Below are 57,549 nucleotides of genomic sequence, written 5' to 3' on the forward strand. Positions count from 1 at the left end.
AAGGCGGGGGTTTTTGCATTGGTGCGGCGGAAATGTACGGCGCTGGCCGAGCAATACTGTGATCGGAGCCGAGACGGCCGACGGTCGTGGATCAGGTATCTGCCATCCCCGAGCAATCCGCCATCAAGCACCTTTGATGTCCTCGGTACGTTCTCTACGTACCACGCCGATCCCCCATCAGTCAGCATTCGGTCGATGTTGATTCATCCAGGGGCGATGTTTTGATGATCGACGATGCGCGACGTTCGTCGAAGATGGTCGATAAATGCCGACTTCTGACGAAAACTCCCCGCTGCATCCATCGGTCTTTCGACGAACCCTGTCGACCTGATCGGTGTGCGCCTTTCCGCGAATCCACCCACGAAATCGTCATAAAAATCTATGCGCATAAAGTCCGTTTGCACGGCATGCGCGGCAGAGCGGGGAGCAGGCCCTTCGGGGTAATATCGCCATTCGTCCCGATTCCCGGTGCTTTCAGGCATCCGCTGGCGGTCGGTGTCCTCCGTATTCCGTCCCTCGCACAGTTCATGACTGACAGCCCTGCCCAAGGTAGTCGGACGACCGACTTCTTGCCGTATCTCGTCGCCGCAACGTTCTTCATGGAGTACCTCGACACGACCGTGATCGCGACCGCGCTGCCGCAAATGGCGCGTTCGTTCGGTGTCGGTCCGAACGCGCTGAGCCTCGGGATGACGGCCTATATGCTGGCGCTGGCAGTGTTCATCCCGATCAGCGGCTGGATCGCGGACCGCTATGGATCGCGTACGGTATTCGCGAGTGCGATTGTCGTCTTTACCGGGGCGTCGGTGCTGTGCGGGCTGTCCGAAGGTGTCGTGACGTTCACGGCTGCACGGCTGCTGCAGGGCGTCGGCGGGGCAATGATGGTGCCGGTCGGACGGATGATCGTCGTGCGCAGCACCGAGAAGGCGAAGCTGATGCGAGCGATCGCGACGATCACGTGGCCGGGCATCGTCGCGCCTGTCGTCGGGCCGCCGATCGGCGGCTTCATCACGACTTATGCGTCATGGCGCTGGATCTTCCTGTTGAACGTCCCGTTCGGTATCGCCGCGCTCGTCTGTACCTGGCTGATCGTCCGGAACACGCGGGCCGACGAGCAACGGCCGCTCGACTGGGCTGGATTCGTGCTGGCCGGTGGTGCATTGACCTGTCTGTTGATCGGTACCGAAGCAGCCGGCCAGCAGGATGTCGACTTCACGCGCGCGGGCGTCCTGGTGGGGGCGAGCGTGCTGTTCGGCGCGGCCGCGTGGTGGCATGCGCGACGCTGCGCGCATCCGCTGCTCGACTTCACCACGCTGAAGGTGCCGACCTTCTCGGTAACGGTGATCTCCGGCTCGGTCACGCGGATGGCGATCAACGCCGTGCCGTACCTGCTGCCGCTGTTGTTCCAGATCGGCTTCGGGTTGTCGCCCTTCCAGTCCGGCCTGTTGCTGCTCGCGAGTGCGCTCGGCAATCTGGGGATGAAGGCGGGAACGTCGTGGATTCTCGACCGATATGGTTTCCGGCGCGTTGCACTCGTCGACGTGACAATTGTCGGCATCTTCACGATTGCGTGCGGCTGGCTGACCGCGTCGACGCCGCTGGCGATCACGCTGCTCGTCGTATTCGTCTACGGACTCACGCGGTCGATGCAGTTCACGACGCTCGCGACACTCGCCTATGCGGATATCCCGGCTCATCAGACGAGTGCAGCCAGCACGCTGTGGAGTGCCGCACAGCAGATGACGATCGGGATGGGGATCGCGTTCGGGGCATTGTCGCTGCGGCTCGCGGCGTTGGTGCGCGGCGATGTGGTTGGCATGCATTACGTGCTCGACGATTTCCGCTGGGCATTCGTCGCAGCCGGCGTGCTCGCGCTGCTGACGTTGCCGGGTTATGCGCGGCTGGCCTCCGATGCAGGCGATCGGCTGCGGGCGAGTGTGGCGCGAGGGTAGGTCGAACGGCGCATCCAATTTGCCCTGCGACAGGTGAGCGCGACTGTTTTTCGTCGCTCACCCGAAACGTCGATTCGTTGTGTTTGCGATGGCCTGGTGGTCAGCGCAGTCGGCCATTTGTCACTGCTGCGGGCGTGGGGGCAATAGCGTAGTGCGGTGCTCCCCGCGCGAACCGGAAATCATCCGCGTGACGAACGTCGGGACGGCACCACGCTCGTCCTCGCTGCCGTCACTGCGCGTCATGAAAGATGATGCCGACTGTGTGACGGTGGCCACTGTGAATCCGGCTCACGCCGTGGCGCAGGTTGACGCGATAGACGCCGCGCGTCCCCTGCACGGGTCTGCCATGCACGGCGAAGATCACCGCGTCGCCTTGCATCAGCGGCACCACTTCCGCTCGTGATTGCATGCGTGGCCGCTGTTCCGTCAACACGAATTCCCCGCCCGTGAAATCGCAGCCCGGCGCCGACAGCAGGATCGCGACCTGCAGCGGAAACACGTGCTCGCCATAAAGATCCTGATGGAGACAGTTGTAGTCGTCGGGGCCGTATTGCAGGATCAGCGGCGTCGGTCGCGTCTGCCCCGCCGCCCGGCAGCGATCGAGGAATGTCGTGTGGTCGTTCGGATAGCGGACGTCGATTCCGAGTGCCTGGTTCCAGCGATTCGCGATGGGTGCGAGATGCGGGTAGATCGTCGTGCGAAGCTCGGCAATGACTGCGGGCAGCGGGTACGCGAAATACTTGTATTCGCCGCGGCCGAATCCGTGCCGCGCCATCACGACGCGTGAACGATAAAGCGCATCCCGCGGATAGAGCGACGCGAGCGTATCGCATTCGTTCGTCGAAATCAGGCCCGGCACACGCGCGCATCCATAGCGATCGAGCTCGGCGCCGACAGTCGGCCAGTCGATGGCGTCGACGCGTTGTGCGATGTCCGTCGATTCGACGGCAGGCTGCAGATCGGCGATGTTCACGGGCGTCCCTTGGTTCGTCAGCGATGTGGCGCGAGTCGTGCGGAATGCCGGGAAGCATTGCGTGCACGGTTGGAGCCACGAAGAAGGTCGATGAACCCAGTCTAGCGACGTTCGTGCGCAGACGCGCTCCAGATCTTGCGCTTCAATTCGGAAGCAAGAGGGAAAGGCTCGGGGCGCGCACGGACACATCGAAGGCGGCGACGTATCAGTGCGGAACGGCGGAAAGGCGGAAAGGCGGAAAGGCGGAAAGGCGGAAAGGCGGAAAGGCGGAAAGGCGGAAAGGCGGAAAGGCGTAGAAGCAGAGAAGCAGAGAAGCGTAGAAGCGAGCGGTGAATCTTCCACGACAGGCGGCCGGCTCACCGGCCACCCGTCGCAACGTGAATCAAGCCATCGACCGGAACAACCAGTAGAGCCCGCCGGCAAGCATGATCGACGCCGGCAGCGTCAGCACCCACGCGAGCACGAGGCTGCGTACCGTGCTCCACTGCAGCCCAGAGCCGTTCGCCGCCATCGTGCCCGCGACACCCGACGACAGCACGTGTGTCGTCGACACGGGCAATCCGTACACGTCGGCGGCGCCGATCGTCAGCATCGCGACGAGTTCGGCCGATGCGCCTTGTCCGTACGTCAGATGCTGCTTGCCGATTTTCTCGCCGACGGTCACGACGATCCGCTTCCAGCCCACCATCGTGCCGAGGCCCAGCGCGATCGCGACGGCAACCTTTACCCACGTCGGAATGAATTTGGTCGCGTGGTCGAGTTGCTTGTGATAGTTGTCGATCGCTAGCTTGTCGTCGGCCGCGAACGCGGGCTGACCCGACTTCTCGATCAGGCGGATTGCTTCGGATACCAGATACATCGTGTTGCGCACGTTGTCGACGTCGCGCTGCGGCACGGCTGCCATCGAGCCCGACGCGCCGACCGCGGTCGCGAGCGACGTCGACAACTGCTGGACGGCCGGCAGCACCGCGGGCGTCAGTTCGCGATGCTGCACGTAGCGCTCGACGTCGGCGCGCGGGTTCGCGGACGGCGCGACGCCGTTCGTGTACTTCCCGAATGTCGCGGCCGCCTGGTTCGCGACCGCCACGAAGGTTTGCGTCTCGGCCGGCGTGACGGCCTTGTTCAGCGCATAGGCGGTGGGCACCGTGCCGATCAGGATCAGCATGATGAGCCCCATCCCTTTCTGCCCGTCGTTCGAACCGTGCGCAAACGACACGCCCGTGCAGGTCAGGATCAGCAGGCAGCGAATCCAGAACGGCGGCGGCTGGTCTTTCGGCGGCTCCTTGTACAACTCCGGAACCCGCACGAGCGTCTTCAGCACGAGCAACAGCAGCGCCGCGCACAGAAAGCCGACGATCGGCGAGAACAGCAGCGACTTGCCGACACCGAGCGCCTGGCCCCAGTCGACACCGCTCGTGCCGGACGGCCCGTGCATCAGCTGGTTCATCAGCCCGACACCGATGATCGAACCGATCAGCGTATGCGAACTCGACGACGGCAACCCGAAATACCAGGTCGCGAGGTTCCACACGATCGCGGCGATCAGCAGCGCGAACACCATCGCGAAGCCCGCGCCGCTGCCGACCTGCAGGATCAGCTCGACCGGCAGCAACTGCAGGATGCCGAACGCGACGGCACCGCTCGAGACCATCACGCCGAGGAAGTTCCACATGCCGGACCAGATCACCGCGACGTTCGGCGTCAGCGAGTGCGTATAGATCACGGTGGCGACCGCGTTCGCGGTGTCGTGGAAGCCGTTGACGAATTCGAAGCCGAGCGCGATCAGCAGCGCGGCGCCGAGCAGCAGGTACGGGAACAGCTTCCCTTCGCGGACCGGCGACAGATCGTCGATCAGGTGCGTGGCGATATAGAGCGCACCGAGCGCCAGCACCAGCAGGAAGACGGCGTAGCCGACCTGTCTAGTGCGTTCGACGGAGCCCGGGTTGTTCGGTGCGGACGAAGCAGGTTGATTCATGACGGCATCTCGTGAGGGAACCGCGTCCGATCCTATCTGCGGCCAGCAGTCAGTTTGATGACAGTCGGGACCACGAACGGTGCGTCTTGCCGATGCGTAAGGCGATTGAAGGCGTGTATGCGCAACGTGACGCGCCAGCCCGCATCGTCGTCCACATAGTGAGCGCGATAGCGTTCTACGCGTTGCCGTCCGCGCTCAACATCCATCCGTTCGGCGACGCAACAAGCGTCGTGCAGGACAGCGGCGCGACGTCGATGCGGGCCGCTGCCTTCGAATCCATCCGCAGCACATGGGCGATGGCCGCGCGGACGATTGGCGCATGCGTGATTGCGACGATGTCGCGATCTTGCCGCAGCGCGTTCAACCAGGTGCCGACGCGGTGCATGGCTGCTTCGAACGATTCACCGCCGTGCGGCGGTGCCGACGGGTCTGCGATCCACGCATCCAGTTCGTCCGGCAAGTCGCGTGCGAGGTCGTGCAGGCGCTGGCCTCGCCAGTTGCCGTAATCGATGTCGCGCAGTGCGTCGTCAATGTCGGCATGAAGTCCGAGCGCGTCGGCGGTCTGCCGCGCGCAGCATGCGGGGCTGCACAGCGCGAGCGCGCCGGCGGTACCTGCCCACCGGCCGCGTAGCGCAGCGGCTTCGGCGAGCCCGCGCGTATCGAGCGGATCGTCGTCGGGAAACGTGCCGGTGCGCATCGCCCGGGTCGATGCGTGTGCGATCAGGCGCAGCGAGGTAGGCATGTTCATGTCGGTTTTCGGATGATCCGGGACGGGCGCACGTGCCCGCCTGGCGCCGCTTCAATGCGCGAACGTTCGCGCGTACAATTCGCCCGATACGAAGCGCGGAAGCCGGTGCAAGCCCGGCGCGGTCGCGCCACTGTAACCGGTGATCGTTGATCCCGGAAGCCAGACCTGCCTTCGTACCCATCCAACATTTATCGGGGCGCGATTCCCCTGAGGTGCATCCATGAGCGAAGCAGTGCTGAAGCCGGCGGTCGTGCCGGCGCCCATCCCCGTCCGTGAACTGTTGCCGTGGGCCGTGTTCGTCGGCCTGATCCTGTTGCTCGCGCTTTATTTCGTCGGCGCGGAACAAGGTGCGACGTCGCTCGTGCCGGGCATGTACGTCCACGAATTCGTCCACGACGGCCGCCACCTGCTCGGCTTCCCCTGCCACTGACGCGGAGTTCACGATGGTCGGAAAGCTGCTCATGCGCGGGATGCTCGCAGGCATCGCCGCAGGCCTCCTCACGTTCGGTTTCGCGAAGGTCGTCGGCGAACCGCAAGTCGATCAGGCAATCTCCTTTGAAGAAAAAGCCGACGCCGCCAAGGGCGACGCGCCGGAGCCGGAGCTGGTCAGCCGCCGCACGCAGGCCGGCCTCGGCTTGCTGACGGGCGTCGTGACCTATGGCGCGGCATTCGGCGGGCTGTTCTCGCTGGTCTTCGCGTATGCGTATGGGCGAGGCAGCCGCCTCCCGGCCCGTCCGCTGGCCGCGTGGCTCGCGCTGGCGGCGTTCATCGCGCTCGTGATCGTGCCGAACCTCAAGTACCCGGCCAATCCGCCGTCGGTCGGCGACCCCGACACGATCGGCTATCGCACGGGCCTGTTCTTCCTGATGATCGCGATCTCGGTCGCGACGATGGTGTTCTCGGTCAGCGTACGCCGCCATCTGCTGGCGAAGCTCGGCCAGTGGAACGCATCGATCGTCGCCGGGCTCGTGTTCGTCGCGATCATCGCGGCCGTGCAGATCGGGTTGCCGTCCGTCAGCGAGTTGCCGGCCGATTTCCCGGCGGCCTTGCTGTGGAAGTTTCGCGTGGCGGCGATCGGCATGCAGGTGATCATGTGGACGACGATCGGCCTGCTGTTCGGCGCATGGGTCGAGCGCAGCGAACGCATCGCCATGCGCGCCGCCTGACGCGCATGGCAACGGGGCCCGCCTAGCGCAGCATGCGTGGCGCGCTCCCCGTCGATTCGCGCGCCAGCGCGACGAACGCAGCCAGATAGTCGATCGATGCGTCCGCTTCGCGGGTGCCGAGGAAGATCTGCTTCGCGATTCCCTTCTTGCCGAGCTTGACCGGCACGACCGGCATCCGGTCGGCGTATTCGTCGGCAAGCCATCTCGGCAGCGCGGCCACGCCGCGCCCGCTCGCCACCATCTGCAGCATGATGTCGGTCGTTTCGATCGACTTGTGCCGCCTCGGCACGATGCCGGCCGGCGTCAGGAACTGGTTGTAGATGTCGAGCCGGTCGGTTTCGACCGGATAGGTGATCAGGATCTCGTCGGTCAGCTGTTCGGGCGTCACGTAATCGGCGTTTGCGAACCGGTGCGAATCGGCGACCACCAGCACCTGCTCGTAGTCGAACACGGGGTCGAAGCGTAGCCCCGGCTTGTTCAGCGGATCGGGCGTCACGAGCACGTCGATGTCATAGCCGAACAGGGCGCCGATGCCGCCGAACTGGAAGCGCTGCTTCACGTCCACGTCGACGTCGGGCCAGCGCGACAGGTACGGCGACACGACCTTCAGCAGCCACTGGTAGCACGGGTGGCACTCCATCCCGATGCGCAGCGTGCCGCGCTCGCCCTTTGCGTACTGCTTCATCCGCTCCTCGGCGAGCTCGAACTGCGGCAGCAGCCGGTTTGCCAGCTTCAGCAGATACTGCCCGCCCTGGGTGAGCCGCAGGCCGCGGCCCTCCCGATCCCAGATCGGCGTGCCGAGCTGCTGCTCGATTTTCCGGACGGTATGGCTGAGTGCCGATTGCGTGAGGTGCAGTGCGTGGGCGGCCGCGGTCAGTGAGCCCTGGCGCTCGACTTCACGGATCACGACGAGATGGAATCGTTCCAGCATGGATATCGCTCGTGTAACGGATACATGAACAGATTTAATGGATTAATGAAATAATGCCATTTTATTTCATGGGATGAAATCCCTATGATGGCTGCCGGATCTTCACTTCTTCTGGACGGCAGCTCATGGTCACGACACACAACCTCGGTTTCCCGCGCATCGGTGCGAAGCGCGAACTCAAGTTCGGTCTCGAACGCTACTGGAAGGGCGAATCGTCGCGCGACGAGCTGAAGGCGCTCGGCGCCGAGCTGCGCAAGCGTCACTGGAACGACCAGCGCGACCTGGACCTGGTCCCGATCGGCGACTTCGCGTTCTACGATCAGGTGCTCGACATGAGCTTCACGCTCGGCAACCTGCCGAAGCGCGTGCAGGGTTTCCACGGCGATGTGCTCGACAACTATTTCCGCGTCGCGCGCGGCCGTTCGGCGCAGTCGGCGGACGAGCATGCGGCGTGCTGCGGCGGGGTCGCCGCCGGTGAAATGACGAAGTGGTTCGATACGAACTACCACTACATCGTGCCGGAATTCCATGCGGACACGAACTTCTCGCTCGACCCGTCGCGCCTGCTCCAGCAACTGGCGGAAGCGCAGGCGCAGGGCGTGGCCGTGAAGCCGGTCATCCTCGGCCCCGTCACGTACCTGTGGCTCGGCAAGGCGAAGGACGATTCCGACCGCCTCGCGCTGCTGCCGAAGCTACTGCCCGTGTACGGCGCGCTGCTCGACACGCTGACCGCGCAGGGCGTCGAATGGGTGCAGATCGACGAACCGATCCTCGTCACCGAACTCGACGCCGAGTGGCGTCAGGCATTGCGCACCGCCTATGCGGCACTGGAAACGCGTCGCATCAAGCTGCTGCTCGCCACCTACTTCGGCCAGCTCCAGGAGAACCTGGCGCTCGCGAGCTCGTTGCCGGTCGACGGCCTGCATGTCGATGCGATCAACGCACGCGACGAAGTCGACACGCTGGTGCGTGAACTGCCGGCCGAGCGCGTGCTGTCGGTTGGCGCGATCAACGGCCGCAACATCTGGAAGACGGACCTGAACGCGACGCTCGACTGGCTCGAACCGCTCGCGAAGCAACTGGGCGATCGCCTGTGGCTCGCCCCGTCGTGCTCGCTGCTGCACGTGCCGGTCGATCTCGCGAGCGAGGAGAAGCTTGATGCGGAAATCCGCTCGTGGCTCGCGTTCGCGCTGCAGAAGCTCGACGAGCTGAAGGTGCTCGCGACCGCGCTGAACGAAGGCCGCGACAAGGTGGCCGATGCACTGGCGGCGAACGCTGCCGCGATCCATGCGCGCCGCCACTCGCCGCGCGTGCACAACCCGGCGGTGAAGGCCGCGATCGCCCGCATCGACGCGCAGCTCGGCAACCGCGTGAGCCCCTACACGCAGCGTGCGTCGAAGCAGTCGGCACGCCTGAAACTGCCGGCGTTCCCGACGACGACGATCGGCTCGTTCCCGCAGACCGGCGAAATCCGTCACGCGCGCAGCCAGTTCAAGGCCGGTGCGCTGGACGATGCGGGCTACCGGGCCGCGATGCAGGCTGAAATCGAACGCAGCGTGCGCGAGCAGGAAGCACTGGAACTCGACGTGCTGGTGCATGGCGAAGCCGAGCGCAACGACATGGTCGAATACTTCGGCGAGCAGCTCGACGGCTACGCGTTCAGCCAGTTCGGCTGGGTGCAGTCGTACGGTTCGCGCTGCGTGAAGCCGCCGATCCTGTTCGGCGACATCAGCCGCCCGAAGGCGATGACGGTCGAATGGATCACGTATGCGCAGTCGCTGACGAACAAGCCGATGAAGGGCATGCTGACCGGCCCCGTGACGATCCTGAACTGGTCGTTCGTGCGCGACGACCAGCCGCGCTCGGTGTCGTGCTACCAGCTCGCGCTGGCGATCCGCGAGGAAGTGCTCGATCTCGAGAAGGCCGGCGTGCGCGTGATCCAGATCGACGAGGCCGCGCTGCGCGAAGGGCTGCCGCTGCGCCGCGCGCAATGGGGCGCGTACCTGAAGTGGGCGGTCGAGTCGTTCCGCATCACCGCGAACGGCGTGCAGGACGACACGCAGATCCATACGCACATGTGCTATTCGGAGTTCAACGACATCATCGCGTCGATCGCCGACATGGATGCGGACGTGATCACGATCGAGACCTCGCGCTCGGACATGGAACTGCTCGACGCGTTCGACGACTTCAAGTATCCGAACGAGATCGGGCCGGGCGTGTACGACATTCACTCGCCGAACATCCCGACGCAGGAACATATCGTCGGCCTGATGAGGAAGGCGGCGGAACGGATTCCGGCGGAGCGTCTGTGGGTGAATCCGGACTGCGGGCTGAAGACGCGCCAGTGGGCGGAAGTGATTCCGGCGCTGACGAACATGGTCGCCGCCGCGAAGACGCTGCGCAGCCAGGTGCAATAACGCAGCGAGCGCTGCACGCCGCCGTTGCGATCGAAGATCGGACGGCAAAAAAACGGCCCGCGGAAGCGGGCCGTTTTGCGTCATGCGTGCACTTGCGTTACGCCGGGCGTGCGCCGCGCGGCAGCGGCTCGTTCGTCTTGCCGGGCGCGCCGGCATCGTCGATGCTGACGCGGCGCGAGATCAGCCACACGCACAGCGACGACAGGAGCGCGGCGCTCGTGTACTGGAGCGCGAGCGGCCACCATTGCGGCGCGGTGTTCTGCGCGATGATGGTCGCGACGAGCGGCGTGAGGCCGCCGGCGAGTGCGCCGCACACCTGGTACGCGATCGAGATCGCCGTGTAGCGGATGCGTGCGACGAAGATGCCGCTGACGAAGCCCGCGACCACCGAGTAGTAGCCCGATTCCGCGAGCGTCGCGAGGCCGACGCCGACCGTGATCGACAGCGGCGTGCCCATGTGCACGAGCGGCAGCATCACGAACGGGACGATCGCGGCCCATGCGCCGGTGATCAGCAGCACGCGCGTGGTGCCGAAGCGCTGCGCGAGGAACGCGGCCGCGAGCTGCACGACGAACTGCAGCACCGCGACGATCGTCATGCAATGCAGCACCATCGACCGGTCGAGCGACAGGAACTGCGTCGCGTAGCTGATCATGAAGATGTTGCTGAAATACACGCCGGCGATGCCGTACACGTTCGCACCGATCGCGAGCAGCAGCAGCGGCCAGTACTTGAGCGCTTCACGCAGCGGCTTTTGCGCGATGTTGCCGCTCTTCCTGACTTCCTCGAACTCGGGCGATTCGGACACGCTCGCGCGGATCACGAAGCCGACGATCAGCAGTACGGAACTCGCGAGGAACGGCACGCGCCAGCCCCAGCTCATCATGTCTTCCTTCGACAGCGTGCTGATCGCGCCGAACGCGAGCATCGACAGGATCAGGCCACTCGCGCTGCCGAGCTGCGCGAACGACGCGAAGAACGTGCGTTTGCCTTCCGGCGCATGTTCGCCGGCAAGCAGCACCGCGCCGCCCCATTCGCCGCCGACCGCGATGCCTTGCAGCACCCGCATCAGCACGAGCAGGACCGGTGCGATCACACCGGCTTGCGCGTGGGTCGGCAGCAGGCCGATCGCGACCGTCGACACGGCCATCAGCATCAGCGTCGCGAGCAGCGAGCGCTTGCGGCCGAAGCGGTCGCCGAGATAGCCGAACATCACGCCGCCGAGCGGGCGCGCGAAGAAGCCCACCGCGAACGAGCCGAACGATGCGAGCAGGCTGACGAAGCGGTTTTCGCCGGGAAAGAACAGCGGCCCGAACACGATGGCGGCGGCGGTCGCGTAGCTATAGAAGTCGTACCACTCGATCGTGGTGCCGACGAACGACGCGAGCGCCGCACGCTTGGGTTGCTTGACGGAAGTCCCCATCTTGATAAGTGCTCCTCTGGAATCCTTTGATTTTGGAATAGGGGGTGGCGCGGGAATCAGTCGCGGTACTTGACGCCCGGCAGCACGCACAGCAGCTCGTAGGCGAGGTTCGCGCCGAGCAGCGCCGTGGTGCCGAACGGGTCGTACGGCGGCGCGACTTCGACGAGATCGCAACCGACGATGTTCAGCCCCTTCGCGCCGCGGATGATCTCGAGCGCCTGCGGCACCGTGAGGCCCGCGATTTCCGGCGTGCCGGTGCCCGGCGCGTACGCCGGGTCGATGCCGTCGATGTCGAAGCTGATGTAGACGGGCGTGTCGCCGACGCGCGCGCGCACTTCTTCCATCAGCGGCGCGAGCGACTTGTTCCAGCATTCCTCGGCCTGGACGACGCGGAAGCCCTGCTCGCGGCACCAGTCGAAATCCTCGGCCGCGTAGCCGGTGCCGCGCAGGCCGATCTGCGTGACCTTGTCGCCGTGCAGCAGGCCTTCCTCGACCGCGCGGCGGAACGGCGTGCCGTGCGCGATCTTTTCGCCCATCATCGTGTCGTTCACGTCGGCGTGTGCATCGACGTGGATCAATGCAACCTTGCCGTGCTTGCGGTGGATCGCGCGCAGGATCGGCAGCGCGATCGTGTGGTCGCCGCCCAGCGTGATCGGCTTGCAGTCGTGCTCGAGGATCGCGTCGTACGCGGCTTCGATGCGCGCGATGGAATCGTGCAGGTTGTACGGATTGATCGCGACGTCGCCGATGTCGGCGATCTGCAGCGAATCGAACGGCGCGGCGCGCGTGGCCATGTTGTACGGGCGCAGCAGCACGGATTCGGTGCGGATCTGGCGCGGGCCGAAGCGTGCGCCGGTGCGGTTGGAGGTGCCGAGGTCGAACGGCACGCCGACGAAGCAGGCGTCGAGGCCTTCGGCGCTCGCCACGTGCGGCAGGCGCATCATCGTCGCGATGCCGCCGCAGCGCGGCATTTCATTGCCGCCGAGCGGCTGGAAATGGGTGTGGTCGTTCATGGGCTGTCTCTTCCGATGTGGGGTTGCCGTATCATGCGACGCGGCTTGGCGCACAGTTTTACGCGCTCCGCCGGGAAAGAAGAATGCGAAGATATCGACGTAAACATCGATTTTCATCGATGTATGGAAGGGGATGAACGTGCTGGGGAATCTGTCGACCCTCGATCTGCGGTTGATCCGCGTGTTTCTCGCGGTCACGGACGCGGGCGGCGTGTCGGCCGCGCAGGCCGTGCTGAACGTCGGGCAGTCGACGATCAGCGCGCAGCTTTCGTCGCTGGAGACGCGGCTCGGCTACCGGCTCTGCGAGCGCGGCCGCAGCGGTTTCCGGCTCACGCCGAAGGGCGAGCGGTTTCACGCGATGAGCCGCAAGCTGCTCGCGGCGCTCGACGAATTCGGGATGGCCGCGCGGCACATGGACCGCCAGCTGGTCGGCACGCTGCACATCGGCCTGATCGGCCATACGCCGGTGAGCCAGAACGCGCGGATCGCCGAGGCGATCGCCGCGTTCCGCACGCGCGACGAGGCCGTGCGCTTCTCGATCTCCGTGCGCGCGCCGGGCGATCTCGAGGAGAAGCTGCTGAGCGACGAGATCCAGATCGCGGTCGGCTACTTCTGGCACCGGGTGCCGTCGCTGCACTACACGCCGCTGTTCATCGAGCGCCAGGTCGCGTACTGCGGGCGCGGCCATCCGCTGTTCGACGGCGCCGGCGCGCTGACGCCGGCCGACGTCGCGGGCTTCGAATGGGCGTGGCGCTCGTATCCGCTGCCCGAAGCGCAGATGTCGACGACGCCCGACCGCGTGACCGCGACGGCCGACAACATGGAGGCCGTCGCGCTGCTGATCCTGTCCGGCCACCACCTCGGCTACCTGCCGCAGCATTTCGCGGCGCCCTACGTCGCGCAGGGGCTGCTCGCGCCGCTCAATCCGGAGCAACTGCGCTACGACGTCACGTTCCACATGGTCGTCGCCCGCAACGGGCGCGGCAATCCGCTCGTGGAAGCGTTTCTCGAGGATCTGGAACGCGCGCACCAGCCGACCGACATCGAGTAGGCGGCCGGAATCGACAATGTGAGCGAGTGTTGCGGCGGCGCGGCCCGACGCGGCCCACATCGATGGGCGTCGAAGTGACGAAACGGGTGTCGGGCCCGGCTTGCGTGAACCGTGCCCGCGCCGGCATCACGGCACCGGCAGCCCCGCGTCGTGCTTGACCTCGCGCAGCGACAGCGCCGATTCGATCGACGTCACGCCCGGCAGCATCCGCAGCGATTCGCGCAGGAACGTGCCGTAATCGTCGAGATCGCGCGCCACGACCTGCAGCAAGTAATCGGCGGTGCCCGCCACGTTGTGGCACGCCAGGATCCGCTCGATGCCGAGCACTTCCCGCTCGAAGCGGTCGGCGGTCTTGCGGTCGTGCGTCGCGAACCGCACGAGCACGAACGCAACGACGCCGAAGCCGAGCGCCTGGCGCGACAGCTGCGCGCGGTATCGCTCGATGTAACCGTCGTTTTCGAGGCGCTTCAGGCGGCGCGCGCAAGGGGTCTCGGAGAGGCCCACGGTGTCGGCGAGGCGGGCGATCGGCAGGCGGCCGTCGCGCTGCACCGCGGCCAGGATGGCGCGGTCGGTCTTGTCGAGTTCGGTCATGATGGCGGATTCCTGATGCGAATTCAGCGATTGTGGCGGATTCCCCTACGGATCGCCAATCCTGAGCCAAAGATGGCCAATAATCCCTCGCGCTCCAGCGGCAACATATCGCCGTAGGAGGAGAGGGGCAGACCATGATTTCCACGCATTTGCTGTTGATTTATCTTGCCGCGCTGGCGGCCATCTACGCGGTGCCGGGGCCGGACATGGCGCTCGTGCTGCAGACCAGCATCGGCCGCGGCGTGCGGCCGGGGATGGCGGCCGCCGCCGGCCTGTCGCTCGCGCGCACCGCGCACGTGACGCTGTCCGCCTGCGGTGTCGCGGCGCTGATCCGCAGCGCGCCGTGGCTGTACGAAGTGATCCGCTACGGCGGCGCGCTGTATCTCGCGTATGTCGCGATCCAGGTGTTCCGTTCGCCCGTGTTCGCGCTCGGCGACGGCGACGCGGCGGCCACGGCGGGCGAGTTGCGGCAGTCGTTCGTGAAGGGCCTGCTCACCAACCTGCTGAACCCGAAGGCGCTGTTGTTCTGCTCGGTGCTGCTGCCGCAGTTCGTGCGCCCCGAGGGCGGGCCGGTCGTGTTGCAGATGTTCGAACTGGGCGCGCTGCTGGTGGCGGCCGGCGTGTGCTTCGACCTCGCGTGCGTGTTCGGCGCGTCGCGGATCGCCGCGTGGATGCGTGCGCATCGGCTCGCGCAGACGGTACAGCGCTGGACGTTTTCCGCGGCGCTGATCGGCTTTGCGCTGCGCCTGTCGATGGACTGAGTGCCGCCGCGGCGCTGCGCCGGCGCAGGTCGCGCGGCGCGTCGCCGCATCCGATGAGGGCCGCGCGCAACGCCGGCCCGCGCATGCGCCCCGCCGCAAAAGGGCGTGCGCGCAAATCGTCTGACTGATCTAAACTCCCTGTTACTTCGCGCTGTCGCGAACCCGAACGACCGAACGGAACCGTCTCCCGCCGGCCCTGTCCGATTTCCTGGCTGTTCCGTGCAACGCGGTACCAAGGAGGGTCTGAACATGGCAAGGCATCTTCACGCCGACCGTGAACCCCGAATCGTCGCCGAGTCCAAGTGCCTCGGCCCGTGCGATCCGGCAGAACGCATCCACGTCACGATCATGTTGCGGCGGCAGGAAGAAGGGCAACTCGATACGCTGCTTCACCAGCTCGCCACCGGCGACGCGCAAGCGAAACCGGTGTCGCGCGAAACCTTCGCGCAACGTTTTTCCGCCAATCCCGACGACATTCGCAAGGCCGAGGACTTCGCGCGTCGCCACCAGCTGACGGTCGATCGCGTCGATCCGGTCGAAAGCGTCGTCGTGGTGTCCGGCACGATCCAGCAGTTCGAAGCCGCGTTCGGCGTCAAGCTCGAGCGCTTCGAGCATCGGTCGATCGGCCAGTATCGCGGCCGCTCCGGCCCGATCGCGCTGCCCGACGATCTCGGCGACGCCGTCACGGCCGTGCTCGGCCTCGACAGCCGTCCGCAGGCGCGGCCGCACTTCCGGCTGAGGCCGCCGTTCACGCCCGCGCGCGGCGGCGCGGCGGGCGTCACGTTCACCCCGGTCCAGCTCGCATCGCTGTACGGCTTCCCGGCCGGCGACGGCGCCGGGCAGTGCATCGCGATCATCGAGCTCGGCGGCGGCTACCGCGCGGCGGACATCCAGCAGTATTTCCGCGGGCTCGGCATCACGAAGCCGCCGACGCTCGTCGACGTCAACGTCGGCACCGGCCGCAACACGCCGACCGGCGATCCGAGCGGCCCGGACGGTGAAGTCGCGCTCGACATCGAGATCGCCGGCGCGATCGCGCCGGCCGCGAAGATCGCCGTCTATTTCGCGGCCAACAGCGACGCGGGCTTCATCCAGGCCGTCAACGCGGCCGTCAGCGACACGACCAACAAGCCGTCGGTGATCTCGATCAGCTGGGGCGGCCCGGAGGCCATCTGGCAGGCGCAGTCCGCTCAGGCGTTCAACCGCGTGCTGCAGGCGGCGGCCGCGCAGGGCATCACGGTGTGCGCGGCCTCCGGCGACAGCGGCTCGGGCGACGGGTTGCAGGACGGCGCCGATCATGTCGACTTCCCCGCATCGAGCCCGTATGTGCTCGGCTGCGGCGGCACGCAGCTCGACGCGCTGCCCGGGCAGGGCATCCGCAGCGAGGTCGCGTGGAACGACGAGGCAGCCGGCGGCGGCGCGGGCGGGGGCGGCGTCAGCACGCTGTTCGACCTGCCGGTGTGGCAGCAGGGGCTTGCCGCGACGCTGGCCGACGGCAGCCGCGTGCCGCTCGCGAAGCGCGGCGTGCCGGACGTCGCCGGCGATGCGTCGCCGCAGACCGGCTACGAAGTGTCGATCGCCGGCACGGCCACGGTAATGGGCGGCACGAGTGCGGTCGCGCCGCTGTGGGCCGCGCTGATCGCGCGGATCAACGCGGCGGCTAGTGCGGCGGCCAGTGCGGCTGGCGGTGCGCCCGCTGGCTGGGTCAATCCGGTGCTCTACAGGAATCCGGGTGCGCTGCGCGACATCACGCACGGCTCGAACGGGACCTACGCGGCCGCGCAGGGCTGGGATGCCTGCACGGGCCTCGGCAGCCCGAACGGCGCGCAGCTCGCCGCGATCCTGACGCGCAAGCCGTCGAGCTGACGGCCGCGGTACACGTCTTTCCGCATGGCGCGGGCTTCCTGCCCGCGCCTTTTTCTCACCTCCAGGAGCAGCACGATGGGCATCGATTCCGCATCTTCCGGCGGCGTGTATCCGCTGCATCACGGCGACCACAATTCGCATGGCGTGCCGCCGACCGTCAACCCGGTCGCGTTGAGCCACGGCCGTGACCAGCCGTTCTTCGATCCGGTTGCTTACGGCAACGGCCCCGACGATTCGGTGACCGACACCACCGAGGCCGCCGCGATCACGCATCACACGATCCTGATCGACGGGAAGCGCATCGCCTACACGGCGACGGCCGGCCATCTCGTGACGGTCGACCCGAGCAGTTCGCAGCCGGCCGCGAAGCTGTTCTACGTCGCGTTCACGGCCGATGGCGCGAAGGAAGAAACGCGGCCCGTGACGTTCTTCTACAACGGCGGGCCCGGCTCGTCGTCGGTGTTCGTGCTGTTGGGCTCGTTCGCGCCGAAGCGCATCAAGACGTCGATGCCGGGGTTCACGCCGCCCGCGCCGTACCAGATGGAAGACAACCCGGACAGCATGATCGACCACAGCGACCTGGTGTTCATCAACCCGGTCGGCACCGGCTATTCGGCGGCCGTCGCGCCGAACAAGAACCGCAACTTCTGGGGCGTCGACCAGGATGCGGATTCGCTGAAGCAGTTCATCAAGCGCTACCTGACGAAGAACAACCGCTGGAATTCGCCGAAATACCTGTTCGGCGAATCGTACGGCACCGCGCGCAGCTGCGTGCTCGCGTACAAGCTGCACGAGGACGGCGTCGACCTGAACGGCGTCACGCTGCAATCGTCGATCCTCGACTACCGGCAGGCCGGCAACCCGGTCGGCGCGCTGCCGACCGCGGCGGCCGATGCGTGGTACCACAAGAAACTTGGCGTCACGCCGGCGCCGACCGATCTCGGCGCGTTCGTCGAGGAAGTCGCGCAGTTCGCGCGCACCGACTACCTGAAAGCGTTGCGCACGGTCCCGCATGCGGACCCGGCCGCCGTGGAGAAGCTGTCGCAATACACGGGCATCGATACGGCGACGCTGCAATCATGGAGCCTCGACATCGCCGGCTACGACGCGCGCGGCAATTCGCTGTTCCTGACGACGCTGCTGCATGCGCAGGGGCTCGCGCTCGGCTCGTACGACGGCCGCGTGACCGGGATCTCGTCGGGCATCGCCGGCAAGATCGACCCGAACTCGGGTGGCAACGATCCGACGATGACGGCCGTGACGGGCGTCTATACGGCGATGTGGAACAGTTACCTGAACGAGCAGCTGAAGTTCACGTCGAATTCCGCGTTCACCGACCTGAACGACCAGGCGTTCCAGAACTGGGATTTCAGCCACATCGATCCGACCGGCGCGCAGCAGGGCATCGATGCGCAGGGGAACGTGATCCTCTATACGGCCGGCGATCTCGCCGCGGTGATGGCGCTGAACGTCGACCTGAAGGTGCTGTCGGCGAACGGCTTCTACGATTTCGTCACGCCGTTCTACCAGACCGTGATCGACCTGCAGCAGATGCCGCTCGAGGACCAGAAGGTGCGGCAGAACCTGTCCGCGCGTTTTTATCCGTCGGGGCACATGGTGTATCTCGACGGCGGCTCGCGTACCGCGCTCAAGCGCGATCTCGCGGCGATGTACGACGCGACGGTCAGCGATACGGGGGCGCGGATGCGGATTCGCGCGCTGCAGGCGTCGAAGACGGGCGGGCACGCATAGGGTTGCCCGGCGCCGGGTTGCCGCGCGTAGCCGTCAAGGCCGCGCGCGGCGGTCGGGCTCCGACGCTGCCGGCCGGCCGCCACGCGCGGTAGCGCAGGATTGCGACGCGGCAGTCGTCCTGCCGCGGTCGCGACTTACGCGGCCGGCCAGTCGAACGGCGTGTACGGCAGCGCGCGCTTGTGGCGCGAACCGTCGAAGAAGCGCAGCACCGTTTCGTATACGCGGTCTTCGACCGGCTTGCCTTCGAGGAAATCGTCGATCTCGTCGTAGGTCACGCCGTACGCGTGCTCGTCGGGCCGCAGCGGGCGCAGTTCCTCGAGGTCGGCCGTCGGCACCTTCATCACGATCAGCTCCTCGCCGCCGAGCGCACGCGCGACCGCGCGGACGCGCCGTTTGCTCAGGCCCGCGAGCGGCAGGATGTCCGCGCCGCCGTCGCCGAACTTCGTGAAGAAACCCATCAGCGATTCGGCCGCATGGTCGGTACCGATCACGATGCCGCGCCGTGCGCCGGCCACCGCATACTGCGCGATCATGCGCTCGCGCGCCTTGATGTTGCCGTGCACGAAATCCTGCTGCGCCGGCGTTTCGAATGCGTGGCCGGAGGCGACCAGCGAGCGGAGCATCGCGTCGGCGGCCGGCTTCACGTCGACCGTCAGCACCTCGTCCGCGCGCACGAACGCGAGCGCGCGCTGTGCATCGGCTTCGTCGTTCTGCACGCCGTTCGGCAAGCGCATCGCGATGAAGCGCGCATCGTAGCCGTCGGCGCGCAGGCGCTCGACCGCCAGTTGCGCGAGCCGGCCGGCCGTCGACGAATCGACGCCGCCGCTGATGCCGAGCACGTACGACCGCAGGCCGGTCGAGCGAAGATATTGCGCGAGGAAATCGATGCGGCGCTCGATCTCGGCCTCGGCGTCGAAGTGCGGGGCAACGTTCAGTTCGGCAATGATCGCGCGCTGGCGGCTGGCGTAATCGGCGAATGTCATGAAGGAAGTTCCGGAACGAAATTCAAGGCGCCCATCATAAGCGCAATCGCGGCGCGGTGCCGCGCCGGGCGTGCGTTCCGGCGGTTTTGCGTTGCATCGGCGAGACGGGCCGCATCGTCGTGGTGCACGCTGCGCCGGGCGGGTGCGGGATGCCGCGTGACGCGCATCCTTGTGCCCGACGCCGACGCCGACGCCGACGCCGACGCCGACGCCGACGCCGACGCCAACACCGACACCGACACCGACACCGACACCGACACCGACACCGACACCGACACCGACACCGACACCGACACCGACACGTGCACCGGCCCGGCCCGGCGGCGCGCGTCAGCGCCGCGCGAGCACGACGCCCACCAGCGCGAGCGCGAAGCCGGCGAGCTGGATCGCCGCGAGCGTTTCGCCGAACAGCCAGTAGCCCTGCAGCGCGGCCAGCGGCGGCGCGAGGAACAGCAGCGACGTCGCGCGCGCGGCGTTGCCGCGGCGCAGCATCCACATCAGCATCGTGACCGCGCCGCCCGACAGGAACACGACGCCCCACACCAGCGACACCCACAGCGCTGGCGCGCCGATCCAGCGGGTTTCGTGAAGCAGCGCGACGAAGACGGCCGCGACGATCGCCGCGCCGAAATTCTGCACGGCAACCGCCGTGCGCAGGTCGCTTTGCGCGAGCTTGCCCTTCTGGTACAGCGAGCCGGCGGTGATCGACCCGACCGCGAGCACCGAGACGGCGACGACGAGCCACGCGGGCGCGGCGCCCGGCGCCGACGCGACACCGCCCGTCACCTTCGGCGCGAGCACGAGCGCGACGCCGGCGAGCCCGAGCGCCATCCCGAGCCAGCCGCGCGCGGGGAGGCGCTCGTTGAACAGCGGTACGGCGAGCACGGCGGTGGCGAGCGGCTGCAGCGCGCCGAGCAGTGCCATGACGCCTGCGTTCAGCCCTTGCGCGACGGCCCAGTAGCTCGCGCCGAGATAGACGCCCTGCAGCAGCGCGCCCGCGATCAGGTGGCGCGGCCATTCGCGCCGGGCCGGCCACGGCGCGCGCGCGACGAGCGCCACCGCGCCGAATAGCGCGGCCGTGCCCGCGAAACGCGCAAGCAGGAACAGGTTGGGATCGGCGTAGGGCTTGATGGCCCGCGCAACGATGAAGCCGGTGGACCAGAGTGCGACGAAAGCGGCGGCGACGAGCGAGGTCAGCATGCATGGCGGGCCGCGATGCGGCCGGACAGAATCGTGAAGTCGGCCAGTATCGGGGGAAGCGATGCCGGCGTCTTGTCGAATCCTGCACTCATGCCGCGTGCCGAAGGTGCGCCACGTGCGCCACGTGCGCCACGTGCGCCACGTGCGGCCGTCGGTGCGGGCCGGGCGGTGCCGACGGAACGGGACGGGCGCCGCCCGGCGTGCGCAGCGGGCGGGCGTGAAGCAGCGGAGATCAGTCGATCGAGAACGTGTCGAGCGGCTGGTTGGCGCGGGCGTCGGTCGCGAAGCGCGTGGCGAGCTGTTCGTAGAGCCGGCGGGCCTCGTCGAGCGTCAGGTCGATCCAGTACGGATCGCCGGCCGCGTCGTTGAGTCGTTCGGGTGGAAACTGGATTTCGATCACACTGCCTTTGCGATACATGGCGCGAGCCCCTTTGCTTGGTCTGTCGTTCGGCGAAGCGCAAAGTGTAGCAACCGGCGCCGCGCCGATTCGCGCGCGTCGGGCAATACAGAATTTCGCTTTCGGGAAACGTGGCCCGCCCGGCGTCCCGCCGCCGTCAAATGCCGGTCAAACGGCCGTAATACAATGGGCGGCTTACCCATTACCAGTCGCCTCGGGCGCACACGCGATGCTGGCGGAACAACGTCATCAATTCATCCTGTCGGAGCTCGGACGATCGGGCGCATTGTCGGTCGCGGAACTCGTCCGCTCGCTCGACGTGTCGCGCGAGACCGTGCGGCGCGACCTGAACGCACTGGCCGCACGCGGCCTGCTCGTGATGACGCACGGCGGCGCGCTGGCCGCGGATCGCCGTGAGCCGAGCCTGTCGGAGCGCGAAGCCGCGAATGCCGAAGCGAAGCGCACGATCGGGCGGCGCGCAGCCGAGTTCGTGCCCGACGATGCGTCGGTGCTGATCGATTCGGGCAGCACGCCGCATGCGGTTGCGCTCGCGCTCGCCGACCGGCACCGGCTGTCGATCTACACGAACGACTGGCGTACCGCGTTCGTGCTCGCGCGACGCAACGGCAATCGCGTGACGCTGCTCGGCGGCGAGCTGTCCGACGACGAGGACGCCACCTTCGGGCTCGACACGATCCAGCAACTCGCGCAGTACCACGTCGATTTCGCGTTCATCGGCGCCGGCGGCATCACGCCCGACGGCGAATGCACCGACTACTCGCGGCTCGCGGCCGAGGTGCGCAGCCGCATGATCGCGGCGGCCGGCACCGCGATGATCGTCGCCGATCATTCGAAATTCGGCCGCGTGACGCCGGTGCGGATCAACGGCACGGCCGCCGCGCGCTATCTCGTGACCGAGCGCGCGCCCGACAAGGCCGTGCGCCGCGCGCTGACCGCGCGCGGGATCGAGCTGCTCGTGTGCGACTGACGCGCGCCGGACATACAAGGTTCATCGAACCGTCATTCCGCGGGAAGATCTGCCGTCAAGACTGACTCATTCACCTCGACCGGCCGCCAGGCCAGGGAGCAACGAATGACCGTCAGCGTGCGCAGCTATCTTTCCCCCACCTTGGTCCTGCTGGCCTTCGACTGGCCCGATGCGGCGTCGCGTGCCGATTTCCTCGGTTTCGCGATCCGGCGCACGCCGGGCTTCTGGTCGGCCGACGGCAAGACGCGCGCGCCGGACAGCTGGCTGCCGAACCGCCTGACGTTCGACGGCCCGGCCGCGCACACGCAGGGCGACGCGCCGACCGACCAGGCGCCGATCCAGAAATTCATGTGGTGGGACGCGCGCATCGATCCGCAGGATCGCGGCGCGTCGTTTCGCTACGACGTGTATCCGGTCGTCGGCACGCCGACGAATCTGCAGGTACTCGACGCGCAAGCCGGCGTGTGCGACGTCGTGCTGCCCGCCCATGTCGAGGACGGCATCGGCACGTGGTTCAACCGCGCGGTGGTCAGTTCTCAGGCGTTCGCCAAGCAGGTGGCGGCGCTGGGCCTCGCGCCGAATGCGGCGCCGAGCGACGCGCAGGCGCTGAAGCTGCGCACCTGGCTTGCGAACGACATGGAGCAGGTGTTCGCGGAGATGCTCGAGCCGGCATCGCGCGCGGCGTCGGCCGTCTATCACCTGACCGACACGCTGTGGGCGCTGCCCGCGTTCGAAGCGTTCGGGCGCACCCACGGCGAAGCGTCGCTCGCGATCGTCTACGACGCGCACACGACGGCGCGCAAGGGCAAGCCGCCGCTACCGTCGCCGAACCAGCCGGCCGTCGACGCGCTGCAGGGGCTCGCGACGCTCGCGCCGCGCGACAGGACGCACATCATGCACGACAAGTTCATCGTGACCGATGCGGCGTCGAACCCGGCGCCCGCGCGCGTGCTGACCGGTTCCGCGAACTTCACGACCGAGGGGCTCACGGAGCAGGCGAACGTGCTGCACGCGTTCGATTCGCCCGAGCTTGCCGCGCTCTACAACGCGCGTGCGCATGCGCTGGCCGGGAATCCGCCGATCGCGGCGACCGCGCGGCTGTCGCCGGGCTGGTCGGAACCGATGACGATCGGCAGCGCGCAGGTGCGGCTCGCGTTTTCGCCGGAGCCGGCGGGGCAGCGCACCGAGATCGACACGATCGTCGCCGCGATCGCGGCCGCGAAGCATTCGGTGTCGTTCTGCCTGTTCATGCCGACCGACGCGGCGCTGCGCGACGCGTGCTTCGCGGCCGGCGACCGCGGGCTGATGATGTTCGGGCTGGTGAACAGGATCAACGCCGGCAGCGCGACGAAGGCCGATGCCGCGCAGCAGGCCGGCCAGACGCTCGATGCGGCGACGCTCGCGAACCTCGAGCTGTATCACCGCAGCCGCGACAACCGCGACGTGATCGATGCCGCGTATTTTTCGCCGGCCACCGTGCCGCAGGGTTTCGAGCCCGAGCTGCGCCTCTTTCCGGGCGAGCCGGCGCCGGCCTTTCCGCCGGTCGTGATCCATCACAAGTTCATCGTGATCGACGCGGAAGGCGCGAATCCGGTCGTCTATACGGGCTCGGCGAACATGAGCCGCAATTCCGAGCAGTACAACGACGAGAACCTGCTCGAGATCCGCGACAAGCGGATCGCGGCGATCTATCTCGCGGAATTCCTGCGGCTTTACGAGCACTATCGTGCACGGGCGCTGGCGATCGATGCGAAGCAGCAGCACGGCACGGGCACCGGCACGGGCACCGGCACGGGCGCGCATGCGCGGCTCGCGCTTGCGCCCGATTCGAGCTGGGCGAAGAAGTACTACGTGGCGGGAAGCCCGGAAGAGAAGGCGCGGATCGCACTGGCGTCGGCCGCGCCGACGGACTGACCCAAGAGAAGGCGACGGGCGCGGATATCGCGCGCCCGGTATGAGGCCGGCCGGGAAACCGGCCGCCGCCGTCGCTTATGCGGCGACGTAGCGCAGCACGGCGTCGGCGATCGTGTCGCGATGCCGGGCGCGCAGGCGCGGCGCCGACGGGTCGCGTCCGAACGCGGCGCCGAACGTGTAGCGGTTCGACACGCGGTGGAAGCAGAACGAGCTGATCAGCAGGTGCAGGTCGAATGCGTCGATGTCCTTGCGGAACGCGCCGCTCGCCGCGCCGCGCTCGACCAGTTCCTCGAGCGTCTTGATGATGCTGACGTTGCGGTTCTTGAACGACTTGAGCTGTTCGAGATACTTCGCGCCGTGGATGTTCTCGATCGACACGAGGCGGACGAAGTCGCGATGCTTGTCGTGATAGTCGAACGTGAATTCGACGAGGCGGCGCATGCCTTCGCGCGGCTCCATGTCGCCGACGTGCAGCTCCTGCTCGAGTGCGCGGATGTCGCCGTACACCTTCTCCAGCACGGCCTCGTACAGGCCTTCCTTGCTTTCGAAGTAGTAGTACAGCATCCGCTTCGTCGTGTTGGTACGCTCGGCGATTGCGTCGACGCGCGCGCCGGCGAGCCCCATCGCGGAGAATTCCTGCGTGGCGACATCGAGGATGTTGCGCTTGGTTTGCTCGGGATCGTATTTGCGCCGCGCATCGGACGGAAGCGCGCGGGTATCGGACGTGGCGGCCTTGCTTCCTGCTTTCATGTGACTTTATTGTGGCTTCGGCGGCGTGGAAAAGGCATTCTAGCATGCGGGAAATCCCCGCCCGGCCGACCTTCCGCTCTAATCGGCGGGGCGGTTCCGGCCGCCGCGGCCGCTCAGCGGCGGCAGGATGCGAGCGCGTCGCGGGCCTGGTACGCCGTGTACGTGAGCTGCGCAGCCGCGAGGCCCGCCAGCCCGAACGTGCGCGTGAGCCCGAACGCGTTGAAGCCTTCCGGCACCGGCCGGCCTTCGGCCAGTGCGGCCGCGAGCGCTTCGCCGGCGACCGTGGTCGGCGCCATCCCGTGGCCGCCGAACGCGATCGCGTGCCACACGCCGTCCGCGTCGCGGCCGATCTGCGGCATCTTGTGCCGCGCGTAGCTCATCAGGCCGCCCCACGCGTAGTCGACCTTCACGTCATCCAGTTGCGGATACACGCGCAGCAGGTCGCGCCGCAGCAGGCGGGCGATCGCGTCGGGGCCGCGGTCGAGCACGGAGATCCGGCCGCCCCACAGGATGCGCGTGTCCTTCAGCGGGCGGTAATAGTCGAACGCGAAACGCGTGTCGTAGATCGCGTACGGTGCGTCGATCGCGTCGGGCAGGCGCGTGCCGAGCGGCTCGGTCGCGATCACGTAGGTCGCGATCGGCAGCACCGCGCGCTCGATGCGCGGCGACACGCCGCGTGCATAACCTCCGCCGGCGAACACGACGTCCTTCGCGCGCACCGTGCCCTGTGCGGTGCGCACGACGTACCCGGCGCCTTCGCGCGCGATGCCGAGCGCGGCCGAGCGTTCGTACACGCGCGCGCCGCCGCGCGATGCGGCCGCCGCGACGCCGAGCACGTACTTGAGCGGATGGAAGTGGAACGCGTTCGGCTCGAACAGGCCGCCGTAATAGCGCTGCGTCTTCAGCCGCTTGCGCAGCGCGTCCGTCGAAACGGGTTCCCAGTCGACGCCGAGTTCGTCCTTCATCAGCGTGCGCACGCTGTCGAGCCTCGAAGGATCGTCGAACCAGTTCGCGAGCATCACGCCCTGGTCGACGATGTCGCAGTCGATGCCGTAGCGCGCGATCCGCGCGCGGATCAGGTCGACCGCATCGACGGTGAGCCGGTATAGCCGGCGCCCCTCGTCGCGGCCGAGCGTGCGCAGCAGGTCGGCGTTGTCGAGGCTGTAACCACCGAAGACGAAGCCGCCATTGCGGCCCGAGGCGCCGAAGCCGACCCGTTCGCTATCGAGCACGACGACGTCGTGCACGCCGCGCTCGACCAGGCCGAGCGCCGTGCAAAGGCCGGCGAGGCCGCCGCCGACGATGCAGACCTGCGTATCGATCGTGCCGGTCAGTTGCGGGTAGGGCTGGCGGGTAACGGTGGCTTCGTAGAAGTTCTGCATGCGATTTCGTTGACTCGTAACGGCGGAAAAACAGGCGGCGCGCGTCGATCTTGCCTGAACGCGCGCGCCGCGTCGAATGGGGGCGTGGGGCACCGGCTGTCGCGCCTGGGCGGCGGCCGGTGCGAAGTGGGCTGGTGCGGGCCGACTCGCGCGGTCAGGTGCCCGGCGTCGGGTTGGCCGGACGGGCGATGTAGCCCGCGTAGCCGGTTTCGGCCTGCGGCGCGGTTTCGGGTGTTGCGTTGCGTTCGATCCACGGCGCGATTTCCATGTCTTCGTAGCGCACGAGGCGGCATTTGCGCACGAGTGCATAGCCGAGCCAGATCGCGAGGAAGAACGGCAGGCCGATGTAGGTCGCGGCGACGCCCACCCAGTCGATCTTGTCGGAGAGGAACGCCTGGTAATCCTGGCCGAGCGCGACGACCGTGCACAACGCGAATGCGAACAGCGGGCCGAACGGGAACCACTTCGACCGGTACGGCAACTGGTCGAGCCGGTAGCCCTGCTTCAGGAACCCCTTGCGGAACCGGTAGTGGCTGACCGCAATGCCGAGCCACGTGATGAAGCCGGCCATGCCCGACGTGTTCAGCAGCCACAGGTAGACCGTCTTGTCGCCATACAGCGACGTGAGGAAACACAGCGCGCCGACGGCCGTCGTCGCATACAGCGCGTTGCGCGGCACGCCGCCGCGCGACAGCTTCGCGAAGATCTTCGGCGCGCGGCCTTCGACAGCGAGGTTGTAGAGCATCCGCGTCGACGCGTACATGCCCGAGTTGCCGGCCGACAGCACGGCCGTGAGGATCACCGCGTTCATCACACCGGCCGCGAACGCGAGGCCCGCGTGGCGGAACACGAGCGTGAACGGGCTCACGCCGATGTCGGTCACGTCGCTCTTCAGCAGGCTCGGGTCGGTATAGGGAATCAGCACGCCGATCACGAAGATCGCGAGCACGTAGAACAGCAGGATGCGCCAGAAGATCTGCTTCACCGCGCGCGGGATCGTCGTGCGCGGGTTTTCCGATTCGCCGGCCGCGACGCCGATCATTTCGGTGCCCTGGAACGAGAAGCCCGCGATCATCGCGACGCCGAGCATCGTTGCCCAGCCGCCGGCGAACGGCGCGTCGCCGATCGTGAAGTTGCCCCAGCCCGCGCTCGGGCCGCCCTGCATGATCCCGAAGATCATCAGCAGGCCGACGCCGACGAACGCGAGCACCGTCAGCACCTTGATCAGCGCGAACCAGTATTCGGCTTCGCCGAAGCCGCGCACCGACAGCGCGTTGAGCGCGAAGATCAACGTGAGGAACAGCGCGCTCCACCAGACGCCCGGCACGTGCGGGAACCAGTAGTGCATCACGAGCTGCGCGGCGACGAGTTCGACCGCCAGCGTCACGGCCCAGCTGTACCAGTAGTTCCAGCCGAGCGCGAAGCCGAAACCTTCGTCGACGAACTTCGCGCCGTAGGTCGCGAACGAGCCCGACACCGGCATGAACGCGGCCATTTCGCCGAGGCTCGTCATCAGGAAATAGACCATCAGGCCGATCACCAGGTACGCGAGCATCGCGCCGCCGGGGCCGGCCTGCGAGATCGACGCGCCGGACGCGACGAACAGGCCCGTGCCGATCGAGCCGCCGATCGCGATCATCCGCAGATGGCGTGCCTGCAGCGCACGGTGGAGGGACGGCTTCGCGGGCGGCGAGCCGGACGGACGGGGCGAATCGGGGCGGGCATCTGAATGCATGGCGGGCGCTGGGCGCTGTCTCCGGGATTATTTTTCGGTGACGAAGCGCGACGCGTTGCCGGCTGCGGGCCGGGCAGCGGTGATGCGGTGCGAAAGCGCGCCGGTGAGCCGGGGCGCGGTGCGAGTCGCCTTCGTCAGGCGTCCGGCTGCCGTTGTGGCGGCCGGCGGCGCGCCGGGTGCGTTGCACCTCGACGTCGCAACGATTGTGTGTGCCCGATGCACGGCCGGCAAACGATATTTCCGCACAGGGTGATGCAGGATTGTCATCAACTTGCGTCGTGTTGCGATGTGTCCTCCTGCCCGTCTACGGGCTTTGGAAACGTCCCGTATCGGCGCGCAAGCGCATCGGATCGGCGTGCCGAGTTGTTGCGTTTTGGGAATGAAGTCGTGAGTTAATATCAATAGCGGCCCGACTTGTGGCCACCGACAATGTGTTTCATGGATCGTGCCTTGCGAGGCGGGAGCGCGCCGTCCGGCCGGGCTTCCGGCGGTGGCGCGGCGCAATGCGCCGCACGGCGCACCGGGCCTGCCGCGCGGCGCATCCGCTTGCACAGGGCGCGCGAACGCGCTCCAATCGAATCACGCGGGCGGCGCTGCCGCCGCACCGATCAATCTGTCCCTGAAGAGGAAGTGATGCAATTCAACGACATTCTTGCCGCGCTCGATATCGATCTCGCCCAGTGGAAAGGCAATGCGCTGACCGCGCGTTCGCCGCTCGACGGCGCGACGCTCGCGACGCTGGCCGTCGACACGCCCGCCGACGCCGAGCGCAAGATCGACGCCGCGCACGACGCATTCCTCAAGTGGCGCACGGTGCCGGCGCCGGTGCGCGGCGAGTTCGTGCGCGTGTTCGGCAACGTGCTCCGTGAGCACAAGGCCGAACTGGGCCGCCTCGTCACGCTCGAAGCCGGCAAGATCACGTCGGAAGGCCTGGGCGAAGTGCAGGAAATGATCGACATCTGCGATTTCGCGGTCGGCCTGTCGCGCCAGCTCTACGGTCTGACGATCGCCTCCGAGCGCCCGGGCCACCGGATGATGGAAACGTGGCACCCGATCGGCGTGTGCGGCGTGATCTCGGCGTTCAACTTCCCGGTCGCGGTGTGGGCCTGGAACGCGGCGCTCGCGTTCGTGTGCGGCGATTCGGTCGTGTGGAAGCCGTCCGAGAAGACGCCGCTCACCGCGATCGCGTGTCACGTGCTGCTCGAGAAGGCGCTCCGCGAGTTCGAGAAGACGCATCCGGGCGTCGCGCCGAAGGGCCTGAGCCAGCTGGTGCTCGGCATGCGCGATGTCGGCGAGGTGCTGACGGCTTCGAAGAAGGTGCCGGTCGTCAGCGCGACGGGCAGCGTGCGGATGGGCCAGGAAGTCGCGAAGGTGCTGAGCCAGCGTCTCGCGCGCGGCATCCTCGAACTCGGCGGCAACAACGGGATGATCGTCGCGCCGAGCGCGGACCTGGATCTCGTGGTGCGCGCGGTCACGTTCGCGGCGGTCGGCACGGCCGGCCAGCGCTGCACGACGCTGCGCCGCCTGATCGTGCATCGCAGCCTGGTCGAGCAACTGCTGCCGCGCATCGAGAAGGCCTACGCGTCGGTGAAGGTCGGCAACCCGCTTGAAGAAGGCACGCTGGTCGGCCCGCTGGTCGATCGCGCATCGTTCGATGCGATGCAGAAGGCGCTGGGCGACGCACGCGAGCAGGGCGGCGAGGTGAAGGGCGGCGAGCGCGTCGACGTCGGTCACGCGGATGCGTACTACGTGCGTCCGGCCATCGTGCGGATGCCGAAGCAATCGGCCGTGGTCGAGCGCGAGACGTTCGCACCGATCCTGTACGTGATGGTCTACGACAACTTCGACGATGCGATCGAACTGCACAACGCGGTGCCGCAAGGCCTGTCGTCGGCGATCTTCACGAACGACATGCGCGAGGCCGAGCAGTTCATGTCGGCAGCGGGCAGCGACTGCGGGATCGTCAACGTGAACATCGGCACGAGCGGCGCGGAGATCGGCGGCGCGTTCGGCGGCGAGAAGGAAACGGGCGGCGGCCGCGAGTCGGGTTCGGATGCGTGGAAGGCGTATATGCGCCGCGCGACGAATACGATCAACTACAGCCGGCAGTTGCCGCTGGCGCAGGGTGTGAAGTTCGACGTGTGAGGCGGGGCGCCCGATATCGGGCGCCGTGCGTGAACGAGAAGGGCCGGTTACCGCGTTGCGGTACCGGCCCTTCGTTTCTTCAGGTGCGGACGGTGGCGCGCGTGATGCGTCTCCATGCGTCTCTATGTGTTGCCTGCCTCTCCGATTGCCGGCATGTTCTGCACGACCAGCATCTGCGGGCTCGACAGGGTGATGCCCGCCGCGCGCAACTGCTTGAGGATCTCGAACAGCAGATCGCTCTTCGTCGAACTCGCGATCCGCGGGCTCGACACGTAGCCCGTCACGCTCAGCGTGATCCCGTCCGGCGTGAGCTGGCTGAACGTGACCGACGGCGCGGGCTTCTCGAGGATCGCCTGGTGCTCGCGGTACGCGTCGAGCAGCAGGTCGCGCACCTGCTCGGGATCGGTGTTCAGCGGGAACGTCAGCACCAGCGTCGCGACGCCCTGCGTGCTGTTGCCCATCGTCACGTTGCGCACGTTCTGCGAGATCAGCTGCGAGTTCGGCACGATCACGGTCGAGCGGTCGCTGAGCTGGATCTCGGTCGCGCGGACGTTGATGCGGCGGATGTCGCCTTCGACGCCCGCGATGCTGACCATGTCGCCGACCTTCACCGGGCGCTCGGTCAGCAGGATCAGCCCCGACACGAAGTTCTTCACGATCTCCTGCAGGCCGAAGCCGATACCCACCGACAACGCGCTGACGATCCACGCGAGGTTGTTCCACCGCACGCCGAGCAGCCCGAGCGTCATCAGCACCAGCAGTACGTAGCCGACGTTGGTGAACAGCGTGATCAGCGACACGCGCATCCCGGTATCCATGCCGAGCGCGGGCATGAACTCGCTGTCGAGCCAGCGTCGCAGCGAGCGCAACAGGTAGAAGCCGATCGCGAACCCGATTACCGCGTTCAGGATCCGGTCGGGCATGATGTTCAGGCTCTGCAGCCGCTGGCTGCCGATCATCGCGACCGCGCTGTCGAGCAGGTCGCCCGGGGTCGTGCCGAAGCCGCCCGTCACCAGCGCGATGGCCGCGATCAGCATCAGCAGGCTCGTACCGAAGCCGGACAGCACCGTGCGCGCCTGGTCGAGGTGGCGGTCCTCGAGCGCGAACAGGTGCTTGATCTGCTGCCCCGTCGACAGGCTCGACGAGAACAGGCTTTCGCTCGCGTCGCGCGTCAGCTGGATCAGGATGTAGGTCGTGCACAGCACGATCTCGAACCACACGAGTTCGTACGTGATGAAGCGTGCAACCGTGACGTAACCGATCAGGAGTGCGATCAACGATGCGACGATCGCGAGCGTGACGCCGGCATGGATCAGCCCCGCGAGCGTCGAGCGCTGCTCGGGCGCCTCGCCTGCCGCCGCGAGCGCGGCGCGCGCACGGTTGGCGCGCAACAGCGACGCGCCGACCGTCAGCGTGACGACGAGCGACACGATGCCGCGACCGAACAGCGTGACCGACAGGCTGGTGTCGACGATCCGGTTGATCGATTCGAGCGTGCCGGACACGAGCAGCAGCGCGGCCAGGATGCCGGGGAACGGCTTCATCGCGAGCGCGACGGGATCGGCGAGCGCGGGGAGGCGCCACGACGGATGCTTCGTGCAGAGCAGTGCGCGGCCGAGCCCGGCGATCAGTGCGCAGGTCGCGGCGAGCTTCGCGAACTGGTCCCACAGATCGGTCAGCCCCGGCGTGAGGTCGTAACGGCGCGCGACGGCGAGGTAAAGGATCTGAACGGCAATGGCGGTGGCCAGCAGGGTCGACAGCGCGATGGACAACGCCAGCGCGCTGCGGCGCAAGCGGGTGGCCGGCAGGCGGTTCACGCAGAACCAGGCGAGCCCGCGCTCGAGGAGCCGGCGGCCGCCGAGCCAGGCTGCGATCGCGGCAATCAGCAGCAGCGCGGTGATCGCCTTTTGTCCGGGCACCCACGACGAGCGCAGCATGTCGCGGATTTCTTCGTTGAAGTCTCCGAGCCGCTGGGTATCGTCCGGCGACAGATGGAACAGCGGCAGCCAGAACTGCGCGCTGAAAATGCCGCCCGAACGGAACGCGAGCTGGTTCTTCAGCAGGCCGCGATGCAGCTTCGCGAACTGTTCGGCGAGGTTCGTGAGGTTGGTCTTCTGGTCGGCGGCCTGCTTCAGCGCCGCATCGAGCTGCGTCTTGCGCGCGTCGAGCGTGGCCCGTTGTTTCGCGACGGCTGCCGTTTCGGGCGCGGCGCCCTCGGCGGGCGGCGGCCCGAGCACGTCGAGCTGTGCCTGAATCTGCGCGCGTTGCGGCGTGAGATCGCTTTGCAGTTTCACGACGTCGGTGCTCAGCTCCTGCGCCGAGTCGTCGAGCGCGTCCAGCTCCTTGCTGCTCGACGCGGTCGACGTCTGCTGCTTGATGCGGTCGAGCTCGACCTGCATCTGCTTGAGCTGCGCGACGGCGTCGTTCAGCGAGATGGCGGGCACGGGCGCGCCGACGCCGCTTGCGCCCGGGGCGGAAGCGGCCTCCGGAAACGCCGACGCGGTTGCGATCGCCGCGAACTGCAGCAACGCGATCAGCGCGATCCGGCGAGCGTACGTGGATAGTCGTTGTATGGACATGGAATGCTTACGATTTGCCGACAATGCCGGGCGCCGAAAGGTGCCCGGAAGCCGGTGGTTGGCCCGGTAGCATGTTACCGGGGTGTGGAACGCGTGGTTGTACTGATTGCGTACCCCCTTTGTGGCGGTTCCGGCGGCGTGCGGCCGGGCGAAACGGCGCATCAGGCCCGGACCGTGGGGCCGGCGCCGCCGCGATGCGTCGCCGGGTCGCCGTTCCTGCGCGTTTTCCGCACCCGACAGACGGTTACGAAAGTTACACGTTGGTCAGCGCAAAAGTGAGGCACCCGAATCGGTTCGACGTACGGCGTGCAGCCGGCCCGTCGTCGCGCGCCGGATATCGGGGTCGGGGTGCGCTCGCGTCGGACGGACGTGCCGGTACAATGCATCGATTCGCCCGACGGCGGCTCGAAGGTCGCCGGACAACAACACGACACGAACAGGAGACGCGCCCAAGATGGCCTCAACGGACAGCCTTTCGCAGGCACCCGCCCAATCCCCTCCCGTCGACCCCGGCTCCATCTCGGCCCGTCTCGACCGCCTGCCACCGACGCGCAGCGTCTGGAAGCTCGTCGTCCTGCTGAGTCTCGGCTTCTTCTTCGAACTCTACGACCTGCTGTACAGCGGCTACGTCGCGCCCGGCCTCGTGAAAAGCGGCATCCTCTCCGCGACGACGCATGGCCTGTTCGGCACCACGGGCGTCGCGAGCTTCATCGCCGCGCTGTTCTCCGGGCTCTTCATCGGCACGATCGCGTGCGGCTTCCTCGCCGACCGCTTCGGCCGCCGCGCGATCTTCACGTGGTCGCTGCTGTGGTACACGGCCGCCAACGTCATCATGGCGTTCCAGGACACCGCGGCCGGGCTGAACTTCTGGCGCTTCGTCGTCGGTCTCGGCCTCGGCGTCGAGATGGTGACGATCGGCACGTACATCTCCGAACTCGTGCCGAAGCAGATCCGCGGCCGCGCATTCGCGTGCGAGCAGGCGGTGGGGTTCGTCGCGGTGCCGGTGGTCGCGTTCCTCGCCTACCTGCTCGTGCCGCACGCGCCGTTCGGCCTCGATGGCTGGCGCTGGGTCGTGCTGATCGGCGCGCATGGCGCGCTGTTCGTGTGGTGGATTCGCCGCGAATTGCCGGAAAGCCCGCGCTGGCTTGCGCAGCAGGGCCGGGTCGACGAAGCCGACCGCATCATGCGCGCGCTCGAGGCGAAGGTCGAAGCCGAATACGGACGGCCGCTGCCGCCGCCAGCGCCCGCCGAGCCCGTGCCGCCGCGCGGCAGCTTCCGCGACATGTGGGTGCAGCCGTATCGCAACCGCACGATCATGATGACGATCTTCAACGTGTTCCAGACGGTCGGCTTCTACGGCTTCGCGAACTGGGTTCCGACGCTGCTGATCAAGCAGGGCATCACGATCACGTCGAGCCTGATGTATTCGAGCGTGATCGCGCTCGCTGCACCGGTCGGCCCGCTGATCGGCCTCGTGATCGCCGACCGCTTCGAGCGCAAGTCGGTGATCGTCGCGATGGCGGCGGCGATCGTCGTCTGCGGGCTGCTGTTCAGCCAGACGACGGTCGGCGCATTCCTGATCGTGCTCGGCATCGGCCTCACGCTCGCCAGCAACATCATGTCGTACAGCTTCCACGCATATCAGGCCGAGCTGTTCCCGACGTCGATCCGCGCACGGGCCGTCGGCTTCGTCTATTCGTGGAGCCGCTTCTCGGCGATCTTCTCGTCGTTCGTGATCGCGGCCGTGCTGAAGGGCTTCGGCACCTTCGGCGTGTTCGCATTCATCGCGGGAGCGATGGTGATCGTGATGGCCGCGATCGGGCTCATGGGGCCGCGCACGAAGGGCATCGCGCTCGAAGCCATCTCGAAGTGACCGGTGATCGTGCACGCGTGTCGCACGGTTCGTGCTGCATGCGTGCCATGCGATGGCATCGCACTGCGCGGCCGGTGCGTACGGCTTGACGGGAATGATCCGGTTTCCGAATCGATTTGGCGAAGCCATCGCACCGCGGCGAAAAAGCAGCGCCCTTTGTCGGACTCGAATGTGCAACCAACGAGATTGCCATGCATCGAAAGATGCGTGCGGCAACGAGTTGAAACAAAGCGTGACGAAGCGCAAATCCCCGTAAAACTGCGGCTTGCATCGCTGAAGATTCCTGCGCGGACGCGTAGAATGAAGGGCCTGACGACTCATTAGCCGCCATCGGACCGTACGCGTTGCATCGGCGAACGGCTCCGCCGCGAAGAGGCGTCGGCGCCGGGCGCACACGATGCGCCGGACGTGTCGATGGCTCGCGCGGAAGATGCGCCGCCCGCAACTGCAGCATGCGGCGGCCGGATCGGCCGATGGCTTCGAACGTATGATGCTTTTCAGCCTGACGCGGCCCATTTCGAAGTCGCGTTGCCGTACCCGCACAGTCGCCGCGTATGTGTCGCTCGCTGTTGCCCTGATCGTTCCCGTGCTTGTCGGGCCGCCTGCGTTTGCCGCGTCCGGCCCTTCGTCGTCCGTTGCTCCGTCATCCTCATCAGTTGCGCCGCCCGCGTCGGCGGTGTCTCATGCGCAACGAGGCTCGCCTGTGCATGCGTCGTCGGGGGCGTCGGCCGTACAGCCCGCGTCAGCCGCGTCGCACGAGCGTCATGCGGAGCCTGCCAGCGCGACATCGGGTGCATCGACTGCTTCCGGCACTTCCGCTGCCGACGTCGCCTCAGCCGCTTCCGCCGCTGCGCCCGTTTCCGCCGCGTCCGCCGCCTCCTCCACCGCCGCGAGCGAGGCCGAAGCACCCGCGCCGACACCGCCACGCCGGCATCCGCCGCTATCGGCAGAAGAAGCAAAAAATGCGACGGCGCGCGCGGTCGACATGCGCAAGCGCTTCACGCAGGAAGTCACGCGGCGCCTGAACGTGCCCGCAAGCGAGCAGCGCGCCTACGGCCAGCGGCTCCAGGAGGCGCTCGCCGATGCGGATCTCGGCGACCTCGCCGGCGAATACGTCGCGATGGTCGACCGCGCGCCGAACGTGCAGGCGCTGTTCATCTACTTCCGTGCAACGCCGGCCAACGCGTGGCTGATGATCGGCGCTTCGCCGGTCGGCACCGGGTTGCCGGGCAAGTACGACCATTTCGTGACGCCGCTCGGCGTGTTCCATCACTCGCCCGACAACATGGATTTCCGCGCGGAAGGCACGACGAACGAGAACGGCATTCGCGGCTACGGCCGCCGCGACATGCGCATCTACGACTTCGGCTGGGTGGACGGCGAGCGCGGTTGGGGCAAGGGCGGCGTGTCGCCGATGCGCTTCCAGATGCATGCGACCGATCCCGACCGGCTCGAAGCGCTGCTCGGCATCCGGCACTCGAAGGGCTGCGTGCGGATTCCCGCGTCGCTGAACACGTTCTTCGATCGTCACGGCCTGCTCGACGACGATTACCAGGCGCGTGTCGAGGCCGGCAAGTCGTTGTGGGTGCTGCGTCGCGACCGCGACATCACGCCGATCGCGGGCCGTTATCTGGTCGTGGTCGACAGTGCGCGCAAGACGCGCCCGGCCTGGGCGCCGATGCCGGGGCGCAACGCGTGGTCGAAGGTGCCGAAGGGCGGCGACACGGCGGATTGACCGCCGGTTCGCGGGGCTGACGGCTGCAGGCGATGCCAGGATGAGAATAAATCCGTTTTATTGATACATAAGAAAAGCAAACTTTTATTATCCGATCCGGGTTCGTATAGTCGAGGCCAGTTTCGCGGAACCCTGCCGCGCCTGGACCACCACCGATCACACGACCCGCATGAAAACTCTCTACAAGCTCGCCCCGCTCGCGATGCTCGGCGCCTTCGCGACGCATGCCTGTGCGCAAAGCAGCATCACGCTGTACGGTCTCATCTCGGCGGGTGTCGGGTTCGCGACCAACCAGGGTGGCAAGAACGCGTGGCAGGCGTTGTCCGGCACGAACCAGAACCCGCGCTGGGGGCTGAAGGGCAAGGAGGATCTCGGGCAGGGGCTGTCCGCGATCTTCCAGCTGGAGAACGGCTTCAACGTGATGACGGGCACGGCCGCGCAGAACGGCCGCGAGTTCGGGCGGATGGCCTACGTCGGCCTTGCCGACCACACCTACGGCTCGCTGACGTTCGGCCGCCAGTACGATGCGATCCACGACTACATCGGGCCGGTGATCATCGCGAGCAACGGCGTGAACATCGGCGACAACGACAACGGCTACAACGACATCCGCGTGCAGAACTCGGTGAAGTACGTGAGCCCGGTGTACCACGGCCTGAAATTCACCGCGCTGTACGGCTTCAGCAACGCGACGGGTTTCGCGAACAACAGCGCCTACAGTTTCGGGCTCGGCTACGAGCAGGGCCCGCTGCGCTGGAGCGTGGTCTACGCGCAGTACAACCACCCTTACAGCGCGACGAACCAGGACGGCGCGATCGCGAACGACTACGCGTCGCCGCTGCTGATCTTCAGCAAGAGCGCGATGACGCCCGCGGCTTACGCCAGCCGGCAGCGGATCGCGGGCACCGGCGGTTTCTACACGATCGGCCGCGCGCAGTTCGCCGCGATGTTTACCGACGTGCGCTACGATTACCTCGACAATTCGCACCTGCACCTGCAGAACCTCGGCGTGAACGTCGTCTACACGATGACGCCGCAGCTCTTTCTCGGCGCCGCGTATGCGTTCACGAACGGCAAGTACGACGTGATCGACAAGCGGCCGAAATGGCACCAGGTGAACCTGCAGGCCGATTATTACCTGTCGAAACGCACCGACGTCGCGCTGACGGTGATCGCGCAGCAGGCGGCCGGCGACGCGGACCATGCGCAGATCTTCGCGTATGCGCGCTCGACCGGCACGCGCCAGATGATGGCGACGCTCGGCGTCCGGCACGTTTTCTGAGCGCCCGACCATGACCCATCCGATCGCATCCCGCCGCACCTTCCTGAAACTGTCCGCCGCGCTGGCCGGCACCGCGCTGCTGCCCGAGACGGGCGCGTTCGCCGCCGGCGGCGATGCCGCGCGCCGCACGGTGATCATCGATACCGACCCGGGGCAGGACGACGCCATCGCGATCCTGTTCGCGCTGGGCGCGCAGGACCGCCTCGACGTGCGCGCGCTGACCGCCGTCGCGGGCAACGTGCCGCTCGACCTGACCGAACGCAATGCGCGGATCATCCGCGACTGGGCCGGCCGCACGAAGACGCTGCCGGTCTACGCGGGCTGTCCGCGGCCGCTCGTGCGCGAGCTCGTGACGGCCGCGAACGTGCACGGCAAGACGGGGCTGGAAGGCGTCGAACTGCACGAGCCGCGCGCGCCGCTCGCGGCAGGCCACGCGGTGTCGTACCTCGTCGATACGCTGAGCCGAGCGGCGCCGAACAGCGTGACGCTGTGCGCGCTCGGCCCGCTGACGAACGTCGCGACCGCGCTGGTCGAGGCGCCGCAGATTCGCGGTGCGCTGCGCGAGATCGTGCTGATGGGCGGCGCGTTCTTCGAGCGCGGCAACATCACGCCGGCCGCCGAGTTCAACATCTACGTCGATCCGCAGGCGGCCGAAGTCGTGTTCGGCAGCGGCGTGCCGATCGTCGTGCTGCCGCGCGATGTCGCGGTGAAGGCGCCGATCACGCCGGCGCGCGTCGCACCGTTCCGTGCGCTCGGCAACCGCTGCGGTGCGATCGTCGCGGACATCATGGAAGCCGAACTCGCGTACAACAAGAAGCGGCGCGGCGCTGAAGACGCGCCTATGTACGACCCGACCGCGGTCGGCTACCTCGTCGATCCGACGCTGTTCGGCGGGCGCAAGGTGAACGTGATGGTCGAGACGACGGGACAGTGGACGCTCGGCGAGACCGTCGTCGACTGGAACGGGCGCAGCGGCCGCGCGGCGAACGCGACGTGGATCAACGAGGTCGACGCGGACCGCTTCTACGCGACGCTCGTCGAGCGTATCGCGAAGCTGCCCTGAGCGCGGGCGCTCATGCGGCGAACGGCGAACCGCACTCGGCCAACGTAATCAGATGTGCTTCGCAATCCACTCGCGGCATGTACGCACGTGCGGGCCGCGATCGTCGGCGGCGAGCGAGATCAGCGAGATCGCGCGCGTGACGCGCGGCTTGTCGACGCGCAGCGCAACGAGTTCGGGATCGTGCAGATGCATCGTATAGAGGCTCGGCAGCACGGCGGTCGCGAGGCCGTTGCGCGCGAGCGCGTAGAGCGGCTCGGTGTATTCCATCCGGTACGTGACGTTCAGGCGCAGCTTCTCGGCGCCGCCGGTGCGATGCAGCGATTCGCTGACGCTGCCGCGCACGAACACCGCGAGCTCGCGATCGACGAGCTTCGCCCACGTGACGCTTTTCGCGCGGGCGAGCGGATCGTCGTGCCGCACGACGATCACGATCTCGTCCTCGAACAGCTGCCGGTAGCGCAGCGTGCCGTCGTCGCTGTCGGGTTCGCGTACGCCGATGCCGAGATCCGCGACGCTGTCGCGCACGGCTTCGACGAGTGCGCTGTTGGGCAGGTCGGTGAGCGTGAAGCGCAGCGTCGGGTGGGCGTCGCGCAGTGCGTTGAGCGCGGGCAGCAGGCGGCCGGCGACCGACGGGATGAACGCGATACGCACGGTCTGGATGCGTTCGCCGATGAGCCGCGTCATGTCGTCGAAGGTGCCGCGTGCCTGGTTGAGCAGGCGTTCGGCGAGCGGCAGCACGGCTTCGCCCGCGGTGGTGAGCGTGAGCCGGTGCGCGGAACGCGCGAACAGGCGCCCGCCGAGCAGGAACTCGATCTGGCGGATCGACGCGGTGAGCGCGGGCTGCGTGAGCGACAGCGCCTGCGCGGCCTGCGTGAAGCTGCGTGCGTGGGCGAGCACGACGAAGTGCTGAACCTGCCGCAGCGTGAGCGCGGGCAGCAGCGACGAGCGGTCGGACGACATCGGGCAATAACGGTCGGGGTGCGGTACGCGGCAGTATAAGACCGCGCTGCGTGCATCGACACAGGACAATATTCGGAATCACAGGAGAACCACCATGTCAGCGACTGACACGATGCCGGCGCGCGCGCCGGCCAACTGGCTCGAACGCCGCTTCGCGCTCGCCGCGCGCGGCACGAGCGTGCGCACCGAGACGATCGCGGGCGTCACGTCGTTTCTCGCGGCCGCGTACCTGCTTGTCGTGATCCCGTCGCTGCTCGCGACGGGTGGCATGGAGCGCGGCGCGGCGACGACCGCGACGATCGTCGTGTTCGTGCTGTTCACGACGCTGATGGGGCTCTACGCGAACCTGCCGTTCCTGGTCGGCCCCGGCATCGGCGGCTCGGTGATCATCGGCGTGACGCTCGCGACGACGGAGCATGTGGGCTGGCAGACGGGCCTCGGCATCGCGTGCGTGTCGGGCATCCTGTTCTTCCTGCTGACGATTCTCGGTGCGCGCGGCGTCGTGATGAAGCTGATACCGGTGCAGATCAAGCTCGGGCTCGGCGCGTCGATCGGGCTGTTCGTGACGATGCTCGGGTTGCGCAATGCGGGGATGGTCGTCGCGAACGCGAAGACCAACGCGTTCGCGCTCGGCGATTTCTCGCGGCCGGGTGCGCTCGTCGCGCTGATCGGCCTGGCGGTCGCGATCGTGCTGCAGGCACGCAAGGTGCCCGGCGCGATCCTGATCGCGATCCTCGTCGCGGCAGCGGCGGGCGTGCCGCTCGGCGTCACGCATCTGCCCGCGTCGTTCGTGTCGCTGCCGCACAGCATCGCGCCGATCGCGTTCAAGCTCGACATCGGCAGCGCATTGAGCCTCGCGGCCGCGCCGTACCTGTTCGCGTTCTTCGCGGCGGAATTCTTCTCGACGCTCGGCACCGCGCTCGCGGTCGGCGCGAAGGCGAACCTGCTCGACGAACAGGGCAACCTGCCGAACATCAACCGGCCGTTCCTCGTCGATTCGCTCGCGGCGACGATCGGGCCCGTGTTCGGCATTCCCGCGCTGACCGCGCTGATCGAATCGGCGGCAGGCGTCGAGGCCGGCGGCCGCAGCGGGCTGTCGTCGCTGGCCGCGGCCGTGCTGTTCGCCGCGATGCTGCTGTTCGTGCCGGTCGCGCTCGCGATCCCGAAAGAGGCGACCGCGCCGGCGCTGATCCTGATCGGGCTGTCGATGTTCGCAACGATCCGCCATACGCATTTCGACGACTTCACCGATGCGCTGCCCGTGATGTCGATGGTGCTGCTCACGCTGATGTCGAACAGCTTCGGCACCGGCATCGCGGGCGGGCTGCTGTGCTACGTGCTCGTCAAGCTGCTGGCCGGCCGCCGGCGCGACGTGTCGTGGGGGCTCGTCGTGCTCGCGCTGCCGCTCGGCTATTACTTCTGGACCGTCGTGAAGCCGCACTGAGAGACGGCTTTCGCGACGTATCGGCACTACCCAAAACGAGACTGCAATGAAGGCAACACCAGGTAACGTCCCGGCCGCGCGCACGGGCATCGAGATCACGCCGGCCCATCGGGCCTTCTTCCACGCGCTGCCGAAGGTCGAGCTGCATTGCCATCTGCTCGGCGCGGTGCGGCACGACACGTTCGTCGCGCTCGCGGAACGCAGCGGCGCGCCGATCGAGCGCGCGGAGATCGACGCGTTTTATGCGCGCGGCGAGAAGCCGGTCGGCGTGCTGCACGTGCTGCGCGCGCTCGACAAGTATCTGCTCACGCGGCCCGACGACCTGCGGCGCATCGCTTACGAGTATCTGGAGGATGCGGCCGCGCACAACGTGCGGCATGCGGAATGCTTCTGGAATCCGACGGGCACGGTGCGGGTGTCGGGGATCGCGTATGCGGACGCGCAGGCCGCGATCGTGACGGCGATCCGCGACGCCGGGCGCGATTTCGGAATCGGCGCGCGCCTGATCCCGAGCATCGACCGCGAGCAGGATCCGGACGAGGCCGTGGCGATCGTCGAATGGATGAAGGCGCAGCGCGCGGACGAAGTGGCGGGGCTCGGGATCGACTATCGCGAGAACGACCGGCCGCCGGAGCTGTTCTGGAAGGCTTACCGCAATGCGCGCGCGGCCGGCTTCCGCACGACCGCGCATGCGGGCGAGTTCGGGATGCCGTGGCGCAACGTCGAGACGGCCGTCGACCTGCTGCAGGTCGATCGCGTCGATCACGGCTATACGATCGTCGATAACCCCGAGCTGTGCGCGCGCTACGCGGAACGCGGGATCGTCTTCACTGTCGTGCCGACGAATTCGTACTACCTGCGCACGCTGCCGCCGGAGCAATGGGCGGAACGGCATCCGATGCGCAAGATGCCGGGCCTCGGGCTGAAGATCCACCCGAACACGGACGATCCGACGCTGCACAAGGTCAACCCGTCGGAGGCGTGGGAGCTGATGTTCAGCCATTTCGGCTTTACGCTCGCCGATCTCAAGCAATTCATGCTGAACGGGATCGACGGCGCGTGGGTCGACGATGCGACGAAGGCCGCGTGGCGTGCGGCGTGGGCGCCGGAGTTCGATACGCTGGCCGCGACGCTCGCGGCCGGTTGAGCGCATTGCCTGCCATATCGGCCGGCCGGCGCGTCAGCCGGCCGGTACTTCGTTCAGGTGGAAACGCAGGTCGCCCGCGAGATCGAACAGCGTGTAGTCGCGAAACGCGAAACGCCACGCGCCGTCGACGCGCTCGAACGCGCCGTCGACGCGCTCGAACGCGTCGTGATAGCGGCCCGCCGCGATCGGCTGCAGCGGAAAGCCTTCGGTGGCTTGCAGCACCGTGTAGTACGAGCGAGCCGTCGCGCGCTGCGCGGTTTCGTCGATCTCGATGACCGGATTCGTGATCACATGCTTCGTGCGCGGCGTGCCGCACGGGTAGCGTTTCACGCGCGCGTCGAACAGCGCGAGCAATTCATCGGCGCCGATCGTCGGCGCATCTTCCGCGACCTTGATCCGCGCGTGCCGGAACAGCGCCGCCATGCCCGGCAGGTCGCCCGCGTCGAGCAACGCCGCGTAGCGGTACAGCAGGTTCGCGATCTCGACAGCGCTTGCGGTCATGCGGCCTCCGGCATCGATGGACGATGACGGCGATGGTGCGCGGTGCGGGGCCGCGCCGCTTCGTCCAGGTGGACTAAGGCGGTGCATCGTTCAGGCGCGATGCCGCGCACGCATCCCGCCATGGCTTCGCATCGCCGTGCGCGACCTGCCAGCCTTGCGGGCTGGCGTACGTCGGTCGCGTTCGCTATATTGGCGCACGGCGGCACCCGGTCGTGCCGCTGCCGCCGTGCGCGCCCGCGCCGGCATTCCGACAATAATTCGAATCCTGAGAGGGCCGCCGTGCGCATTCCTGTTTTCTGTCTGATGTTGTTCGTCTCGATGTCCGCGCGAGCCGGCAGTGCCTGCGACGGGCTGCTCGGCGATTACGCGCCGGCCGCAGGCAAGCCGGCGACGCTGCGCGTCGAGAAAGTGGGCGGCAAGATCGTGCTGCGCGGGCGCGACGCCGGCCAGTGGAGTGCCGAAACGGCACCGACGCAGGAAGCCGAGCTGGAAACCGACGGCCCTGACAAGGCGCCGCCGGGCGCCTGTGTGCTCGAGGTGCCGGGCGGCGAACTGATCAAGATGCCGATCGGCTCGCCGTATCAGGTCACGTCGATCACGGGCAACAGCTTCACCACGAAGCATTCGACCACGGGCGTTCTGCTGCGCAGGGTGCAGGGCTTCCAGGTCGACGGTATCGAGCTGTATCGGGTCGCGCGCCGCGGTGATTCGCCGTCGGCCGCGGCACGCTGACGGCGTGCGAGCCGACGTCCCGCGATACACGACGACACAACGACACAACGACACGACGACGAGGGCGACCCTTCCGATGGGCAATCGATCATGGCTTTATCTCCAGGCCGGTGACGGCGACGACGCGCGAACGATCGAGTTCGCGGAATCCAACAATCACTTTCCGCTGCTGTGGCGCGTGCTGCTCGCCGACGGCGGCGCGGGCGACGCGATAACGGATCAGCGCGTGTTCGGCGACGCCGGCACGCCGAACCTCGCCAGCGATGCGCGCGCGGCGCATGCGCGACTCAGCCGGCTCGCGTCGTTCGTCGTCGCGTATCCGCTGCCCGGCGACGATCCGGCGCTCGCGCGCCAGTTCGATGCGCTCGTGCGTCACCTCGGCGAGTCGATCGATGCGTTCGGCGATGCGCACGGCGCACCGCGGCTGTCCGCGAATCTCGACGAACTGTCATGGCTCGACGGCGGCGATCCGGATGAATTCATCCGCGAGGAACGCGACAACTGCACGCGCCTGTGGTGGCGGGTCGCGAACTGCATGGATTTCCGCGACGTGCGCGGCGTGCGCGACGTGCTCGAGATCGATACGCCCGCCGACTGGCGCGACTGGGCGTGGGGCTTCGGGTTCGGCGGCGTGTCGCATTACTATTTCCAGCGACAGGAGCCGCCGCGCGGCGTGGCGTTTGCCGAGATGTTCGACGCCGGCGAAGTGCACGGCAACTGGCTCGGCTACGGCACGTTCAGCTTTCGCGCGCGCAACGGCCTGTGGGGCGTGCGGCGGGAAGTCGACGACGCGTGGCACGTGATCGTGCCGCCAGAGTGGACGAACCTGTGGACGAGCGGCGCGCGCGATCGCCGGTTGCTGTGGGCCGCGCGCGACGGGAAGGTCGGCCTGCTGTTCGCCGATGGCGACGTCGACGGCGATGGCGACGAGATGCGGATCGTGCGCGAACCGGCGTTCGACGCGGTGTGGGATTTCAGCGGCGACGTCGCGTGCGTGCGCGTCGGCGAGCGGTTCGGGCTCGTGGGCACGGACGGCGCGTGGGTGCTCGAACCGTCGCTCGACGATTTCGGCGAATTCACCGGCGGGGTTGCGTCCGCGAGCCTGGACGGCCGCTGGGGCTTCGTCGACACGCACGGCGCGTGGGTGATTCCGCCGCGCTTCGACGATGCACATGAATTCGTGAACGGCGCCGTCGCGGCGGTATCCGAAGGCGAGCAGTGGGGGCTGATCGGGCGCGACGGGCAATGGCGCGCGCCGCCCGAGTGGGCCGCGCTCGAATGGTCGTCCGAATGCGGCGCCTTCCTCGCGCGACGCAACGGCCATGTGGGCCTGGTCGATGCGAAAGGCCGGGTCGTCGTCGAGCCGCTTTACGCGGAAATCGCCACGCTGGCCGACGACGAACGGACGGACATGCTGTCCGAGCTTGGTGCGATCCGCCATGTCGTGCGGCGCGACGACGGGCGTTGCGCGATCGTCGACGGGCAGGGCCACGTGCTGACGCCGTTCGATTTCGTCAACATGGGGGCGCTGCCGTGGTTGCCCGATGACGAAGCCGTGCCGGGCGAACTGTTCACGCGGTACGCGATCGGCGTGCTGCCGGGCGAGCCGGTGAAGGTTGCAATCTGCGATCTCGAGACGGGCGCGACGGTCGTGCAGGGGCGCTACGACGACGTGGCCGGCCTGTTCTGGGGTGCGGATCACGGCTGGCTGGCCTGCGTGCAGGACGAGGGCGGTGACGACGTGCGGGCGACGGTGTTTCGCGCGGACGGCACCGTGCTGCATCCGGCGCGTTACACGCGGATCGGCGACGATGCGCTGTTCGACGACGATCCCGATGCCGCTGCCGGGCATACGACGTTGATGCCGTGGTACGTCCGTCGTGCCGAGGTCGCGCAGAACTGGAGCATGGGCGAACCGGTCGCCGCGTTGCGCGACGACGGCGTGCCGGTATGGCTGTACGCGGACGGGCACGCGACGACGACGCGGCGCTAGCCGGGGCCGCTGTCGTGCATGCCGGCGTGGCGTGGCGGCACGACGATCAGCGGAAGAACCTCAGCCAGTCGAACAGGCCGGGGTGCGGACGCCGCTTCGGCGCCGGCGCCGGTGCGCTGCGCGGCCGGAAGTCGGGCGAGAACTGCGCACGCGGATCGATCGCGCGCGTACGCAATGCCGCATCGTAGAACGCCCCGACGATCGGCAACGCGCTGTGCGCGCCCGCGCCCCAGTAGTCGCTGCGCAGCGTCACGTTGCCGTCGTCGAAGCCGACCCACGCGCCGGCCACCAGTTGCGGATGCATCAGGATGAACCAGCCGTCCGTGTTGTCCTGCGTCGTGCCGGTCTTGCCCGCGACGTCGACGCGGATCCCGTAGCGCGAACGGATGTCCTCGCCGGTTCCGTAATCGACGACGCCGCGCATCACGTCGACCAGCGTCTGCGCGGCGGCCACCGGCAACGCGCGTTCGGGCGGTGCGCTGTTGAATGCGGCGAGCACCTTGCCGTCGCGATCCTCGATGCGCGTGATCATCTGCGGCGCGACGTATACGCCCCGATTCGCGATCGTCCCGTAGGCGGACACCATTTCCTTCAGCGTGACGGGGCTCGTGCCGAGCGCGAGCGACGGCACCGCGTCGAGCGGGCTTTCGCGCACGCCCATCGCGCGCGCGAGCTGCGCGACCCTGGCCGCGCCTTCGCGCTGCATCACCTGCGCGGTGATGCGGTTGCGCGACAGCGCGAGCGCGTCGCGCAGCGTCATCGGCGCGTCGGTCGGCGGCTCGGCATCGGTCGGACGCCACACCGCGTGCGTGCCGATCGGGATCGCAACGGGGCGATCGACGAACGTGTCGCCCGGCCGCATGCCGTCCGCGAACGCGGCGCCATAGACGAATGGCTTGAACGTCGAACCCGGCTGGCGCCGCGCCTGCACCACGTGATCGAACGGCTCGCTGCCGAAGTCGGGGCTGCCGACCCATGCGCGAATCGCGCCGTTGCGCGGGTCGATCGCGACGAAGCCGGCCTGCACCTGCGTCTTGCGTTCGCACAACGCATGCATGAACGCGCGATTCGCGCCGAGCTGCTTCAGCGCGGCGACATCGGCGAGCCCTGCGGCGCGCGCGTCGCGATAGTCGGGCGTCTGCCGGATGAAGCCGCGGAACAGGTCGTTGCGCAGCCCGCAGCCGGACGGGCCGCGCCATGCGCTGTCCGCGACTGCCTGCAGGCGATCGGTTTGCTGCGTCAGCGCTTGCGTCGCCATGTCCTGCAGTTGCGCATCGAGCGTCGTGCGCACGACGAGGCCGTCCGAGTAGAGGTCGTAGTTGTTGCGGTCGGCCCAGGCGATCAGCCACTTGCGCAGCTGCATCGCGAAGTGCGGAGCCGGGCCCGGCTGAGCGGTCTGCGGCTCGAAGTCGACGCGCAGCGGCCGGCGCTGCAATTGCGCGAGCTGCCGCGGCGACAGCATGCCCATCGCCGCCATCCGCGCGAGCACGATGTTGCGGCGCTGGACCGCGCGTTCCGGATTCAGCACCGGGTTGTAGTAGCTGTTGCCCTTCAGCATCCCGACGAGCGTCGCGCTTTCGACGATGTCGAGCTGGTCGGCCGATTTGCCGAAGTAGGTACGCGCGGCCATCTCGACGCCGTACGCGTTGTACAGGAACGGCACGGTGTTCAGGTAGGTCTCGAGAATCTCGTCCTTGCTGTACACCGTCTCGATCTTGAACGCGGTGATCAGCTCCTTCACCTTGCGCGTGAGCGTCGGTGCGCGGCCGACTTCGTCCGGGTACAGGTTGCGCGCGAGTTGCTGCGTGATCGTCGAGCCGCCCTGGCGGCTGCCCGAGAACGTATGCAGCCCGGCCGCGAGCGTGCGGCGCCAGTCGATGCCGTGATGCGCGTAGAAGCGGTGATCCTCGGTCGCGATCAGCGCGTCGACCATGTGCGGCGAGATCTGCTTGAGCGGCACCCATTCGCGGTTGACGGGCCGGAATTCGGCGATGACCTGGCCGTCGGCCGACAGCACGCGCGCGGGGCGGTCGATGCGGGCCTTGCGGATGTCGCCGATGCTCGGCGTGAACGGCACGAACGCGAGCAGCACCAGCAGCCCGGCCATCGGTATCGCGGCGAGCGTCAGCGCGACGCCGCGGCGCGTCGGATGACGCAGGCGATGCCATGCGCCGGCGCACAGCGCACGGATGCGCGCGCGGCTGGCGGCGGCCAGCGGTGCGACGCGGGCGCGGCAGCGGAGCCACGCGTCTCGAAGAAGCGGCACGAAGCGGTTCAAGGCGGCAGGAGCGCGGATGGAGGAGGCGCGATCCTAGCAAACGACCCACGTGCGACGCCCGCTGAAACGGCCGTTTGCTTGCAGGATTTACAGACGATTACGTTTGTTGCCCATCGACAACCTTTTGCGGCACCCGCCGCCGCGATTCCGCTGACGATACGACGTCCGCGAGCCGTTGCGCGGCCGCTTCCATCTGCGCGCGGCCGAACCCGCCGAAGCCCAGCACGAGCCCCGGGCGGGCCGTGCCCGGCGCGAACATCGGCGACACCGCGCGCACCGCGACGCCGGCTTGCGCGGCGCGCTCGACCACGTCGAGATCGTCGATGCCGCTTGCGAGCCACAGCACGACGTGCATCCCCTGATCGCCCGGCTGCACCCACGCGCGTTCGCGCGGCAGCCGCGCGCCGAGCGTGTCGATCAGCAGCGCGCGCTGCTCCGCATACACACCGCGCACGCGGCGGATGTGGCGGTCGAGATGGCCTTCCGCGATGAACGCGGCCAGCACGTGCTGGTCGGCGGTCGGCACATGGCGATCCATCAGTGCGCGCGCGCCGCAGAACGCGGGCACGAGATCGTGGGGGGCGATCACGTAGCCGAGCCGCAACGACGGAAACAGGATCTTGCTGAACGTGCCGAGGTAGATCACGCGATCGGGGTCGAGACCCTGCAGCGACGGGAACGGATAACCTTCGTAGCGCAGCTCGCTGTCGTAGTCGTCCTCGACCACCCATGCGTGCCGTGCACGCGCCCACGCGAGCAGCGCATTGCGCCGCGCCATGCTGAGCGGCATGCCGAGCGGATACTGGTGCGACGGCGTGACGAACGCGGCGCGCGCATCGGGTGCGAGGCGGATGCCGGCGTCGACGTCGAGGCCGTCGGCGTCGACCGGCACGCGCACCATCGCGTCGTGTCGCCCGGTGCTCTCGAGCAGCGCGGTGATGCCGCGATAGGCCGGGTTCTCGACCCAGGCGCGGTCGCCCGCGCCGAGCAGCAACTGGCTCGCGAGGTGCAGCCCCTGCTGCGTGCCGCTCGTGATCACGACCTGGCCGGCCTCGCAGCGCACCGAGCGCGAACGGCGCACGTAGTCGGCGATCGCTTCGCGCAGCGGCAGCGCGCCTTGCGGATCGGCATAGCCGGACGGCGCACCGGCGCCGCGCGCGCGCAGGCGGTTGCCGAGCCGGCGCCAGATGTCGTCGGGTGCGGTGAGGCCGATCGGTACCGAGATCGCGAACGGCATCGCCGGCAGCGGGCGGAATTCGCGGGCGATTCGCGCGAAGGCGGCGGCCGGCTCGGGCAGCCCGGCGTGGGCCGCGCGCCGTCGTGGCGCGGGCGGCGCGGGTTCGGGGCCGGGCGGCGGTTCCGCGAGCGCGTTCGCGACCCGCGTGCCCGCGCCGCCGCGCGATTCGAGAAAGCCTTCGGCGATGAGCTGCGCATACGCATCGACGACGGTGCCGCGGGCAACCTGTAGCGACGTGGCGAGCAGCCGCGTGGACGGGAGCGCATCGCCCGGCCGGACGTCGCCGCGACGCACGGCTTCGCGCAGCGCCTGCGCGAGCTGGCGGCTCAGGTCGCCGGCCGCACGGTCGAGCGCGCCGAGCGACGGGATTTCGACGATCCGGGTCGTTCTTGCCATGATTCTGGTCTGCTTAAATTGTTCCAAACCGGCTCTACAGCATAAACCAGTTTGAAGTCACAATCGGCGGGTGACGGGCTCGCGCCCGCGCCCTTTCCAACCCCGCATGACCGTGGAGCCGACATGTACGTCCCCGACGAATTCAACGAGCCCGACCCCGACGCGATGCGCGAGCTGATCGTGCAGCATCCGTTCGGCAGCCTGATCACGCACGGCAGGAACGGGCTCGACGCGAACCACATTCCGTTCGAACTGCTGCCCGACGACGGCGGGCTCGGCGAACTGCACGCGCACGTCTCGCGCGCGAATCCGGTCTGGCAGGACGTCGCGAACGGCGACGAGGTGCTCGCGATCTTCCGTGCGGGCGACGCCTACATCTCGCCGACCTGGTATCCGAGCAAGCACGTGGCGCACCGGCAGGTGCCGACCTGGAACTACGTGGTCGTGCACGCGCACGGCCGCATCACGGTGCGCGACGACGAGAAGTTCGTGCGCGGCGTGGTCGCGCGGCTGACGCGCACGCACGAGGCGTCGCAGCCGGTGCCGTGGAAGATGGGCGACGCGCCGAAGGACTACATCGACAGGATGCTGGAGTCGATCGTCGGGCTGCAGATCGAGATCACGCGGCTCGTCGGCAATCGCAAGCTCGGGCAGAACAAGGACGAAGCCGATATCCGCGGCGCGGGCGAAGCGCTGGTCGCGGAGGGCAACCTCGCGATCGGGGAGGCGATGCTCGCGGCGGCCGACGCGAAACGCGAGTGACGCGCGTGACGCGCAAGCGGCGTGCACGCCGTGACCCCGGCGGCGCGCTCGGGCGAGTGCCACGCCCGCGCACCGGTGCCCGTCATTGCGTGCGCGTCGCGCCCTTCGTGCCTTCTCCCGCCTGCGCGAGCGCGTCGCGAATCGCGGCCTCGGTCTTGTCGTACGCGCCTTCGCCATAGCGCGTATAGACGACCTTTCCGCTCGCGTCGATCAGGTAGAGCGCGGGCCAGTACTGGTTGCCGTACGCGCGCCACGTGTCGTAGCGGTTGTCCTGCGCGACCGGATAGCGGATGCCGAAGCGCCTGATCGCATCGGCGACGTTGCCCGCGTCGCGCTCGAACGGATACTCGGGCGTATGCACGCCGACCACCACGAGCCCCTGGTCGCGATACTTGCGGTCCCACTCCTTCACGTACGGAATCGTATGAATGCAGTTGATGCACGAGTACGTCCAGAAATCGACGAGCACGACCTTGCCGCGCAACTGGCCGAGCGTCAGCGGCGCGCTGTTGTGCCAGCGGTCGATGCCCGTGAAATCGGGTGCCGCCGTCCCGGCCTGCGAGGCCGGCATGCTCGCCTCGTCGCGGGTGCCGGCGAACGCGGCGAGCCCGGCCGTGGCGGCGAGGGCGATGACGAGGGCGGCGGGCTTGAGTCGGGGCAGCATGGGGTTCTCCTGAGCGGGAGGCCGCCGCTCGGAGGCGGCGGCCGGACGGGTTTCGACAGGCCCCATTAGGCGGCGCCGACGTATCTGCGATGTGTCCGGCAAGCCGCGCGTGTGCAATGTTGTGTGTCGTCGCGGCGGCGCGATACATTGGGATACAAACGCGTGCCCGCCGTGCTGTATAAAAGCGGACATCGCCTGCCTCGACTCATCGAATCATCGATACCGAAACGACCCATGGACAAGATCGACCACGTGCTGATCGTCGACGACGATCGCGCGATCCGCGAACTGATCGCGGATTATCTGGAGAAGAACGGCATGCGCGTATCGCTGGCCGCCAACGGCCGCGAGATGCGCAACGTGCTGGACGACGGCGCGCCCGACCTGATCGTGCTCGACCTGATGATGCCGGGCGAGGACGGCCTCACGCTGTGCCGCGACCTGCGCGCGGGCAAGTTCCGGACGGTGCCCGTGCTGATGCTGACCGCGCGCGGCGAGGAAACCGACCGCATCATCGGCCTCGAGATGGGTGCCGACGACTACCTCGCCAAGCCGTTCGCGGTGCGCGAACTGCTCGCGCGAATCCGCTCGGTGCTGCGGCGCGCGCGCATGCTGCCGCCCGGCATGCAGGTGACGGAAACGGCCGCGATGCTCGCGTTCGGCGAATGGCGTCTCGACACGACCGGACGTCACCTGCTCGATACCGACGGCACGCTGGTCGCGCTGAGCGGCGCCGAATACCGGCTCTTGCGCGTGTTCCTCGACAACCCGCAGCGCGTGCTGACGCGCGACCAGTTGCTCAATCTCACGCAGGGGCGGCAGTCCGATCCGTTCGACCGGTCGATCGACCTGCTCGTGAGCCGGCTGCGCCAGCGCCTGCGCGACGGCGCGCGCGAGCCGCGCTACATCAAGACGCTGCGCAACGAGGGCTATGTGTTCTCGTCGGCCGTGACCGCCGTCGACGGTACGCCATGAGCGCGCGCACGTTGACGTTGTGGCATTGGCCGCGCTCGCTGTTCGCGCGGCTCGCGCTGATCCTGTGCGTGGGCCTCGCGCTCGCGCAGACGCTGTCGTTCTGGCTCACGGTGACCGAGCGCGACCAGGCGACCACCAACCTGATGATGGGCTACATCGAGCGCGAGGTCGCCAGCTCGGTCGCGCTGCTCGACCACCTGCCGCCGGCCGAGCGGGCCGCCTGGCTGCCGCGCCTCGCGCGGCGCAGCTATGCGTTCATCCTCGGGCCCGGCGAGACCGGCACGCCGCCGGAAGCGCGGCTGTCGGCGCGCGTCGAGCGGTCGATTTCCGACGGCATCGGCGGCGACTATCCGCTGACCGCGAACGCGATCCCCGGCGACCGCGAACATCTGCAGGTGCATCTGCGCCTGACCGACGGGTCGCCGCTCACGATCGACATCCATCCGATGTCGACGGTGCCGCTGTCGGGCTGGCTGCCGGTCGTGCTCCTGCTGCAGCTCGCGGTGCTGGCCGCGTGCTGCTGGCTCGCGGTGCGGCTCGCGACGCGGCCGCTCAAGCAGCTCGCGCAGGCCGCCGATGCGCTCGGCCCCGACCTGAAGGGCGAGCGGCTGAACGAGGACGGGCCGTCGGAAGTCGCGCGCGCCGCCCGGGCGTTCAACGCGATGCAGGACCGCATCGCGCAGTACATGGCCGAGCGCATGCAGATCCTCGCGTCGATCTCGCACGACCTGCAGACGCCGATCACGCGAATGCGCTTGCGGGTCGACGTGATGGACGACGACACGCAGGGCGCGAAGCTGCGCCAGGACCTGCTCGAGATGGAGCATCTGGTGAAGGAGGGGGTGGCGTATGCGCGGACGCTGCACGGCACCGAGGAGGCCGCGCGCCGCATCGATCTCGATGCGCTGCTCGACAGCATCGTGTGCGATTACACGGATGCGGGGCAGGACGTCGCGTTGCACAGCCGCGCGCCGCTCGCGCTCGTCACGCGGCCGAAGGCGCTGCGCCGCATCGTCGGCAACCTCGTCGACAACGCGCTGAAGTTCGCGGGCGCCGCCGAGATCGACGTGCACGCCGCGCCGGACGGCGGCGCGGTGATCGCCGTGCTCGACCGCGGGCCCGGCATTCCGGACGATCAGCTCGACGCGGTGTTCGAGCCGTTCCGGCGCGTGGAGACGTCGCGCAACCGGGAGACGGGCGGCACGGGGCTCGGCCTCGCGATCGCGCGGCAACTCGCGCTTGCGATGGGCGGCACGCTCACGCTGAACAACCGGGCGGACGGCGGCGGGCTGGAGGCGCGACTCACGCTGCGCAATGCGGGGTGACGCGGGGCGGCGCGTGAGCCGCGGGGGTTCAGGTTCGTGCCGAAGCCGTAGCGGAAACTGACGCCGAAGCCGAAGCCGAAGCCGAAGCCGAAGCCGAAGCCGAAGCCGACGCCGACGCCGACGCCGACGCCGACGCCGACGCCGACGCCGAAGCGCGCGACGTCACACGCGCTGCAGATGCGCGTCGACGAGCGGCGCGAGCGTCGCCGCATGCACGGCCGCGAGATCGTGCCGGCCGCCCGGCACGACATGCAGCTGCGCGTCGGGCAGCCGTTCGAGCAGGCGCCGGCCGGCCGCGACGGGGCTGAGCGGATCGTCGTCGCCCCACAGCAGCAGCGTCGGCTGCGCGATGCGGCCGATTTCCCGCGACAGGTCGGCACGGAACGTCAGGAACCAGTCGGGCAGTTGCGGGTTGGCTTGCGCGAACCCGGCCCGCCAGTCCTGCGCGCCGAGCCCTTCCATGTCGAGCCCGCCGGACGTGACCGTCAGTACGAGGTGCGTGACCAGGCCGGGCTTGTCGAGCGCCGCGCGCATCGCGATCACGCCGCCCATCGATTGCGCGATCACGGCGGTCGGTCGGTCGATCGTTTCCAGGACATGACGCACGAGGCTGTCGAAATCGTCGACGGCCGGATCGCGCGGCGTGTCGCCGAAACCCGGATAGCCGACGATCCGGCGCTCGGCCGGGTGCGTCAGGCTGCCGGCGAGCGGTTGCCAGAAGGCGGTGCTGCCCGATGCACCGGGCAGGAAGAGCAGTTGCGACGGAACGGGCATGGTGGCGCGGTTTTCCTGTGAATGAAGTAACAGCGGGTGGCGGGCAGCGCGTGTCAGCACCGGCCGGTGCGCAGCGCGACGGTCCAGTCGTCGCGCCCGCGCGATGCCGCGGTGGCGGCCGCCGTGTGCCAGTCGTATTCGATCGCATGAAATTCGACGTTCCAGCCGGCCGCCGTGCGCGACACCATCGCGTAGCGCGCATGCGGCGACCCCGTCTCGATGCGGTGCGGGTGCGGCAGGTCGTCCGCGTACGCCTGCAGCCCGACGCTGCCCGGGTTGACGATCAGCCGGCCGTCGTCGAGTCTGGCCGTACGCGGGATGTGCGTGTGGCCGCACAGGATCAGCGATGCCGGTTCGTCGCCAGCGCGTTGCGCGATTTCCGCGGGCGTCGCTGCGCGGCAGCCGTCGGGCGTGACGGTTTCGAGGAAATAGGCGACGTCGCTGCCGGGCGTGCCGTGCACCATCAATACGTCGCCGTCGAGCGTCGCGCGCTCGGGCAGCGCGGCGATCCATGCGAGATGGTCGGCGCGCAGCGTGTCGTGCGCCCAGCGATCCGACAGTCGCATCGACTCGCGATCGCCGCCGAGCAGTTGCCGTTCGTGATTGCCCTTGATGGTCGGCAGGTCGAGAGCGATCAGGCAGTCGGCCGTTTCGGGCGGATGGAGCGCCCCCGACAGGATGTCGCCGAGATTGACGATCACGTCGGCGCCGCGGCGACGGACGTCGTCGAGCACCGCGTCGAGCGCGGCGAGGTTGCCGTGGATGTCGGACAGCGCGGCGATTTTCATGGTGGATCGTCGGGGAAGGGAACGGCGATTGTCGCCAATTCGGCTCGGGTCGTCCAATGGCTTGCGCATGCATGTATGCATGCGATGCCGCAAGCCGCAAGCGGTTTGGCGTGAAGCTGCAGATGTCGCGTCAGTCGGTCGCGAGGCGCGCGTACATCGCGAAATCGCCCGGTGTGCCGCGCACCATCCTGTACGCGCGCAACAGCCCTTCGTAGCGGTAGCCGCACTTCTGCAGCACGCGCGCGGAGCCCGCGTTGCTGGTCAGCACCACGCCCTGCACGCGCATGAAGCCGCCGTCCGCGAAGGCCCACGCGGTGACGGCCGCGCACAGCGCGCTCGCGATTCCGCGCCCCCAGTGCGACGGCGCGAGATCGTAAGCGATCTCGGCCGAGCGGTTCACGGTGGAGACGGTATGCAGGCCGATCGTCCCGGCGAGCGCGCCCGATGCGTCGTCGATCACGGCGAGACGCCGGATCGAATCGGGGTCGGTCGATTCGATGGCGTCGAACAGCGGCAGCAGATCGTCGGGCGAGCGCAGGTTCCAGCTCGTGTGGCGGAAGACGTCAGGGTTCGACAGGTACGCGTACCACGCGTCGAGGTCGGCGCGTTCGAGCTGGCGGAGCGACAGGCCCGGCAAGCAGGAGCGGGGCGGTGCGGCGCTTTTCATCGGTGTCCGCCCCTACGCCGCATGACGCCGGTACAACGCCAGCGACCCGGCGAGCGCGAGCAGCATCGCGCCGCACGTGCGTTCGAGCCACAGCGCGCCCGCGCGCTTCAGCAGCCGCACCGCGCGTGCGCCGAGCAGCGCGTAGCCGAACATCACCGCGCCGTCGAGCAGCGCGAAGGTGACCGCGAGCGCGACGTATTGCGGCGCGAGCGGCGCGGACGGATCGAGGAACTGCGGCAGGAACGCGGAGAAGAACAGGTAGCCCTTCGGGTTCGTCACCGCCGTGAGGAAACTCTTCGCGAAGATCGACGCGTTGCGCCCGGATACCGCTTCACCGTGCGCGGCGGCGACGTCGAGCGAACCCTTCGACATCAGCAGCCGGATGCCGACGTACGCGAGGTAGGCGGCGCCGAGCCACTTCACGACCGAGAACCAGAACGCCGACGCCATCAGCAGCGCGCCGAGGCCGAGCGCGACCGCGACGATCAGCACGAAATCGGACAGCATCGCGCCCGCGAAGCCGTAGGCCGCGCGTCGCACGCCGTAGCGCGAGCCGTTGGTCAGCGCGAGCAGCACGGTCGGGCCGGGTGTCGCGATGCCGACGAAGGCGACGGCGGCGAAGACCAGCAGGGTCGTTTCATGCATGACGGAACTCCCGAGGGAAGGGGCGCGCTCGATTATCGGCTGCGCCCGCCCGGGCTGTACAGGGACGGCGCGCCGCGCACACGGCCGCCCGATCGACTATCTCGATTTTGGCAATAAACTTTTTTCATTATTCCGCTTCAGATTGAAACCGGTTCCATCTACCATGGCGGCCGCAGCGGGCATGCCCGCCGCGTCGTCGCGCGCGGACGATGCCGGCCTCGCACCGCCGGCGGATCTCGCCGCCCGCGCGCTACTCGCAACTGACAGCCAGAACAACGGGTTCACCGCCCGGAGACACGACAATCATGAACAAGCAACTGATCGCGGCCCCGCTGCTGCTCTCGCTCGCGGGCGTCGCCGCCGCGCAAAGCTCCGTCACGCTGTACGGCATCGTCGACGCGGGCGTGACCTATCGCAGCAACGAACGGGTCGGCTCCGCGGGCGCGTACACCGGCCATTCGAACGTCGGGCTCACGACCGGCAACCTGTCCGGCAGCCGCTGGGGCATCAAGGGTTCCGAGGATCTGGGCGGCGGGATGCGCGCGCTGTTCGTCCTCGAGAACGGCTTCGACATCACGAACGGCACGTCGGGCCAGGGTGGCCGCCAGTTCGGCCGCCAGGCGTTCGTCGGCCTCGGCAGCGACCGCTACGGCACGGTCACGCTCGGCCGCCAGTACACGTCGCTCGATGACTTCGTGAGCCCGGTCGGCCCGTCGTCGTTCATCGGCGGCTTCGGCGCACACCCGGGCGATATCGACGACCTCGACCAGACGGCGCGCGTCGACAGCTCGATCAAGTACACGAGCGCCAACTACTCGGGCTTCACGTTCGGCGCGCTGTACGGTTTCGGCAGCCAGCCGGGCAGCATGAAGCAGCGCAACACGTGGAGCGTCGGCGCGGCCTACGCGGCGGGCCCGCTGCGCGTCGGCGTCGGCTACGAGCGTTCGGACAACAGCAAGACGGGCGCGACCGACCCGACGGCCGGCAAGTGGCAGAGCACCGACGACGGGCTGTTCAACTCGTCGATCAACGAAGGTTATGCGAGCGCGCAGTCGCAGCAGATCATCGCGACCGGCGCGACCTACGATTTCGGGCCGGCCGTCGTCGGGGTGAACTACAGCAACGTGCAGTACCGCAGCGGCGACCAGTCGCGGTTCACGGGCCACGCGACGTTCAACGTCGCGGGCGTGTTCACGCGCTGGAACGTGCGCCCGCAGACGCAACTGTTCGCGGGCTACAGCTACACGCGCGGCAGCGATGTCGATGGCGTGGACGACCGCGCGCAGTATCACAACGTCACGCTCGGCGCCACCTACGACCTGTCGAAGCGCACCAGCGTGTACCTGCTCGGCGCGTACCAGCACGCATCGGGCATGACGCTCGACGCGCTCGGCCGGCCGGTGGCCGCGACCGCGTCGGTGTCCGACAAGGCGAACGGCCACTCGTCCGATTCGCGGTCGCAGGCCATCGTCAGCCTCGGCCTGCGCCAGAAGTTCTGACGCGCAGCGATCGTTGCGCCCGCAACGTTGCGCGCAGCCGATGCGGGCGACGTTGCAGGCATGCCCCTATACTGTCGCCTCCGTTCTTCGAGGAGACGACATGACCCGAACGTA

General features: G+C 68.0%; 47 protein-coding genes and 1 riboswitch (1 of these 48 only partly in view). Of the genes, 24 read left to right on the forward strand and 23 right to left on the reverse strand.

Annotated features, from left to right (window positions below; genetic code table 11):
* The first annotated feature begins 527 nt into the window (after positions 1–527).
* Entirely contained in the window at positions 528–1,952 is a 1,425-nt protein-coding gene (locus L810_RS25265) for an MFS transporter (protein WP_042976132.1), read from the forward strand.
* A gap of 229 nt (positions 1,953–2,181) precedes the next feature.
* On the opposite strand, the gene L810_RS25270 is transcribed toward L810_RS25265, so the two are convergent.
* The 3 genes from L810_RS25270 to L810_RS25280 all read right to left on the reverse strand — a co-directional run bounded on the left by L810_RS25270 (position 2,182) and on the right by L810_RS25280 (position 5,648).
* Entirely contained in the window at positions 2,182–2,925 is a 744-nt protein-coding gene (locus L810_RS25270; protein WP_021161140.1) for a 2OG-Fe(II) oxygenase, read from the reverse strand.
* Positions 2,926–3,307: 382 nt separating this feature from the next.
* Positions 3,308–4,900 (reverse strand): inorganic phosphate transporter, encoded by a 1,593-nt coding sequence (locus L810_RS25275; protein WP_021161141.1) that lies wholly within the window; start codon positions 4,898–4,900, stop codon positions 3,308–3,310.
* Positions 4,901–5,075: 175 nt separating this feature from the next.
* Positions 5,076–5,648 (reverse strand): histidine phosphatase family protein, encoded by a 573-nt coding sequence (locus L810_RS25280; protein ID WP_021161142.1) that lies wholly within the window; start codon positions 5,646–5,648, stop codon positions 5,076–5,078.
* 45 nt (positions 5,649–5,693) lie between these two features.
* A riboswitch (cobalamin riboswitch) is annotated at positions 5,694–5,835 on the forward strand.
* A 33-nt stretch (positions 5,836–5,868) separates the two neighbouring features.
* Between L810_RS25280 and L810_RS25285 the strand changes: the two genes are divergently transcribed.
* A complete protein-coding gene (locus L810_RS25285) occupies positions 5,869–6,078 on the forward strand; it encodes a CbtB domain-containing protein (RefSeq protein WP_006488502.1) in 210 nt (69 codons plus the stop codon).
* Between the two features lie 13 nt (positions 6,079–6,091).
* Positions 6,092–6,814, forward strand: a complete 723-nt coding sequence (locus L810_RS25290) for a CbtA family protein (protein ID WP_021161143.1) — start codon at positions 6,092–6,094, stop codon at positions 6,812–6,814.
* Positions 6,815–6,836: 22 nt separating this feature from the next.
* On the opposite strand, the gene L810_RS25295 is transcribed toward L810_RS25290, so the two are convergent.
* Positions 6,837–7,745: a LysR family transcriptional regulator gene (locus L810_RS25295; RefSeq protein ID WP_021161144.1), complete on the reverse strand. Its 909-nt coding sequence runs from the start codon at positions 7,743–7,745 to the stop codon at positions 6,837–6,839.
* Positions 7,746–7,870: 125 nt separating this feature from the next.
* On the opposite strand from L810_RS25295, the gene metE reads away from it, so the two are divergent.
* Complete coding sequence (gene metE / locus L810_RS25300; protein WP_021161145.1) at positions 7,871–10,165, forward strand: 5-methyltetrahydropteroyltriglutamate--homocysteine S-methyltransferase; 2,295 nt, start codon at positions 7,871–7,873, stop codon at positions 10,163–10,165.
* Between the two features lie 97 nt (positions 10,166–10,262).
* Here metE and L810_RS25305 read toward each other — a convergent pair whose 3' ends face one another.
* Both L810_RS25305 and speB read right to left on the reverse strand, forming a co-directional pair.
* Positions 10,263–11,588, reverse strand: coding sequence for an MFS transporter (locus tag L810_RS25305; protein WP_021161146.1), 1,326 nt, complete (start codon positions 11,586–11,588; stop codon positions 10,263–10,265).
* A 56-nt stretch (positions 11,589–11,644) separates the two neighbouring features.
* Complete coding sequence (speB, locus tag L810_RS25310; RefSeq protein ID WP_021161147.1) at positions 11,645–12,601, reverse strand: agmatinase; 957 nt, start codon at positions 12,599–12,601, stop codon at positions 11,645–11,647.
* A 139-nt stretch (positions 12,602–12,740) separates the two neighbouring features.
* Here speB and L810_RS25315 point away from each other — a divergent pair, with 139 nt between their 5' ends.
* Entirely contained in the window at positions 12,741–13,652 is a 912-nt protein-coding gene (locus L810_RS25315) for a LysR family transcriptional regulator (protein ID WP_042976145.1), read from the forward strand.
* A gap of 126 nt (positions 13,653–13,778) precedes the next feature.
* Here the strand turns inward: L810_RS25315 and L810_RS25320 are convergent, their stop codons facing one another.
* Positions 13,779–14,243: an Lrp/AsnC family transcriptional regulator gene (locus L810_RS25320; RefSeq protein ID WP_011353982.1), complete on the reverse strand. Its 465-nt coding sequence runs from the start codon at positions 14,241–14,243 to the stop codon at positions 13,779–13,781.
* Between the two features lie 134 nt (positions 14,244–14,377).
* Here L810_RS25320 and L810_RS25325 point away from each other — a divergent pair, with 134 nt between their 5' ends.
* From L810_RS25325 to L810_RS25335, 3 genes are all read left to right on the forward strand, one after another.
* Entirely contained in the window at positions 14,378–15,004 is a 627-nt protein-coding gene (locus L810_RS25325) for a LysE family translocator (RefSeq protein WP_021161149.1), read from the forward strand.
* 249 nt (positions 15,005–15,253) lie between these two features.
* Positions 15,254–16,870 carry a S53 family peptidase gene (locus L810_RS25330; RefSeq protein WP_021161151.1) on the forward strand — a complete coding sequence of 539 codons (1,617 nt, stop codon included), beginning with the start codon at positions 15,254–15,256 and terminating at the stop codon, positions 16,868–16,870.
* Between the two features lie 75 nt (positions 16,871–16,945).
* Positions 16,946–18,622, forward strand: coding sequence for a S10 family peptidase (locus L810_RS25335; RefSeq protein ID WP_021161152.1), 1,677 nt, complete (start codon positions 16,946–16,948; stop codon positions 18,620–18,622).
* Between the two features lie 134 nt (positions 18,623–18,756).
* Here the strand turns inward: L810_RS25335 and nadE are convergent, their stop codons facing one another.
* The 3 genes from nadE to L810_RS25355 form a co-directional block, all read right to left on the reverse strand.
* A complete protein-coding gene (gene nadE, locus L810_RS25340) occupies positions 18,757–19,605 on the reverse strand; it encodes an ammonia-dependent NAD(+) synthetase (protein WP_021161153.1) in 849 nt (282 codons plus the stop codon).
* A 330-nt stretch (positions 19,606–19,935) separates the two neighbouring features.
* A complete protein-coding gene (locus L810_RS25350) occupies positions 19,936–20,805 on the reverse strand; it encodes a DMT family transporter (protein ID WP_021161155.1) in 870 nt (289 codons plus the stop codon).
* A 232-nt stretch (positions 20,806–21,037) separates the two neighbouring features.
* Complete coding sequence (locus tag L810_RS25355; protein WP_021161156.1) at positions 21,038–21,223, reverse strand: hypothetical protein; 186 nt, start codon at positions 21,221–21,223, stop codon at positions 21,038–21,040.
* Between the two features lie 208 nt (positions 21,224–21,431).
* Here L810_RS25355 and L810_RS25360 point away from each other — a divergent pair, with 208 nt between their 5' ends.
* Entirely contained in the window at positions 21,432–22,190 is a 759-nt protein-coding gene (locus L810_RS25360) for a DeoR/GlpR family DNA-binding transcription regulator (RefSeq protein ID WP_021161157.1), read from the forward strand.
* Positions 22,191–22,295: 105 nt separating this feature from the next.
* Positions 22,296–24,104 (forward strand): phospholipase D-like domain-containing protein, encoded by a 1,809-nt coding sequence (locus tag L810_RS25365; RefSeq protein WP_021161158.1) that lies wholly within the window; start codon positions 22,296–22,298, stop codon positions 24,102–24,104.
* A gap of 75 nt (positions 24,105–24,179) precedes the next feature.
* Here L810_RS25365 and L810_RS25370 read toward each other — a convergent pair whose 3' ends face one another.
* The 3 genes from L810_RS25370 to L810_RS25380 all read right to left on the reverse strand — a co-directional run bounded on the left by L810_RS25370 (position 24,180) and on the right by L810_RS25380 (position 27,971).
* A complete protein-coding gene (locus tag L810_RS25370; RefSeq protein ID WP_011353990.1) occupies positions 24,180–24,854 on the reverse strand; it encodes a TetR family transcriptional regulator in 675 nt (224 codons plus the stop codon).
* Between the two features lie 113 nt (positions 24,855–24,967).
* Positions 24,968–26,236, reverse strand: coding sequence for an NAD(P)/FAD-dependent oxidoreductase (locus L810_RS25375; protein ID WP_021161159.1), 1,269 nt, complete (start codon positions 26,234–26,236; stop codon positions 24,968–24,970).
* 154 nt (positions 26,237–26,390) lie between these two features.
* Complete coding sequence (locus L810_RS25380; RefSeq protein ID WP_042976135.1) at positions 26,391–27,971, reverse strand: amino acid permease; 1,581 nt, start codon at positions 27,969–27,971, stop codon at positions 26,391–26,393.
* Between the two features lie 633 nt (positions 27,972–28,604).
* Here L810_RS25380 and amaB point away from each other — a divergent pair.
* On the forward strand, positions 28,605–30,116 hold the full coding sequence (gene amaB, locus L810_RS25385) for an L-piperidine-6-carboxylate dehydrogenase (protein WP_021161161.1): 1,512 nt from the start codon (positions 28,605–28,607) through the stop codon (positions 30,114–30,116).
* 122 nt (positions 30,117–30,238) lie between these two features.
* Here the strand turns inward: amaB and L810_RS25390 are convergent, their stop codons facing one another.
* Complete coding sequence (locus tag L810_RS25390; RefSeq protein WP_021161162.1) at positions 30,239–32,695, reverse strand: DUF3772 domain-containing protein; 2,457 nt, start codon at positions 32,693–32,695, stop codon at positions 30,239–30,241.
* Positions 32,696–33,149: 454 nt separating this feature from the next.
* Here L810_RS25390 and L810_RS25395 point away from each other — a divergent pair, with 454 nt between their 5' ends.
* The 4 genes from L810_RS25395 to L810_RS25410 all read left to right on the forward strand — a co-directional run bounded on the left by L810_RS25395 (position 33,150) and on the right by L810_RS25410 (position 38,648).
* Complete coding sequence (locus L810_RS25395; protein ID WP_021161163.1) at positions 33,150–34,568, forward strand: MFS transporter; 1,419 nt, start codon at positions 33,150–33,152, stop codon at positions 34,566–34,568.
* Between the two features lie 397 nt (positions 34,569–34,965).
* Positions 34,966–36,303, forward strand: a complete 1,338-nt coding sequence (locus L810_RS25400) for a hypothetical protein (RefSeq protein WP_021161164.1) — start codon at positions 34,966–34,968, stop codon at positions 36,301–36,303.
* 169 nt (positions 36,304–36,472) lie between these two features.
* A complete protein-coding gene (locus L810_RS25405) occupies positions 36,473–37,585 on the forward strand; it encodes a porin (protein WP_021161165.1) in 1,113 nt (370 codons plus the stop codon).
* A gap of 10 nt (positions 37,586–37,595) precedes the next feature.
* The gene (locus L810_RS25410; RefSeq protein ID WP_021161166.1) at positions 37,596–38,648 is read left to right on the forward strand and encodes a nucleoside hydrolase; all 1,053 of its coding nucleotides are present in this window, start codon (positions 37,596–37,598) and stop codon (positions 38,646–38,648) included.
* Positions 38,649–38,696: 48 nt separating this feature from the next.
* On the opposite strand, the gene L810_RS25415 is transcribed toward L810_RS25410, so the two are convergent.
* Positions 38,697–39,608, reverse strand: a complete 912-nt coding sequence (locus tag L810_RS25415; RefSeq protein WP_021161167.1) for a LysR family transcriptional regulator — start codon at positions 39,606–39,608, stop codon at positions 38,697–38,699.
* 94 nt (positions 39,609–39,702) lie between these two features.
* Between L810_RS25415 and L810_RS25420 the strand changes: the two genes are divergently transcribed.
* Both L810_RS25420 and add read left to right on the forward strand, forming a co-directional pair.
* Complete coding sequence (locus L810_RS25420; RefSeq protein WP_021161168.1) at positions 39,703–41,052, forward strand: NCS2 family permease; 1,350 nt, start codon at positions 39,703–39,705, stop codon at positions 41,050–41,052.
* A gap of 46 nt (positions 41,053–41,098) precedes the next feature.
* On the forward strand, positions 41,099–42,199 hold the full coding sequence (add, locus tag L810_RS25425) for an adenosine deaminase (protein ID WP_021161169.1): 1,101 nt from the start codon (positions 41,099–41,101) through the stop codon (positions 42,197–42,199).
* Between the two features lie 33 nt (positions 42,200–42,232).
* On the opposite strand, the gene L810_RS25430 is transcribed toward add, so the two are convergent.
* Positions 42,233–42,700, reverse strand: coding sequence for a nuclear transport factor 2 family protein (locus L810_RS25430; protein ID WP_021161170.1), 468 nt, complete (start codon positions 42,698–42,700; stop codon positions 42,233–42,235).
* Between the two features lie 279 nt (positions 42,701–42,979).
* On the opposite strand from L810_RS25430, the gene L810_RS25435 reads away from it, so the two are divergent.
* Together L810_RS25435 and L810_RS25440 are read left to right on the forward strand one after the other, a co-directional pair.
* A complete protein-coding gene (locus L810_RS25435) occupies positions 42,980–43,432 on the forward strand; it encodes a hypothetical protein (protein ID WP_021161171.1) in 453 nt (150 codons plus the stop codon).
* A gap of 76 nt (positions 43,433–43,508) precedes the next feature.
* On the forward strand, positions 43,509–45,425 hold the full coding sequence (locus L810_RS25440) for a WG repeat-containing protein (protein WP_021161172.1): 1,917 nt from the start codon (positions 43,509–43,511) through the stop codon (positions 45,423–45,425).
* 46 nt (positions 45,426–45,471) lie between these two features.
* Here the strand turns inward: L810_RS25440 and L810_RS25445 are convergent, their stop codons facing one another.
* Together L810_RS25445 and pdxR are read right to left on the reverse strand one after the other, a co-directional pair.
* A complete protein-coding gene (locus L810_RS25445) occupies positions 45,472–47,703 on the reverse strand; it encodes a penicillin-binding protein 1A (RefSeq protein WP_021161173.1) in 2,232 nt (743 codons plus the stop codon).
* A 97-nt stretch (positions 47,704–47,800) separates the two neighbouring features.
* A complete protein-coding gene (gene pdxR / locus L810_RS25450) occupies positions 47,801–49,336 on the reverse strand; it encodes a MocR-like pyridoxine biosynthesis transcription factor PdxR (RefSeq protein WP_021161174.1) in 1,536 nt (511 codons plus the stop codon).
* A 123-nt stretch (positions 49,337–49,459) separates the two neighbouring features.
* Between pdxR and L810_RS25455 the strand changes: the two genes are divergently transcribed.
* Complete coding sequence (locus tag L810_RS25455) at positions 49,460–50,098, forward strand: FMN-binding negative transcriptional regulator (RefSeq protein WP_021161175.1); 639 nt, start codon at positions 49,460–49,462, stop codon at positions 50,096–50,098.
* Between the two features lie 82 nt (positions 50,099–50,180).
* Here L810_RS25455 and L810_RS25460 read toward each other — a convergent pair whose 3' ends face one another.
* Positions 50,181–50,762, reverse strand: coding sequence for a thioredoxin family protein (locus tag L810_RS25460; RefSeq protein WP_021161176.1), 582 nt, complete (start codon positions 50,760–50,762; stop codon positions 50,181–50,183).
* 234 nt (positions 50,763–50,996) lie between these two features.
* On the opposite strand from L810_RS25460, the gene L810_RS25465 reads away from it, so the two are divergent.
* Both L810_RS25465 and L810_RS25470 read left to right on the forward strand, forming a co-directional pair.
* Positions 50,997–51,737 (forward strand): response regulator, encoded by a 741-nt coding sequence (locus L810_RS25465; RefSeq protein ID WP_021161177.1) that lies wholly within the window; start codon positions 50,997–50,999, stop codon positions 51,735–51,737.
* Positions 51,734–53,062, forward strand: coding sequence for an ATP-binding protein (locus L810_RS25470; RefSeq protein ID WP_021161178.1), 1,329 nt, complete (start codon positions 51,734–51,736; stop codon positions 53,060–53,062). Before L810_RS25465 ends, L810_RS25470 begins: the two co-directional genes overlap by 4 nt.
* Before the next feature lie 162 nt (positions 53,063–53,224).
* Here L810_RS25470 and L810_RS25475 read toward each other — a convergent pair whose 3' ends face one another.
* The 4 genes from L810_RS25475 to L810_RS25490 all read right to left on the reverse strand — a co-directional run bounded on the left by L810_RS25475 (position 53,225) and on the right by L810_RS25490 (position 55,936).
* Positions 53,225–53,836 carry an alpha/beta fold hydrolase gene (locus L810_RS25475; RefSeq protein ID WP_021161179.1) on the reverse strand — a complete coding sequence of 204 codons (612 nt, stop codon included), beginning with the start codon at positions 53,834–53,836 and terminating at the stop codon, positions 53,225–53,227.
* Positions 53,837–53,889: 53 nt separating this feature from the next.
* Complete coding sequence (locus tag L810_RS25480) at positions 53,890–54,624, reverse strand: metallophosphoesterase family protein (RefSeq protein WP_021161180.1); 735 nt, start codon at positions 54,622–54,624, stop codon at positions 53,890–53,892.
* A 130-nt stretch (positions 54,625–54,754) separates the two neighbouring features.
* Positions 54,755–55,291 carry a GNAT family N-acetyltransferase gene (locus L810_RS25485; RefSeq protein WP_021161181.1) on the reverse strand — a complete coding sequence of 179 codons (537 nt, stop codon included), beginning with the start codon at positions 55,289–55,291 and terminating at the stop codon, positions 54,755–54,757.
* Positions 55,292–55,303: 12 nt separating this feature from the next.
* Positions 55,304–55,936 (reverse strand): LysE family translocator, encoded by a 633-nt coding sequence (locus L810_RS25490; RefSeq protein WP_021161182.1) that lies wholly within the window; start codon positions 55,934–55,936, stop codon positions 55,304–55,306.
* 305 nt (positions 55,937–56,241) lie between these two features.
* Between L810_RS25490 and L810_RS25495 the strand changes: the two genes are divergently transcribed.
* Positions 56,242–57,435, forward strand: coding sequence for a porin (locus tag L810_RS25495; protein ID WP_021161184.1), 1,194 nt, complete (start codon positions 56,242–56,244; stop codon positions 57,433–57,435).
* A 100-nt stretch (positions 57,436–57,535) separates the two neighbouring features.
* On the forward strand, positions 57,536–57,549 hold the 5' portion of the coding sequence (locus tag L810_RS25500) for a GFA family protein (RefSeq protein ID WP_021161185.1). It continues 418 nt past the right edge of the window; 14 of the gene's 432 nt are visible here — the first part of the coding sequence; its start codon is at positions 57,536–57,538; its stop codon lies off the right edge, out of view.

Source organism: Burkholderia sp. AU4i, assembly GCF_000466765.1.
GTDB lineage: Bacteria > Pseudomonadota > Gammaproteobacteria > Burkholderiales > Burkholderiaceae > Burkholderia > Burkholderia cepacia.

What these genes read in the sequence shown, in the direction of transcription:
- L810_RS25265 (WP_042976132.1), top strand. Translation starts at nt 528, where the DNA reads ATGACTGACAGCCCTGCCCAAGGTAGTCGGACGACCGACTTCTTGCCG.
- L810_RS25275 (WP_021161141.1), bottom strand. Translation starts at nt 4,900, where the DNA reads ATGAATCAACCTGCTTCGTCCGCACCGAACAACCCGGGCTCCGTCGAA.
- L810_RS25280 (WP_021161142.1), bottom strand. Translation starts at nt 5,648, where the DNA reads ATGAACATGCCTACCTCGCTGCGCCTGATCGCACACGCATCGACCCGG.
- L810_RS25285 (WP_006488502.1), top strand. Translation starts at nt 5,869, where the DNA reads ATGAGCGAAGCAGTGCTGAAGCCGGCGGTCGTGCCGGCGCCCATCCCC.
- L810_RS25290 (WP_021161143.1), top strand. Translation starts at nt 6,092, where the DNA reads ATGGTCGGAAAGCTGCTCATGCGCGGGATGCTCGCAGGCATCGCCGCA.
- L810_RS25295 (WP_021161144.1), bottom strand. Translation starts at nt 7,745, where the DNA reads ATGCTGGAACGATTCCATCTCGTCGTGATCCGTGAAGTCGAGCGCCAG.
- metE (WP_021161145.1), top strand. Translation starts at nt 7,871, where the DNA reads ATGGTCACGACACACAACCTCGGTTTCCCGCGCATCGGTGCGAAGCGC.
- L810_RS25305 (WP_021161146.1), bottom strand. Translation starts at nt 11,588, where the DNA reads ATGGGGACTTCCGTCAAGCAACCCAAGCGTGCGGCGCTCGCGTCGTTC.
- speB (WP_021161147.1), bottom strand. Translation starts at nt 12,601, where the DNA reads ATGAACGACCACACCCATTTCCAGCCGCTCGGCGGCAATGAAATGCCG.
- L810_RS25320 (WP_011353982.1), bottom strand. Translation starts at nt 14,243, where the DNA reads ATGACCGAACTCGACAAGACCGACCGCGCCATCCTGGCCGCGGTGCAG.
- L810_RS25325 (WP_021161149.1), top strand. Translation starts at nt 14,378, where the DNA reads ATGATTTCCACGCATTTGCTGTTGATTTATCTTGCCGCGCTGGCGGCC.
- L810_RS25330 (WP_021161151.1), top strand. Translation starts at nt 15,254, where the DNA reads ATGGCAAGGCATCTTCACGCCGACCGTGAACCCCGAATCGTCGCCGAG.
- L810_RS25335 (WP_021161152.1), top strand. Translation starts at nt 16,946, where the DNA reads ATGGGCATCGATTCCGCATCTTCCGGCGGCGTGTATCCGCTGCATCAC.
- nadE (WP_021161153.1), bottom strand. Translation starts at nt 19,605, where the DNA reads ATGACATTCGCCGATTACGCCAGCCGCCAGCGCGCGATCATTGCCGAA.
- L810_RS25350 (WP_021161155.1), bottom strand. Translation starts at nt 20,805, where the DNA reads ATGCTGACCTCGCTCGTCGCCGCCGCTTTCGTCGCACTCTGGTCCACC.
- L810_RS25355 (WP_021161156.1), bottom strand. Translation starts at nt 21,223, where the DNA reads ATGTATCGCAAAGGCAGTGTGATCGAAATCCAGTTTCCACCCGAACGA.
- L810_RS25360 (WP_021161157.1), top strand. Translation starts at nt 21,432, where the DNA reads ATGCTGGCGGAACAACGTCATCAATTCATCCTGTCGGAGCTCGGACGA.
- L810_RS25365 (WP_021161158.1), top strand. Translation starts at nt 22,296, where the DNA reads ATGACCGTCAGCGTGCGCAGCTATCTTTCCCCCACCTTGGTCCTGCTG.
- L810_RS25370 (WP_011353990.1), bottom strand. Translation starts at nt 24,854, where the DNA reads ATGAAAGCAGGAAGCAAGGCCGCCACGTCCGATACCCGCGCGCTTCCG.
- L810_RS25375 (WP_021161159.1), bottom strand. Translation starts at nt 26,236, where the DNA reads ATGCAGAACTTCTACGAAGCCACCGTTACCCGCCAGCCCTACCCGCAA.
- L810_RS25380 (WP_042976135.1), bottom strand. Translation starts at nt 27,971, where the DNA reads ATGCATTCAGATGCCCGCCCCGATTCGCCCCGTCCGTCCGGCTCGCCG.
- amaB (WP_021161161.1), top strand. Translation starts at nt 28,605, where the DNA reads ATGCAATTCAACGACATTCTTGCCGCGCTCGATATCGATCTCGCCCAG.
- L810_RS25390 (WP_021161162.1), bottom strand. Translation starts at nt 32,695, where the DNA reads ATGTCCATACAACGACTATCCACGTACGCTCGCCGGATCGCGCTGATC.
- L810_RS25395 (WP_021161163.1), top strand. Translation starts at nt 33,150, where the DNA reads ATGGCCTCAACGGACAGCCTTTCGCAGGCACCCGCCCAATCCCCTCCC.
- L810_RS25400 (WP_021161164.1), top strand. Translation starts at nt 34,966, where the DNA reads ATGCGCCGGACGTGTCGATGGCTCGCGCGGAAGATGCGCCGCCCGCAA.
- L810_RS25405 (WP_021161165.1), top strand. Translation starts at nt 36,473, where the DNA reads ATGAAAACTCTCTACAAGCTCGCCCCGCTCGCGATGCTCGGCGCCTTC.
- L810_RS25410 (WP_021161166.1), top strand. Translation starts at nt 37,596, where the DNA reads ATGACCCATCCGATCGCATCCCGCCGCACCTTCCTGAAACTGTCCGCC.
- L810_RS25415 (WP_021161167.1), bottom strand. Translation starts at nt 39,608, where the DNA reads ATGTCGTCCGACCGCTCGTCGCTGCTGCCCGCGCTCACGCTGCGGCAG.
- L810_RS25420 (WP_021161168.1), top strand. Translation starts at nt 39,703, where the DNA reads ATGTCAGCGACTGACACGATGCCGGCGCGCGCGCCGGCCAACTGGCTC.
- add (WP_021161169.1), top strand. Translation starts at nt 41,099, where the DNA reads ATGAAGGCAACACCAGGTAACGTCCCGGCCGCGCGCACGGGCATCGAG.
- L810_RS25430 (WP_021161170.1), bottom strand. Translation starts at nt 42,700, where the DNA reads ATGACCGCAAGCGCTGTCGAGATCGCGAACCTGCTGTACCGCTACGCG.
- L810_RS25440 (WP_021161172.1), top strand. Translation starts at nt 43,509, where the DNA reads ATGGGCAATCGATCATGGCTTTATCTCCAGGCCGGTGACGGCGACGAC.
- pdxR (WP_021161174.1), bottom strand. Translation starts at nt 49,336, where the DNA reads ATGGCAAGAACGACCCGGATCGTCGAAATCCCGTCGCTCGGCGCGCTC.
- L810_RS25455 (WP_021161175.1), top strand. Translation starts at nt 49,460, where the DNA reads ATGTACGTCCCCGACGAATTCAACGAGCCCGACCCCGACGCGATGCGC.
- L810_RS25460 (WP_021161176.1), bottom strand. Translation starts at nt 50,762, where the DNA reads ATGCTGCCCCGACTCAAGCCCGCCGCCCTCGTCATCGCCCTCGCCGCC.
- L810_RS25465 (WP_021161177.1), top strand. Translation starts at nt 50,997, where the DNA reads ATGGACAAGATCGACCACGTGCTGATCGTCGACGACGATCGCGCGATC.
- L810_RS25470 (WP_021161178.1), top strand. Translation starts at nt 51,734, where the DNA reads ATGAGCGCGCGCACGTTGACGTTGTGGCATTGGCCGCGCTCGCTGTTC.
- L810_RS25475 (WP_021161179.1), bottom strand. Translation starts at nt 53,836, where the DNA reads ATGCCCGTTCCGTCGCAACTGCTCTTCCTGCCCGGTGCATCGGGCAGC.
- L810_RS25480 (WP_021161180.1), bottom strand. Translation starts at nt 54,624, where the DNA reads ATGAAAATCGCCGCGCTGTCCGACATCCACGGCAACCTCGCCGCGCTC.
- L810_RS25485 (WP_021161181.1), bottom strand. Translation starts at nt 55,291, where the DNA reads ATGAAAAGCGCCGCACCGCCCCGCTCCTGCTTGCCGGGCCTGTCGCTC.
- L810_RS25490 (WP_021161182.1), bottom strand. Translation starts at nt 55,936, where the DNA reads ATGCATGAAACGACCCTGCTGGTCTTCGCCGCCGTCGCCTTCGTCGGC.
- L810_RS25495 (WP_021161184.1), top strand. Translation starts at nt 56,242, where the DNA reads ATGAACAAGCAACTGATCGCGGCCCCGCTGCTGCTCTCGCTCGCGGGC.